General features: G+C 67.2%; 53 protein-coding genes (2 of these 53 only partly in view). 17 read left to right on the plus strand and 36 right to left on the minus strand.

The genetic code is table 11. The annotated features are described in order from the left end of the window. The 3 genes from SB771_RS22795 to SB771_RS22805 all read right to left on the minus strand — a co-directional run. On the minus strand, positions 1 to 184 hold the start of the coding sequence (locus SB771_RS22795; RefSeq protein WP_175660035.1) for a DUF2269 family protein. Its footprint begins 287 nt before the window's first position; the window shows 184 of its 471 coding nt (coding positions 1-184); the start codon lies at positions 182 to 184; its stop codon lies off the left edge, out of view. After that, the gene (locus tag SB771_RS22800) at positions 181 to 1,434 is read right to left on the minus strand and encodes an SDR family oxidoreductase (protein ID WP_175660034.1); all 1,254 of its coding nucleotides are present in this window, start codon (positions 1,432 to 1,434) and stop codon (positions 181 to 183) included. The genes SB771_RS22795 and SB771_RS22800 overlap by 4 nt, the downstream gene beginning before the upstream one ends. A gap of 142 nt (positions 1,435 to 1,576) precedes the next feature. Beyond that, positions 1,577 to 2,110, minus strand: coding sequence for a GbsR/MarR family transcriptional regulator (locus SB771_RS22805; RefSeq protein ID WP_006760784.1), 534 nt, complete (start codon positions 2,108 to 2,110; stop codon positions 1,577 to 1,579). 205 nt (positions 2,111 to 2,315) lie between these two features. On the opposite strand from SB771_RS22805, the gene fabV reads away from it, so the two are divergent. Continuing rightward, complete coding sequence (gene fabV, locus SB771_RS22810; protein WP_175660033.1) at positions 2,316 to 3,518, plus strand: enoyl-ACP reductase FabV; 1,203 nt, start codon at positions 2,316 to 2,318, stop codon at positions 3,516 to 3,518. 55 nt (positions 3,519 to 3,573) lie between these two features. On the opposite strand, the gene SB771_RS22815 is transcribed toward fabV, so the two are convergent. Then, a complete protein-coding gene (locus SB771_RS22815; RefSeq protein WP_175660032.1) occupies positions 3,574 to 4,278 on the minus strand; it encodes an SDR family oxidoreductase in 705 nt (234 codons plus the stop codon). A 279-nt stretch (positions 4,279 to 4,557) separates the two neighbouring features. Here SB771_RS22815 and SB771_RS22820 point away from each other — a divergent pair, with 279 nt between their 5' ends. Then, positions 4,558 to 5,142 (plus strand): TetR/AcrR family transcriptional regulator, encoded by a 585-nt coding sequence (locus SB771_RS22820; RefSeq protein ID WP_175660031.1) that lies wholly within the window; start codon positions 4,558 to 4,560, stop codon positions 5,140 to 5,142. A 39-nt stretch (positions 5,143 to 5,181) separates the two neighbouring features. Here SB771_RS22820 and SB771_RS22825 read toward each other — a convergent pair whose 3' ends face one another. Next, a complete protein-coding gene (locus SB771_RS22825; protein ID WP_175660030.1) occupies positions 5,182 to 5,760 on the minus strand; it encodes a hypothetical protein in 579 nt (192 codons plus the stop codon). 165 nt (positions 5,761 to 5,925) lie between these two features. After that, the gene (locus tag SB771_RS22830) at positions 5,926 to 6,456 is read right to left on the minus strand and encodes a GNAT family N-acetyltransferase (RefSeq protein ID WP_175660029.1); all 531 of its coding nucleotides are present in this window, start codon (positions 6,454 to 6,456) and stop codon (positions 5,926 to 5,928) included. 209 nt (positions 6,457 to 6,665) lie between these two features. Here SB771_RS22830 and SB771_RS22835 point away from each other — a divergent pair, with 209 nt between their 5' ends. Beyond that, positions 6,666 to 7,151 carry an SRPBCC family protein gene (locus SB771_RS22835; protein ID WP_175660028.1) on the plus strand — a complete coding sequence of 162 codons (486 nt, stop codon included), beginning with the start codon at positions 6,666 to 6,668 and terminating at the stop codon, positions 7,149 to 7,151. Between the two features lie 121 nt (positions 7,152 to 7,272). Next, positions 7,273 to 7,749: an SRPBCC family protein gene (locus SB771_RS22840; RefSeq protein ID WP_011659750.1), complete on the plus strand. Its 477-nt coding sequence runs from the start codon at positions 7,273 to 7,275 to the stop codon at positions 7,747 to 7,749. A gap of 27 nt (positions 7,750 to 7,776) precedes the next feature. On the opposite strand, the gene SB771_RS22845 is transcribed toward SB771_RS22840, so the two are convergent. The 4 genes from SB771_RS22845 to SB771_RS22860 form a co-directional block, all read right to left on the minus strand. After that, positions 7,777 to 8,901 (minus strand): amidohydrolase family protein, encoded by a 1,125-nt coding sequence (locus SB771_RS22845; RefSeq protein ID WP_175660027.1) that lies wholly within the window; start codon positions 8,899 to 8,901, stop codon positions 7,777 to 7,779. Between the two features lies 1 nt (position 8,902). After that, the gene (locus tag SB771_RS22850) at positions 8,903 to 10,210 is read right to left on the minus strand and encodes an MFS transporter (RefSeq protein WP_175660026.1); all 1,308 of its coding nucleotides are present in this window, start codon (positions 10,208 to 10,210) and stop codon (positions 8,903 to 8,905) included. Positions 10,211 to 10,300: 90 nt separating this feature from the next. After that, positions 10,301 to 11,605, minus strand: coding sequence for a CaiB/BaiF CoA transferase family protein (locus SB771_RS22855; RefSeq protein WP_175660025.1), 1,305 nt, complete (start codon positions 11,603 to 11,605; stop codon positions 10,301 to 10,303). After that, positions 11,602 to 12,588, minus strand: coding sequence for a hydroxymethylglutaryl-CoA lyase (locus tag SB771_RS22860; RefSeq protein WP_175705296.1), 987 nt, complete (start codon positions 12,586 to 12,588; stop codon positions 11,602 to 11,604). The genes SB771_RS22855 and SB771_RS22860 overlap by 4 nt, the downstream gene beginning before the upstream one ends. 174 nt (positions 12,589 to 12,762) lie before the next feature. Here SB771_RS22860 and SB771_RS22865 point away from each other — a divergent pair, with 174 nt between their 5' ends. Both SB771_RS22865 and SB771_RS22870 read left to right on the plus strand, forming a co-directional pair. Next, positions 12,763 to 13,587 carry an IclR family transcriptional regulator gene (locus tag SB771_RS22865; protein ID WP_175660023.1) on the plus strand — a complete coding sequence of 275 codons (825 nt, stop codon included), beginning with the start codon at positions 12,763 to 12,765 and terminating at the stop codon, positions 13,585 to 13,587. A 146-nt stretch (positions 13,588 to 13,733) separates the two neighbouring features. Continuing rightward, the gene (locus tag SB771_RS22870; RefSeq protein ID WP_175660022.1) at positions 13,734 to 14,372 is read left to right on the plus strand and encodes a 2-hydroxychromene-2-carboxylate isomerase; all 639 of its coding nucleotides are present in this window, start codon (positions 13,734 to 13,736) and stop codon (positions 14,370 to 14,372) included. Between the two features lie 18 nt (positions 14,373 to 14,390). Here SB771_RS22870 and SB771_RS22875 read toward each other — a convergent pair whose 3' ends face one another. Beyond that, positions 14,391 to 15,374 (minus strand): LysR family transcriptional regulator, encoded by a 984-nt coding sequence (locus SB771_RS22875; RefSeq protein WP_175660021.1) that lies wholly within the window; start codon positions 15,372 to 15,374, stop codon positions 14,391 to 14,393. Positions 15,375 to 15,474: 100 nt separating this feature from the next. Between SB771_RS22875 and SB771_RS22880 the strand changes: the two genes are divergently transcribed. Together SB771_RS22880 and SB771_RS22885 are read left to right on the plus strand one after the other, a co-directional pair. Beyond that, positions 15,475 to 16,707 (plus strand): MFS transporter, encoded by a 1,233-nt coding sequence (locus tag SB771_RS22880; protein ID WP_175660020.1) that lies wholly within the window; start codon positions 15,475 to 15,477, stop codon positions 16,705 to 16,707. A 427-nt stretch (positions 16,708 to 17,134) separates the two neighbouring features. Continuing rightward, a complete protein-coding gene (locus tag SB771_RS22885; RefSeq protein WP_175660019.1) occupies positions 17,135 to 17,830 on the plus strand; it encodes a phosphatase PAP2 family protein in 696 nt (231 codons plus the stop codon). Between the two features lie 136 nt (positions 17,831 to 17,966). On the opposite strand, the gene SB771_RS22890 is transcribed toward SB771_RS22885, so the two are convergent. The 6 genes from SB771_RS22890 to SB771_RS22915 form a co-directional block, all read right to left on the minus strand. Continuing rightward, positions 17,967 to 18,626 carry a glutathione S-transferase family protein gene (locus SB771_RS22890; protein ID WP_175660018.1) on the minus strand — a complete coding sequence of 220 codons (660 nt, stop codon included), beginning with the start codon at positions 18,624 to 18,626 and terminating at the stop codon, positions 17,967 to 17,969. A gap of 126 nt (positions 18,627 to 18,752) precedes the next feature. Then, positions 18,753 to 19,823: an MBL fold metallo-hydrolase gene (locus SB771_RS22895; protein WP_175660156.1), complete on the minus strand. Its 1,071-nt coding sequence runs from the start codon at positions 19,821 to 19,823 to the stop codon at positions 18,753 to 18,755. Positions 19,824 to 19,931: 108 nt separating this feature from the next. Then, positions 19,932 to 20,585, minus strand: coding sequence for a peroxiredoxin (locus tag SB771_RS22900; RefSeq protein WP_175660017.1), 654 nt, complete (start codon positions 20,583 to 20,585; stop codon positions 19,932 to 19,934). Between the two features lie 515 nt (positions 20,586 to 21,100). Beyond that, a complete protein-coding gene (locus SB771_RS22905; RefSeq protein ID WP_175660016.1) occupies positions 21,101 to 21,949 on the minus strand; it encodes a peptidyl-prolyl cis-trans isomerase in 849 nt (282 codons plus the stop codon). Positions 21,950 to 22,044: 95 nt separating this feature from the next. Further along, positions 22,045 to 22,710, minus strand: a complete 666-nt coding sequence (locus SB771_RS22910) for a ShlB/FhaC/HecB family hemolysin secretion/activation protein (protein ID WP_341770722.1) — start codon at positions 22,708 to 22,710, stop codon at positions 22,045 to 22,047. Between the two features lie 57 nt (positions 22,711 to 22,767). Beyond that, positions 22,768 to 23,331, minus strand: coding sequence for a hypothetical protein (locus tag SB771_RS22915; protein ID WP_175660015.1), 564 nt, complete (start codon positions 23,329 to 23,331; stop codon positions 22,768 to 22,770). Between the two features lie 290 nt (positions 23,332 to 23,621). Between SB771_RS22915 and SB771_RS22920 the strand changes: the two genes are divergently transcribed. Together SB771_RS22920 and SB771_RS22925 are read left to right on the plus strand one after the other, a co-directional pair. Further along, positions 23,622 to 24,527, plus strand: coding sequence for an HTH-type transcriptional regulator ArgP (locus SB771_RS22920; RefSeq protein ID WP_175660014.1), 906 nt, complete (start codon positions 23,622 to 23,624; stop codon positions 24,525 to 24,527). 159 nt (positions 24,528 to 24,686) lie between these two features. Further along, positions 24,687 to 24,899: a DUF1059 domain-containing protein gene (locus SB771_RS22925; RefSeq protein WP_006750651.1), complete on the plus strand. Its 213-nt coding sequence runs from the start codon at positions 24,687 to 24,689 to the stop codon at positions 24,897 to 24,899. Between the two features lie 98 nt (positions 24,900 to 24,997). Here SB771_RS22925 and ltaE read toward each other — a convergent pair whose 3' ends face one another. Continuing rightward, positions 24,998 to 26,011, minus strand: coding sequence for a low-specificity L-threonine aldolase (gene ltaE, locus SB771_RS22930; RefSeq protein ID WP_175660013.1), 1,014 nt, complete (start codon positions 26,009 to 26,011; stop codon positions 24,998 to 25,000). 385 nt (positions 26,012 to 26,396) lie between these two features. Here ltaE and SB771_RS22935 point away from each other — a divergent pair, with 385 nt between their 5' ends. Genes SB771_RS22935 through SB771_RS22945 form a run of 3 tightly spaced genes read left to right on the plus strand, consistent with a single transcriptional unit; the run spans position 26,397 to position 29,042 of the window. Next, positions 26,397 to 27,818: a cytochrome ubiquinol oxidase subunit I gene (locus SB771_RS22935; protein WP_011659764.1), complete on the plus strand. Its 1,422-nt coding sequence runs from the start codon at positions 26,397 to 26,399 to the stop codon at positions 27,816 to 27,818. 29 nt (positions 27,819 to 27,847) lie between these two features. After that, on the plus strand, positions 27,848 to 28,855 hold the full coding sequence (cydB, locus tag SB771_RS22940) for a cytochrome d ubiquinol oxidase subunit II (protein WP_105830580.1): 1,008 nt from the start codon (positions 27,848 to 27,850) through the stop codon (positions 28,853 to 28,855). Next, positions 28,827 to 29,042: a hypothetical protein gene (locus tag SB771_RS22945; protein ID WP_175660012.1), complete on the plus strand. Its 216-nt coding sequence runs from the start codon at positions 28,827 to 28,829 to the stop codon at positions 29,040 to 29,042. The genes cydB and SB771_RS22945 overlap by 29 nt, the downstream gene beginning before the upstream one ends. Before the next feature lie 131 nt (positions 29,043 to 29,173). Here SB771_RS22945 and SB771_RS22950 read toward each other — a convergent pair whose 3' ends face one another. Continuing rightward, positions 29,174 to 29,368: a YqaE/Pmp3 family membrane protein gene (locus tag SB771_RS22950; protein ID WP_011659768.1), complete on the minus strand. Its 195-nt coding sequence runs from the start codon at positions 29,366 to 29,368 to the stop codon at positions 29,174 to 29,176. A gap of 156 nt (positions 29,369 to 29,524) precedes the next feature. Next, complete coding sequence (locus tag SB771_RS22955; RefSeq protein ID WP_175660011.1) at positions 29,525 to 31,201, minus strand: alkaline phosphatase family protein; 1,677 nt, start codon at positions 31,199 to 31,201, stop codon at positions 29,525 to 29,527. 252 nt (positions 31,202 to 31,453) lie between these two features. On the opposite strand from SB771_RS22955, the gene SB771_RS22960 reads away from it, so the two are divergent. Then, positions 31,454 to 31,675, plus strand: coding sequence for a hypothetical protein (locus SB771_RS22960; protein ID WP_011659770.1), 222 nt, complete (start codon positions 31,454 to 31,456; stop codon positions 31,673 to 31,675). Positions 31,676 to 31,743: 68 nt separating this feature from the next. Here the strand turns inward: SB771_RS22960 and SB771_RS22965 are convergent, their stop codons facing one another. After that, positions 31,744 to 35,550 (minus strand): DUF748 domain-containing protein, encoded by a 3,807-nt coding sequence (locus SB771_RS22965; protein ID WP_175660010.1) that lies wholly within the window; start codon positions 35,548 to 35,550, stop codon positions 31,744 to 31,746. Positions 35,551 to 35,701: 151 nt separating this feature from the next. Further along, positions 35,702 to 37,141 (minus strand): DUF1254 domain-containing protein, encoded by a 1,440-nt coding sequence (locus SB771_RS22970; protein WP_175660009.1) that lies wholly within the window; start codon positions 37,139 to 37,141, stop codon positions 35,702 to 35,704. 381 nt (positions 37,142 to 37,522) lie between these two features. On the opposite strand from SB771_RS22970, the gene SB771_RS22975 reads away from it, so the two are divergent. Continuing rightward, the gene (locus SB771_RS22975; protein WP_410721817.1) at positions 37,523 to 40,522 is read left to right on the plus strand and encodes a heavy metal translocating P-type ATPase; all 3,000 of its coding nucleotides are present in this window, start codon (positions 37,523 to 37,525) and stop codon (positions 40,520 to 40,522) included. 54 nt (positions 40,523 to 40,576) lie between these two features. Here SB771_RS22975 and SB771_RS22980 read toward each other — a convergent pair whose 3' ends face one another. The 6 genes from SB771_RS22980 to SB771_RS23005 all read right to left on the minus strand — a co-directional run bounded on the left by SB771_RS22980 (position 40,577) and on the right by SB771_RS23005 (position 44,806). Beyond that, a complete protein-coding gene (locus SB771_RS22980; protein ID WP_175660007.1) occupies positions 40,577 to 40,813 on the minus strand; it encodes a hypothetical protein in 237 nt (78 codons plus the stop codon). Position 40,814: 1 nt separating this feature from the next. Beyond that, entirely contained in the window at positions 40,815 to 41,300 is a 486-nt protein-coding gene (locus SB771_RS22985) for a tlde1 domain-containing protein (protein WP_175660006.1), read from the minus strand. A 228-nt stretch (positions 41,301 to 41,528) separates the two neighbouring features. Beyond that, positions 41,529 to 42,008: a GNAT family N-acetyltransferase gene (locus SB771_RS22990; protein WP_175660005.1), complete on the minus strand. Its 480-nt coding sequence runs from the start codon at positions 42,006 to 42,008 to the stop codon at positions 41,529 to 41,531. A gap of 183 nt (positions 42,009 to 42,191) precedes the next feature. After that, positions 42,192 to 42,347: a hypothetical protein gene (locus SB771_RS22995; protein WP_006761860.1), complete on the minus strand. Its 156-nt coding sequence runs from the start codon at positions 42,345 to 42,347 to the stop codon at positions 42,192 to 42,194. A 160-nt stretch (positions 42,348 to 42,507) separates the two neighbouring features. Beyond that, entirely contained in the window at positions 42,508 to 44,004 is a 1,497-nt protein-coding gene (locus SB771_RS23000) for a flagellar hook-length control protein FliK (protein WP_410721818.1), read from the minus strand. Positions 44,005 to 44,107: 103 nt separating this feature from the next. Beyond that, positions 44,108 to 44,806, minus strand: coding sequence for an MgtC/SapB family protein (locus tag SB771_RS23005; RefSeq protein WP_105830587.1), 699 nt, complete (start codon positions 44,804 to 44,806; stop codon positions 44,108 to 44,110). Between the two features lie 111 nt (positions 44,807 to 44,917). On the opposite strand from SB771_RS23005, the gene SB771_RS23010 reads away from it, so the two are divergent. Continuing rightward, positions 44,918 to 46,027 carry an AGE family epimerase/isomerase gene (locus SB771_RS23010; protein WP_175660003.1) on the plus strand — a complete coding sequence of 370 codons (1,110 nt, stop codon included), beginning with the start codon at positions 44,918 to 44,920 and terminating at the stop codon, positions 46,025 to 46,027. On the opposite strand, the gene SB771_RS23015 is transcribed toward SB771_RS23010, so the two are convergent. Further along, positions 46,000 to 47,634, minus strand: a complete 1,635-nt coding sequence (locus SB771_RS23015) for a methyl-accepting chemotaxis protein (RefSeq protein ID WP_175660002.1) — start codon at positions 47,632 to 47,634, stop codon at positions 46,000 to 46,002. The two genes, SB771_RS23010 and SB771_RS23015, sit on opposite strands and share 28 nt — an antisense overlap. Positions 47,635 to 47,894: 260 nt before the next feature. Here SB771_RS23015 and SB771_RS23020 point away from each other — a divergent pair, with 260 nt between their 5' ends. Then, the gene (locus tag SB771_RS23020; RefSeq protein WP_006757720.1) at positions 47,895 to 48,338 is read left to right on the plus strand and encodes a PaaI family thioesterase; all 444 of its coding nucleotides are present in this window, start codon (positions 47,895 to 47,897) and stop codon (positions 48,336 to 48,338) included. 33 nt (positions 48,339 to 48,371) lie between these two features. Here the strand turns inward: SB771_RS23020 and SB771_RS23025 are convergent, their stop codons facing one another. The 7 genes from SB771_RS23025 to acnD form a co-directional block, all read right to left on the minus strand. Beyond that, entirely contained in the window at positions 48,372 to 49,076 is a 705-nt protein-coding gene (locus tag SB771_RS23025; RefSeq protein ID WP_175660001.1) for a hypothetical protein, read from the minus strand. After that, the gene (locus SB771_RS23030; protein WP_410721819.1) at positions 49,073 to 49,471 is read right to left on the minus strand and encodes a hypothetical protein; all 399 of its coding nucleotides are present in this window, start codon (positions 49,469 to 49,471) and stop codon (positions 49,073 to 49,075) included. Before SB771_RS23030 ends, SB771_RS23025 begins: the two co-directional genes overlap by 4 nt. Before the next feature lie 211 nt (positions 49,472 to 49,682). Beyond that, entirely contained in the window at positions 49,683 to 50,243 is a 561-nt protein-coding gene (locus SB771_RS23035) for a hypothetical protein (RefSeq protein WP_175660000.1), read from the minus strand. Further along, positions 50,240 to 50,380: a hypothetical protein gene (locus tag SB771_RS23040; RefSeq protein WP_175659999.1), complete on the minus strand. Its 141-nt coding sequence runs from the start codon at positions 50,378 to 50,380 to the stop codon at positions 50,240 to 50,242. Before SB771_RS23040 ends, SB771_RS23035 begins: the two co-directional genes overlap by 4 nt. A gap of 268 nt (positions 50,381 to 50,648) precedes the next feature. Next, positions 50,649 to 51,698 carry a CaiB/BaiF CoA transferase family protein gene (locus SB771_RS23045; protein ID WP_175659998.1) on the minus strand — a complete coding sequence of 350 codons (1,050 nt, stop codon included), beginning with the start codon at positions 51,696 to 51,698 and terminating at the stop codon, positions 50,649 to 50,651. 409 nt (positions 51,699 to 52,107) lie between these two features. After that, entirely contained in the window at positions 52,108 to 53,298 is a 1,191-nt protein-coding gene (prpF, locus tag SB771_RS23050) for a 2-methylaconitate cis-trans isomerase PrpF (RefSeq protein ID WP_175659997.1), read from the minus strand. Between the two features lie 26 nt (positions 53,299 to 53,324). Continuing rightward, positions 53,325 to 55,811, minus strand: partial view of a Fe/S-dependent 2-methylisocitrate dehydratase AcnD gene (gene acnD / locus SB771_RS23055; RefSeq protein WP_175660155.1) — the 3' portion only. It continues 108 nt past the right edge of the window; the window shows 2,487 of its 2,595 coding nt (coding positions 109-2,595); its start codon lies off the right edge, out of view; its stop codon occupies positions 53,325 to 53,327.

The following is a 55,811-nucleotide window of genomic DNA, read 5'->3' on the forward strand; positions in this document are numbered from 1 at the left end:
AGATCACGGCCGGTGTCGTGAACCACCAGTCCGCGCGCACCACGAGCCGCGACACGGCCGCGATCGCGGGCACCGACCGCGTGCGGTTCGCGAAGAACAGGTAAAACGCGGTGCCGAAGCCCGTGCCGACCATCAGCACGGAGGACAGGATGTGAAGCGCCTTGATGACGAGATAGGTATTCATGGTCGTTCTTCTTCTGAAAACAGGATCAACAGGATCGCGAGAATCGGCACGTTCTTGATCACCGGGCCGAACGGTTCGGCCAGCAGCCCGGGCATCGTGACCGCGATGACGGCCGAATACGCGACGATCAGCACGCCTTGCGCGGCCCACAGACGGCGGGACGGCGCGGCGACGGTCGCCACCCCGAACGCGAAGTCCAGCGCGCAGGCGGCGTAGAGGGCGATCAGCGCGGGCAGCCCGGTGAGGTGCGCGCGGGCGAGCATCGCAAGGCTGTCGCTCTGCGGGTGGACGAACGCGCTCACGATGGCCGTCCAGATCCAGACGATCGCAAGCGCGCCGAGCAGCAGCGGCCGCCGCCACATCGCGAGCGCGTCGCGGCGCAGCGCGAGCGCGTCCGCGCCGATGAAACTGCGCAGGCCGCGCGGCGGTCGGCCGAGCACGGCCGCCAACGCCGCGGGATCGCCGGTGTTGCCGCCGCGCAGCATCGTCCACGTATCGCGGGTCAGCATCGCGCCCGGCAGCGTGCCGACCAGCGCGGCCGCCGCCCCGACCAGCGGGCCCGGCAGCGCAATGCGGGCTGCCGGCGGGAAGCCCAGCGCGGCGCGATAGCCGCTCAGCATCTCGCGGTATTCGACTTCGTCAGCGCCGACCGCATCGATGACCGAATGGCCGGCCGCCGGCGAAACGACGAGCCGCGCGACGAGTTCGGCGAGGTCGTCGACGTGCACGGGGCGCAGCCGTTGATGGCCGCCCGCCGGCAACGCGTGCACGGGCAGGCTCGCGAGCATCCGGAAGAACCGCGCCGACGTGCCGGCCGCGCCGTAGACGAGCGCGGGCCGCACGATCCGGTAATCGAGCGGCAGCGTCTGCAGGAAGGTGTCGGCTGCGTACTTGCTGGCGAAATACGGTGTGTCGCCGCGCTCGACGCCCAGCGCCGAGATCTGGATCACGCGCCGCACGCGGGCGCGGCTGCATGCCGTGAAGAGCGCGCAGGGCGCCGCGCGATGCACGGTGTCGAGCGTCGCATCGCGCCGGTCGGCGAGGATGCCGACCGCATTGATCACGACGTCGACGCCCGCCAGCCGTGCCAGCCACGCGTCGGGATCGATGTCCGTCGCGAAGTCGATCGCGACATCGTGCGGGCCCACCGCATGCCGCACGCCGCGCAGCACGCGATGGCCGCCGGCTTCCAGCCGCGCGCACAACGCCCGCCCGATGAACCCGTTCGCGCCGCAGACGAGGATGTTCATGTCGCACTCCGTGGTGCGGCATGCCGGCGGATCGACAGCAGGGCCTCGTTCATTTTCATCCTCTATTTACTGTTGTTTCTGTAATGACAGAAACAACGCCTTCAAAAAAAGCGGGCTGCGCGCCCGCACTTCCGATTTCCGCTTACTTCGACGACTTGCGCCTGACCGTCTGGCTGATCTTCGCGCCGATCCCGAGCGCCTTCATCAGCGTGTCGGGCTTGAGCCGCAGCATCTCGTCCGACCAGGTGGTGAGCGTCTCGACGAACTGCAGCGTGTCGCGGATGCGCTGTTCGGTCTCGCGGCTTTCGTCGGCGATCTCGGGACTCGTCAGGCAATCGCGCAGCACCGTGAGCGTCGGTTCGATCTCGCGCTGCCGCCGCCCTTCGACGATCAGCTTGAACAGTTCCCAGATGTCGGTCGACGTCTCGAAATGGTCGCGGCGATCGCCCAGCACGTGCACGACCTTCGCGAGCCGCCACGCCTGCAGCTCCTTCAGGCTCGTGCTGACGTTGGAGCGCGCGACGTTGAGCGTCTCGGCGATCTCGTCGGCGGCCACCGGCCGCCCGGCCAGGTACAGCAGCGCGTGAATCTGCGAAACGGTGCGGTTGACGCCCCATCGCGAGCCCATTTCGCCCCAGTGGAGAATGAATCGTTCGGCAATCGGTGTGAGTTCCATGTCGGGAAATTTAGTTTTTTCAGTTATTTCTGTCAAGAGAGAAATAAGCGGCGGCAGCGCGAACCGCCATGCCGGCGGCTCGACTGCCCGGCGATTGCGACCGCCGTCCTCGCCCGCCTTTCCCGCCGTGGCCGCCCGCTTCCATTACAATGCGCGGGATTTTTCCGATTTCAGGCCGTCCGCGCCTTTCTGACTAGAGGTTCCCATGATCATCAAACCGCGCGTGCGTGGCTTCATCTGCGTGACGACTCACCCCGTCGGCTGCGAAGCCAACGTCAAGGAACAGATCGACTACGTGACTTCGCATGGCCCGATCGCCAACGGCCCGAAGAAGGTGCTCGTGATCGGCGCGTCGACCGGCTACGGCCTGGCCGCCCGGATCTCGGCCGCATTCGGCTCGGGCGCGGACACGCTGGGCGTGTTCTTCGAGCGCGCCGGCAGCGACACGAAGCCGGGCACGGCCGGCTGGTACAACAGCGCCGCGTTCGAGAAATTCGCCGCCGAAAAGGGGCTCTATGCGCGCAGCATCAACGGCGACGCATTCTCCGACAAGGTGAAGCAGGTCACGATCGACACCATCAAGCAGGATCTCGGCAAGGTCGACCTGGTCGTCTATAGCCTCGCGGCACCGCGCCGCACGCATCCGAAGACGGGCGAAACGATCAGCTCGACGCTGAAGCCGGTCGGCAAGGCGGTCACGTTCCGCGGCCTCGACACCGACAAGGAAGTGATCCGCGAAGTCTCGCTCGAGCCGGCGACGCAGGAAGAGATCGACGGCACCGTCGCCGTGATGGGCGGCGAGGACTGGCAGATGTGGATCGACGCGCTCGACGAGGCCGGCGTGCTGGCCGACGGCGCGAAGACGACCGCGTTCACGTATCTCGGCGAACAGATCACGCACGACATCTACTGGAACGGCTCGATCGGCGAAGCGAAGAAGGATCTCGACAAGAAGGTGTTGTCGATCCGCGACAAGCTGGCCGCGCACGGCGGCGATGCGCGCGTGTCGGTGCTGAAGGCCGTCGTCACCCAGGCGAGCTCGGCGATTCCGATGATGCCGCTCTACCTGTCGCTGCTGTTCAAGGTGATGAAGGAACAGGGCACGCACGAAGGCTGCATCGAGCAGGTGTACGGGCTCCTGAAGGACAGCCTGTACGGCGCGACGCCGCACATCGACGAAGAAGGCCGTCTGCGCGCGGACTACAAGGAGCTCGATCCGCAAGTGCAGGGCAAGGTCGTCGCGATGTGGGACAAGGTCACGAACGAGAACCTGTACGAGATGACCGACTTCGCCGGCTACAAGATCGAATTCCTGCGTCTGTTCGGCTTCGAGATCGCCGGCGTCGACTACGACGCGGACGTGAACCCGGACGTGAAGATCCCCGGCATCATCGACACCACGGTCTGACGACCGCGCCCGCCGCGCGCATCGGCGCACGGCGGGCTGTCTTTTACAGGCGACGTCAGACCGGCGCCGCCTCGTCCAGATAAACACCGGCCGACAGCGTGGCCTTCACCTGCCGCGTGAAGTCGTCGGTGGCCACCTCCTCCGCTCCGGATTCGATCGCGTCGTATGCCTGGCGCACGACGTCGGCCGGCGTCGCCTTCGGCACGTCGAGGTCGCGTGTCAGGTCCGTATCGATGAAGCCGGCGTGCAGCCCCACCACCTGCGTGCGCTGCTCGCGCAGCGAATGCCGCAGCCCGTTGGTCAGCGCCCACGCGGCCGACTTCGACACGCCGTAGCCGGACAGGATCGGCCGGTTCACCCAGCTCGCGACGGACAGCACGTTCAGGATCGCGCCGCCGCCGTGGCCGGCGAGCGTGGCCGCGAATGCGCGCGACATCGCCAGCATCCCGAACACGTTGGTTTCGAGATGATCGCGCAGCGCGTCGACCGCGCCGTCGTCGGTCAGGCTGCCGAGCCGCGCGATGCCCGCGTTGTTGATCAGCAGCGTGACGTCGCGCGCGGCGTCGGCGGCCGCGGCGACCGCCGCCGGATCGGTCACGTCGAGCGTCACGGGCACCACGCCCGGCAGCGTCACGCTGGCCGGATCGCGCGCGCCCGCATAGACCTTCCGCGCCCCGCGTTCGAGCGCCTGCTTCGCGAATTCGAGCCCAAGCCCGCGGTTCGCGCCCGTGACGAAAACGACTGCACCTTCGATCTTCATGATCCTTCCTTTCATCGTGTGAATGAAACCATGCCGCCATCGCGTACCGAGCCGTTGCGCCGGCGGTACCGGAGCGCAGGCTCGTGCCGCTGCCCGCGCCCGACCTCCATCCGTGCCGCCGGCGTCGCTTCGCTTCATTTGCGAAGTCGGCTACACTGGATGTCAATGTCGATCACCATTGTCTTTGCGATGCATTGTGTCAGCGCACGCTCACCACGTCAATGGTGATCACCATTGTGTTTTTCAATCGACGTAATGGCTGGAATGAGGGAGGGATCGATGGGCGTCTCGAGACAACAGGCCGCCGACAACCGCAACGCGATCGTCGCGGCCGCCGAGCGGCTGTTCCGGGTGCGCGGTGTCGACGCGGTCGGTTTGACGGAACTGATGAAGGAAGCCGGTTTCACGCAGGGCGGCTTCTACAACCACTTCAAATCGAAGGATGCACTGGTCGCCGCGGTGATGGAAAAGGCCATGCAGGACGGCGCGGATTCGCCGCGCGCCGGCAGCGTCGCGCAACAGGTGACGTCGTACCTGTCGACCGCGCATCGCGACAACGTCGAAGCCGGTTGCCCGCTGTCCGGCTTCGCGGGCGACGCGCCACGCCTGACCGACGCGGCACGCGCCTGCTACGCGCACGGCGTCGCCGGCTATCTCGACCGGCTGGAACGGATGGTGGCTCTGGAAGGCGCGGCTGCGGCGGACACGCGCCGCGACGCGATCGCGGTGTTCAGCCAGATGGTCGGCGCGCTCGTGCTGTCGCGCGCGGTCGCCGGCACCGATCCGGCGCTGGCCGATGAAATCCTCGACGCGGGGCGGCGCGCGCTCGCCGGCCAGTCCGACGATCCGGCCTTGCCGGCGTAGCGGCGCGGCGGCACGACGGGGGCAAGCCGCGCGTGATCGCTATTCCACGGCCCGTGCGGCGTCCCACAGCGGCTGCCGGCCCAGTGCGGTATGCCACGCAGCGAAGCGCGTGCGCCACGACTCGAACGGCTCCGTCAGCGGATGACGCGGATCGTCGCTGAGCGCATACGCCATCCCTTCAATCAGCCAGCGCGGCTTGGTCGCGACCGCGAGGTTGCCGAGCACTTCGGCCTGCCGGTGGTGGATCAGTTCGTGCGCGAGGAAGTAGGTCTGCCAGCCGCGCGGCGCGATGACCACGCCGAAATCTCCAAGAGTGAGCGCCGCGCGTTCGCCGAGGCCGAACTTGTCCGCACATTCGCGCGTCGAGCAGAACACGACGCGCGGGGCGTCGTGAAACGGGCCCACGGCCGCTGCCGCGCGCGCGTAGCCGTCGCGATAGAGCTGCTGCGCGGCGTCGAACTTCGCGGCATCGTCCGTGCAGATGTCCGCGCTCGGGCATGACACGCCGGGAAGCAGCGCGGGAGCGACCACGCGCAGCGGCTTGACGAGCGCGTAGGCGGCGATCGGCAGCGCGACGAGCAGGCCCGTGAGGGTGAAGGCGACGTGGGAGCGTTTCATCGAGGCGACGATTCCGTGGATGTGCTGGTGGGTTTTCCTGCACGAATATATCGGAGCCGCGACGCCGCCGGCCGGCTTTTCCGTTCCGCCCGGCGTCCGGCCCACGGCCGCGTGCCGTCGCACGCACGTCGATCGCGAACCTCGCCGCGATCGCCTCCCGCCCCGTTACACGAGCTGCTTGTGAAAATACGTCGTTGCACACAACGCGCCGTCGGGCATCAGCGCATAGTTCGGCACGACGCCGACGCGCTGCCAGCCGGCCCGCTCGTACAAGCGCTCGGCATCGCCGCCCGTCACGGTGTCGAGCACGAGCACGGTCTTGCCGGCGTCGCGCGCGGCTTGGTCGGCGGCCGCCATCAGCCGCGCGGCGATACCCTGCCGGCGTGCATGCGGAGACACCAGCATCTTCGCGACGTCCGCGCGATGCGGCTGGTTCTCCGGCTGCGCGGTCACGAGCTGCACGGTGCCGACGATCCGGCCGGCGGCATCCTCGGCGACGAGCAGGATGCGCTCGCCGTTCGCGACGCCGTCGGCGACGCGCGTCCAGAACGCGACGGCCGTCGCACGCTCGATAGGCAACATGAAGCTGACGGACGCGCCGCCTTCGACGCAATCGATCAGCACGTCGGCGAGCGCGTCGACGCAGGCACGCGCTTCGCTCGCATCGACGCGGCGGACGGTAACTGATTCGGTCATACCCTCTCCGGCAATCAGGCGCGCGGCACGCATTCGACGGCTTGCGCCCGGATCCAAAGGAACGCCGGCATACGCCCGATGCGTGTGCAAAGGCGACCGGTGCCCTGCAACACGGCGCGAGTGGGCGCGTGTTACCGCCCCATCATGCTGAGCGATGCAAATTCCCGTTGCATCCCCTATGCTTAGCCGCCAACAGGAGGAGCAAACGCATGTCAACCAGCCACGTCGACCCCGCCGAAACCCATGACCTCGTCATCACCCGCACGCTGCGCGCGCCGCGCCAGGCGCTCTGGCGCGCGTGGACCGACCCCGAACTGCTGAAGGAATGGTGGTGCCCGAAGCCGTGGACCACCGAAGTGCGCGCGTTCGACCTGCGCCCGGGCGGCGCCTTCCACACGTTCATGCGCGGCCCCGACGGCGGCACGAGCGACAACCCCGGCTGCTTCCTCGAAATCGTGCCTCAAGCGCGGATCGCGTTCACGTCGATGCTCGCCGGCGGCTGGCGGCCGCTGGTGCCGTGGCTGGGCTTCACGGCCATCATCACGATGGCCGACGACGCCGCCGGCTGCCGCTACGAGGCGCGCGTGATGCATCCCGACGCCGCGACGCGCGAGCGCCACGAGGCGCTCGGGTTCTTCGAAGGCTGGAACATCTGCATCACGCAGCTCGAGGAATTCGCGGCCGCGTTACGCTGAATGCGGGTGAGCGTACGGTCCGATTGCATGCCGTCGCGCGCGCGCCTAGGATTCCTGAAGGAAGCAAGACGACACGCCGGCATCCGGCGTGCACCGTCGCGCGCATTCCGCGGGAGGCGACATGCTGCACATGCACACGCATTCGACCCGGGTCAGCCGGCACCTGAACGCACCGCGCGGGCGCGTCTACCGCGCGCTGCTCGACCCGCACGCGGTCGAACAATGGAAGGTGCCCGACGGCATGACATGCCGCGTCCACGCCTATGACGCACGCGAAGGCGGCGCGCTGCGCGTGTCGCTGAGCTACGACGAACCATCGGACAGCCCCGGCAAGACCACCGCGCACACCGACACCTATCACGGCCGCTTCGTGACGCTCGTGCCCGACGAGCGGATCGTCGAAATCGACGTGTTCGAAACCGACGATCCGATGCTGCGCGGCGCCATGACGATCACGATCACGCTGTCGGACGAAGCAGGCGGCACGCGCGTCGAGGCCGTGCACGACGGCGTGCCGCCCGGTGTGCCGGTCACCGACAACGAAGCCGGCTGGCGCATGGCGCTCGCCCGACTCGCGGCGCTGGTCGAGACGGGCTGAGCGCCAAGGCGGCGCGCGCGATACGCGTCAGCCGAGCCGGTAGACGTGCGAAACGGTCCCGCGGAACAGCGCGTCGCGCTCGCTCGGGCTCGCGTGCGCGGTCAGCCGCTTGAACGCATTCCAGCCGTTCACGTAGGAATACGAACCCTTGTCGACCGGAAAATTGCTCTCGAACATGCAGCGCTCGGCACCGAACGCTTCGATACAGGTGAGCATCCACGGCTTCCACGCATCCGCGAGCTGTTCGGACGACGGCGGCCGCGCCCCCTTTTCGAAATCGAAACCGTTGATCCGCATCCCGAGGCCGCCCACCTTCACGAATACGTTCGGCAACCGCGCGAGTTCGCGCATCGACGCCGACCAGCGCTGGAAAACTTCCGGCCGCTTGTCCGCATAGCTCGCGATCCGCACGACACCGCCGCAGTGATTGACGATGATGCGCGTGTCGGGATTCGCCTTCGCCAGATCGAACAGCTCGGGCAATTGAGTAAAGAACAGCCACGCGTCGTACGACAGCCCGAGCGGCGCGAGCTGCGCGACGCCGGCCCGGTACGCGGGATCGAGCAGCAACCCGCGCGGCACAGCCGACAACGGGTTCGCGAGCGACGGATCGGCATCCCATGTGCTCAGGTGTCGAACGCCGCGAAAGCGTCCGCGCCCCGCGTCGAGATGCGCGTCGAGCACGTCGCGCACGCGCGCGCCGAGCCGCAGGTCCGCATGCCCGACGATGCCTTTCGCGACGGCCGGGCCGCTGTGCTGAAGCGGCTCGGTCACGCCGGCGATGTAAGCCGTCTCGCCCACGGGCTTCAGTTCGACCGGCCCCGCATCGCGATAGCGCGTGAGCGCCTGCATGTAGACGGATGCCTGGATGTTGTGGCCCGAGCGCGCATCCTGCAGATAGTCGTCGAGCATATAGATCCAGCCCGGCCGCTCGTAGAAGTGGTGATGCGCATCGACGATCGGCAGATCCGGCTCGAGTGCGGGTTCGAGCGCGGACGCGAGCCAGTCGTTTCGCACCGCGAGATAGTTGCCTTGCGTCGTCATGCGGGGAGCTCCGTTGTCAGCCGGCGTGCGCGTATCGGCCCATGCAGGGACGGCGAGCGAGGCGGCGGCCGCACCGAGCAGCCGGCGTCGTTTGATCGAAAGGGTCATGTCATTCGCTCCGGTCGAACGCGTACAGCGACAGCGTCAGCAGCGTCGTGATCGCCAGGACGATCGCGAGGCCGAGCATCCCGGCCGTGAAGGTGCCGAAGCTGTCCTTCAGGTAGCCGACGAGATACGGGCCCGCGAATCCGCCGAGCGCGCCGATCGAATTGATCAGCGCCAGGCCGCCGGCCGCCGCCTGGCCCGACAGGAAGCGCGAAGGCAGCGTATAGAAGATCGTGCGTCCGGCAATCGTGCCGATCAGCGCGAGCGTGATGCCGACGAGCGCGGGCCCGAGCGTCAGGAAATGGGTCGACACGCCAAGCGCCACCGCGCCGATGCACAGCCCGATCGCGAGGTTCGCGACCGGTGCGCCGCGCCGATCCACCCGCTTCGCCCACCACAGCAGCGCGATCGTCGCGAAGAAGTACGGCAGCGCGGACAGCCAGCCGGTCTGCATCGTCGACATCCCGTGCGCCTTCAGCATTTGCGGCAGCCAAATGCCGATTCCGTACGAGCCCATCGTGAAGCCGAACGAGATCAGCGCGAGCAGGTACACGCGCACGTCTCGCAGCGCGACGCCGAAGCCCTTCTTGCGGCCGGCGGCGGCGCCTTCGCGCTCGAACGCGCGCTGCAGCGCGCTACGCTCGTCGTCCGACAGCCACGCAGCCGTGGCCGGCGAGTCGGACAGGCGCTTCAGGACGAGAAAGCCGAGCGCGCACGCGGGCAGCCCTTCGACGATGAACATCCACTTCCAGCCGGCCAGGCCGAGCGCGCCGTCGAGCTGCAGCAGCCACGTCGACAGCGGACCGCCGATCAGCGACGACAGCGGTGTCGACACGGTGAACCACGCGAGCACGCGCGTGCGGTAGCTCGCGGGAAACCACACGGCGAGGAAGAAGATCACGCCGGGGAAAAAGCCGGCCTCGCCGATGCCGAGCAGCAGCCGGATCGCATAGAAGCTGGTTGGCCCTGTCGCGAGTGCAGTCGCCGCCGCCATGAGCCCCCACGTGATCATGATGCGTGCGAGCCAGCGCCGCGCACCGAAGCGGTACAGCGCGAGGTTGCTCGGCACTTCGAACAGGCAATAGCCCGCGAACATGATCCCCGCGCCCCAGCCGAACTGCGTCGCGGTCAGGCCGAGATCGCGGTTCATCGTCAGCGCCGCGAACCCGACGCTCGTGCGGTCGAGATAGTTGAAGAAGTACGCGAGCGCGAGCAGCGGAATGAAGCGCCATGCTGCCTTGCGTACGGCCCGTTGCTCGATCGACGCGTCGGTCTCGCGATCGGCGGCCAGCGCCGGGGAAGCGGATGTCATGGTTGTCTCCGTGGATGCGGCGGTCCGCGCCCGCGCGAGCGCGGCCGGGATGCCCTTTTGTTGGTTCGATGGATTGCAGCGGCGCTGGCGCTACGCGCTCGCCGCTTCGTTCGGCGAAGGCATATCGCTTGGTACGTCCGGTACGTCCGGCGGCGGCCCGTTCGCACCGTGCCCGTGCCGCCCCGCGACGACGCCGGCGTCGATCAGCGCGCGCGCCTCGTCCGGCGTATAACCCACCTCGCCGAGCAGCGCGCACGTGTCCTGACCGAGCGCGGGCGGCGCCGAGCGCAGCCGCAGGCGCTCGCCCGCGAGCGTGAGCGGCAGCAGCGCGGTGCGCGTGTCGACCGGCCGGCCGGCGCTGCTCGCGTCGGCCGGTAGCGTCACGGCTTCGAGGCCTCCGGTCGCGAGCAGATGCGGATCGTCGAACAGGTCCTGCGGCTTCGTGATCGGCGCATACGGCAGGCCGATCGATTCGAAGATCGCGCCGATCTCCGCGGCCGAATGCGCGGCGAGCCGCGCACGCAATTCGGGCAGCAGCCACTCGCGGGCCTGCACGCGGAGGTTGTTCGTCGCAAGGCGCGCATCGTCCTTCAGCGCGGCCAGGCCGAACGCGTCGCAGAACAGCGCCCACTGCGTGTCCGACACCACCGCGAGAAAGATCTGCTCGCCGTCCCGCACCGAAAACACGTCGTAGACCGCCCATGCGGAAATGCGGCTCGGCATCGGCGACGCGGCCTGCCCCGTCACCGCGAACTGCATCATGTGCTGCGCGACGAGGAACACGTTGTTCTCGAACAGCGAGCTCTGCACCTGCTGGCCGCACCCGGTGCGTTCGCGCTGCGCGAGCGCGGCCATTGCGCCGATCGCGCCGAACATGCCGCCCATGATGTCGTTGACGCTCGAGCCCGCACGCAACGGCCGCCCTTCGGGGCCCGTCATGTACGCGAGGCCGCCCATCATCTGCACGACTTCGTCGAGCGCGGTGCGATGTTCGTACGGCCCCGGCAGGAAGCCCTTGTGCGACACGTACACCAGGCGGGGATTCAGCGAGGACAGCGCGGCATGACCGAGGCCGAGCCGGTCCATCGTGCCGCTCTTGAAGTTCTCGCTGAACACATCCGCGGTCGCGACGAGCCGCCGTACGATCTCGAGCCCGCGCGGATCCTTCACGTCGACCGCCAGGCTCTTCTTGTTGCGGTTGAACATCCCGAAGAAGCCCGCGCCGGAACCGCGCAGCGCACGCGTGCCGTCACCCGCGATCGGTTCGATCTTGATGACTTCCGCACCGAGATCCGCGAGCAGCATCCCGCAGGTCGGGCCCATGACCATGTGCGTCATCTCGATCACGCGCACGCCTTCGTACGGCAGCGCCGAAGCTGGTTGGCGATCGTTCATTGCGCGACTCCCGTCAGGCATCCTTCGGGCTGGGTCGCGCTCGGCGCGCGGCCGTCCGCATACCAGAACCCCTTCGGCAGCCCCGCGTCCGGCACGTGGCCGTAGAGCGCCTCGGCAGGCAGCGCCGCGTGCAGGATCGCGCGCGCGGCGAGCAGCGCGTCCACGTCGACACCCGTGTCGTACCCCATCGACTCCAGCAGGAAGACGAGATCCTCGGTGACGATGTTGCCGGTCGCACCCGGCGCATACGGGCAGCCGCCCAGGCCGCCCTGGCTCGCGTCGAGCGTCGTCACGCCGGCGTCGAGCGCCGCGACGACGTTGGCGAGCCCCTGCCCGCGCGTGTTGTGGAAGTGCGCGCCGCCGGCCTTGTCGCCGACTTCGCGCCGCAGGCGCATGAACAGCCGGCGCACCTGCGCCGGATTCGCGTAGCCGCTCGTGTCAGACAGCCCGATCTCGTCGACGCCGCATTCGGCCATCGCAGCCGCCATCGCGATCGTCTCGTCGTCGGAGACCGCGCCGGCGAGCGTGCAACCGAACGCCACCGAGACGCCCGCCTCGATCTGCACCGACGGAAACCGCGCATCGCGCAGCGCGACGATCGCGCGCACCTCGTCGATCATCTGCGCCGGCGTCTTGCGGATGTTCGCCAGCGAGTGCGCTTCGGTCACCGATACCGGCAACGTCAGCTTGTGGACGCCCGCCTCGAACGCGCTTTCGGCGCCGCGCAGGTTCGGTGCAAGCGCGGCGACGTGCAGCCCCGGAATCGCCAGCGCATGCGCGACGACTTCCCGGATGTCGGCCATCTGCGGCAACAGCCGCGCGGGCACGAACGATCCGACCTCGATTTCGCGCAGGCCGGCCGCGGCGAGCGCGGTGATCCAGCGCAACTTGTCGGCCGTCGGCATCACGGCCTTGATGCTCTGCAGACCGTCACGCGGCCCGACCTCGCTCACCAGCACCTGCGGATCTTCGGAAACACTCATTCGACACCTCAAAGTTCTATCTGAAAGAACATCGTTCTGTTTGACGGAACTTTAGAGGCGCACCGAATCGGCTGTAAGCGGGGTATACCCGTGAAAATGCAATTTTTTGGAACTTGAGTTCTGCCAGGCAGAACGCTATAGTCGATCGACCGTCACCCAAAGGAATAGCCAGCCGTGCCCCCGACCTCGACTCCCGCAGACCCCACCGGCGACGCGCCTGATTCATCGGCCGAAGCCTCCAGCGGCGTCGCCGTCCTCGATCGCGCGTTCGCGATCCTCCACGCGTTCGGACCCACCGACGACCGGCTGTCGCTCGCGGAACTGTCGCGCCGCACCGGGCTGTACAAGAGCACGATCCTGCGCCTGCTCGCCGCGCTCGAGCACGGCGGCTTCGTGCGCAAGCTCGACGACGGCCAGTACGCGGTCGGACACGAGCCGTTGCGGCTGGCCGCGCTGTATCAACGCTCGTTCCGGGTCGGTCCGGTCGTCGAACCGTTGCTCGAGACGCTGAGCCGCGAACTCGGTGAAACGGCATCGTTCTACGTGCGGCATGGCGACATGCGCTCGGTGCTCTACCGCGTCGAACCCGCGCGCACGGTGCGTGTGTCGATCCGGGTCGGCGAGGAGTTTCCGGTTCGGCAGGGGGCGTCCGGGAAAGTGCTGCTCGCGTTCACCGACCCGCACGATGCACAGTGGAACGATGTGCGCGAACAGCTGTGGGCCGCGTCGTACGGCGAGCGCGACCCGGAGACGGCGTCGGCGTCCGTGCCGGTATTCGGCGCGGCCGGCGATTGCGTCGGCGCGCTGACGGTGTCCGGTCCGAAATCGCGGCTTGCCGCCGCGCCGGCCATGGCCGCGGCGCTCGCGATGCTGTTGCCGCTCGCGCAGAAGGCGACCGTCGCGCTCGGCGGCGCAGGCGCGCGCTACGACGCGCAAACGGTGCGCGACAGTCTCGCGCGGTTCGCGGCGGCTGCGGCGCACGACACCGCGCAGCCGTAGCCGCAGCCGTAGCGGGCCACGCGCGTGCGGCGCAGCGACTGCGCAAACGGCGGCCGCATGCGACACTGGCCGCCCGCGCATGCACCGCGTCGCCCGTCGGCGCGATGCACGCCACCGCCGTCCGGACACGTACAAGGGCCCCAACCATGAACGCCGCGCGCACCGCCACCTGGTATTTCGATTTCGTTTCGCCGTTCGCGTACCTGCAGCAGGAACGGTTCGACCAACTGCCGCCAGCCGCCGCATACGAGCCGAAGCCGATCGTGCTCGGCGCGCTGCTCGCGCACTGGGGCCAGAAAGCGCCGGCCGAGATCGCGGCGAAGCGCGTCTTCACCTATCGCCACGCGCAATACCGCGCGGACAAGCTCGGCATTCCGTTCCGGATGCCGCCCGCGCATCCGTTCAACCCGATCCGGCCGCTGCGGCTCGCGATCGCGATGGGCAACTCGCCCGATGCGATTCGGCGGATATTCCGGCACATCTGGCGCGACGGCCAGGACGTGTCGACGCCGGAGGGCTTCGCCGCGCTGTGTGAGGCGGTCGGCTTTCCCGAAGGCGTGACGGCCGTCGACGCGCAACCGGTGAAGGACGCGCTGCGCGCGAACACCGACCAAGCGATCGCGCACGGCGTGTTCGGCGTGCCGACCTTCGAACTCGACGGCGACCTGTTCTGGGGCGAGGATGCAACCGACATGTTCGTCGACTGCGCGACGTCCCGCGCATGGCTCGACTCGCCCGAAGTGCGCCGCATCAGCGCGCTGCCCGAAGGCATCCGGCGCGGCTGACGGCACGCGCGACGGCGCCTACCCGTCGCGCCCTTCGACGAGCAGCGGCACGGCCTCGCGCATCATCGCGACGAAACGCACGAGCCGCGACGGATAGAACTGCGCGTGCGGGTAGGTCATGTAGACCGGCAACGGCGCGGCGTACCAGTCGGGCGCGAGATGCACGAGCTCGCCGCGCGCGAGATGGTCCGCCAGCATCCACGACGAACCGACGCACGCGCCGACACCGAGCAGCGCCGCGCTGCGCAGCGCGTAGAGATTCGCGGTCGTGATGCGCGGGCGCATCGCGATGCGGCGCGTGTCGCCCGTGACGGTGTGCGTCAGCGTCAGCTCGGTCCGGTAATACGTGCGCAGCGCGAGCCACGGCAACGCGGCGAGCGCGTCGGGATCGGCGGGCACGTCGGCGCCGTTCAGCACGGACGGCGCGGCCACCACGAAGCGCGGCACCTTGCTCAGCCGGATCGCGACGACGGACGGATCGGTCGGCTCGCCGACCTGGATCGCGCAGTCGATCCCGCTGCCCACAAAATCGCGCACCTCGTCCTGCAGCAGCCATTCCACCGAGACACGCGGGTAGTCACGCAGGAACCGCGCGAGCGGCTCGACGAAGCGCTCCTGCCCGAACGCATGCGGGACCGCGACCCGCAGCAGGCCGTCGGGCTCCTCCTGCGCGCCGCGCAGGTCGGCCTCGAACGCCGCCCAGTTCGTCAGCAGCTCCTTCGCACGCGTGAAGCAGCGCTCGCCGTCGACGGTCAGCCGCATCGCATGGGTCGTCCGCTGCAGCAGCCGCATGCCGAGCGAGCGTTCGAGCGCCTGCAGCCGCCGGCTGATGGTCGGCTGCGTCGTGTTGAGTTGCGCGGCGGCGGCCGACAGGCTGCCGGCCTCGACTATGCGCACGAAGGTTTCCATCAGCTCGAAACGATAGCCGGCGCCGTCGACGGGCACGACCTGAATGCGATCAGACCCGCCTGTGGCGGGCAAATCGGGGATTTTGTCGGTCATTCGTCAAGCGTATAACAAATCTGCGCGCGACGGCACTACCGTGACTGGCCGCCGGCCGGCACACTCGCGTCCATTCGATACCCGAACAAGGATGTACGCGATGTCCACTTCGACCCGTCTCGACGCCGCGCCCCGCGCGGCGCATGCATCGGCCCCCGCGGCCGCCTCCTCGCTGCTCGATCGCCGGCTCGTGCTGCTGCTGGCCGCGGCCGCCGGCCTCGGCGTCGCGCCGCTCTACTATGCGCAGCCGATGCTCGCCGCGCTGGGGCCCGATCTCGGCGCGTCGGCGCGCGCGATCGGCTTCGTGCCGACGCTCACGCAACTCGGCTATGCGCTCGGCATCCTGCTGCTCGCGCCGCTCGGCGACCGCTTCGACCGCCGCCGCGTGATCGTCACGAAAGCCGCCGCGCTGGTCGTCGCGCTGCTGCTCGCGGCGGTCGCGCCGTCGCTCGGGCTGCTGCTGGCCGCGAGCTTCGCGATCGGCCTGACCGCGACGATGGCGCAGGACGTCGTGCCGGCCGCCGCGACGCTCGCGCACGACGCGCATCGCGGCCGCATCGTCGGCACGGTGATGACGGGGCTGCTGCTCGGCATCCTGCTGTCGCGCGTCGTCGCCGGCTTCGTCGCGGAAACGGCCGGCTGGCGCGCGATGTTCGCGCTCGCGGCCGCCAGCGTCGCCGCCATCGGCATCGTGGCCGCACGCGGGCTGCCGCGCTTCGAGCCCACCACGCGGCTGTCGTACCGCGCGCTGATCGGGTCGCTCGGCGAACTGTGGCGCCGTCATCCCGCGCTGCGCCGGGCCGCGCTCGCGCAAGGGCTGCTGGCCGTCGGGTTCAGCGCGTTCTGGTCGACGCTCGCGGTGATGCTGCACGGCGCGCCGTTCCATCTCGGCAGCGCAGCCGCCGGCGCATTCGGCCTCGCGGGCGCCGCCGGCGCGCTGGCCGCGCCCGTGGCCGGACGCCTGGCCGATCACCACGGTCCCGAGCGTGTCACGCGGCTCGGCATCGGGATCGCGACCGTGTCGTTCGCCGCGATGGCCGCCGCGCCGCTGATGACGCCGCATGCGCAACTGGCGCTGCTCGCCGCCGCGACGATCGGCTTCGATCTCGGCGTGCAGGCCACGCTGATCGCGCACCAGGCAATCGTCTACCGAATCGACCCGGCGTCGCGCAGCCGTCTCAACGCGGTGCTGTTCGTCGGCATGTTCATCGGGATGGCGACCGGTGCCGCGCTCGGCAGTTCGTTGCTCGCGCAACTGGGCTGGAATGCGGTGATCGTGCTGGCCGTGGCGACGTCGCTGGCTGCGCTGGCCGTGCGGGTGTGGCGCCGGTAATTCGCCAACGTCGCGAATGCGGGGCGGACAGGCCACAGGGCTTGCCCGCCTTTTCTTTTATTTTCTTTCGGTGCTGCGCGGCCGGGCGCAGCGCGGCAGATCCGCGCCGAACGCGGAACGCTTTCGGTCATCCGGCGCAAGGTCCGCGACGGCTCACCGAATTATCCAGTTAACCGATTATTTTTTTGCTGGCGTGCAGAGATCCGCGCCCAACCGTCGGAGGATTCCGCATCACCGCGCCGCACGGCCCACTCCAATCCGGCCCCACCCGGAATTCGCGTTTTCTCAGGGGATTCCCGGTATTTTTTCCCATTTTCTTCGAAATTACCGATGACATACTTGCCCCCCGTTGCGCTCCGGTGCGAGCGCGCTTCCTGATCCTGCCGGCCGTGCGTCATGTGTCGTGCGTCCGCCGGAGTCGCAGAACATGAACAATTTCGACACCACGATCCAGACCTTCCTCACCCACATTACGTTCGGACCGCTGATGAACCACGCGATCCGCGTGATCGCCGGCCTCTATACGTTCAAGGGCTTCGTGCTCATCCCCGTGCTGTGCTGGCTATGGTTCCAGCCGGGCCCCCAACGCGAACGGCAACGCGAGCTGGTCATCGCGACCGTCGCGAGCGGGCTCGTCGCGCTCGCGTTCGGCCGATTGCTCGCGAAGGCCCTGCCGTTCCGCGTGCGGCCGATCTACAACCCCGACCTGCACCTGCATTTCCCGTCCGAGGAATTGCGCGCGGCCACGCTGCAGGCATGGAGCTCGTTTCCGAGCGATCACGCGATGCTGTGGATGGCGATCGCGACCGGGATTTTCATCATCGCGCGCCGCGTCGGCGTGCTCGCGCTGCTGTATGCGGTCGTGTTCATCTGCGTGCCGCGTGCGTATCTCGGCTTTCATTACCCGACTGACCTGATCGCCGGCGCGGCGATCGGCATCGCGATCGCGTGGCTGCTGACGCGTGACGCGATTCGATCGCGCTTCGCGCCGCAGGTGCTGGAGGCGATCCGGCGCTTCCCCGCGCCGGCCTATACGCTCGCGTTCCTGCTGTGCTTCGAGCTGATCACGCAGTTCGACGAACTGCTGACGCTCGCGCAGTCGGTCAAGCACACGACGATGTAACGGGACGGCGCCGCAATGCATCCGCTGCTGTCGTCACGACGCCCGGGCACGCGCTGCCGGCCCTGCGCGGCGGCATCGCGTCGTGCGCATGCCGCCGCCCGCGTCGCCTTCGCCGCGGCGATCGCCGCCGCGAACGTCAGTCGCGATCGGGTGCGCCGAGCGGGAAGAACGCGCGGTACGGCCGCGCTTCGTCGACCGCACGCGCGAACGACGGCCGCGCCAGCAGCCGCTTGCGATACGCGATCACGTTCGCGAATGACGGATCGATCCGGTGCGTCCAGTCCGCGTAGAACAGGAACGGCGCCGCGCCGCAGTCGGCGAGGCTGAAGCGGTCGCCGGCCGCCCATTCGCGATCGGCCATCGTTCGATCCAGCCACGCATACGACGTGTCGAGCATCGCGCGCGCATCAGCGACACCCCGCGCATCGCGCTCGTGCTCCGGCCGCAGCGCATCGTGCACGACCTTCTGCTGCGGCGTCGATACGTAGTTGTCGAAGAAACGATCCATCGTCCGCACTTCCAGCGCCGCGCGCCGGTCGTCGGGCACCAGCCGCGCGGGGCCCGGATGGTAGAGGTCGAGGTACTCGATGATGATCGTCGCCTCGATCACGGGGCGGCCCGCGTCCACGAGCACGGGAAACCGCTTCAGCGGCCACAGCGCAGCCAGTTCCTGCATCGGCTTCGGATCGTCGTGCGCGAGCACGCGATAGTCGAACGGCGTGCCGTTCTCGTACAGCGCGGTCAGCACCTTCTGGCAGTAAGACGAAAACGGATGGGCGTAAAGCGTCGGTGTCATCGCGGGGTCTCTCAGGGTGTCGGCGCCGCGTGATGCGGCGCCATGTGATCGGATAACTGGACGACGAACGGCGCCACGCCGATTCGACACGATCCGAATATTTTTTTGTTGTGCGGCTTCGCGCCGCTACGACCGGCCGTCCATCACGACGCGGCCTTCGCCCCGCCAGCGCAGCATCCCGCCGCCGAGGTTCGCGACGGCGTCGAACCCGGCCTTCAGCAGAATCACCGTCGCCTGCGCGGAGCGGCCGCCGGCGCGGCACACGGTCACGATCGGCCGGTCGCGCGCGAGCTCGCCGGTGCGCGCGGCCAGTTCGCCGAGCGGGATCGGTGTCGCGCCGGGCAGGTGGCCGAGCGGGCCGGTGAATTCGTCGGGCTCGCGCACGTCGACGACCTGCACCGCCGGCAGGTGATCCTCGAGCCACTGCGGATCGATTTCCCAGAAACCGGCAAACGTATAGACGAGCGGCGCCCAGTCGGCCGCCGCCAGCGCGTCGGGCGCGTTCGCGGCGACGCCGCACTGCAGGTTCGCGGGCACCGCGACGTCGATCTGGCGCGGATGGGCGAGCCCGAGGTTGCGCATGTAGCCGGCGAAATCGTCTTCGCTGAGATCGCCGCCGAGGCGCGGATTGAAGCGCCGCTCCTCGCCGACGCTCGTCACCGTCAGCCCGCGATAGTCGTGCGCGGGATACAGCAGGCAGGCGGCCGGCAGCGTGAAGAGCCGGCCGTGCACCGCGCGATACAGCGCGCGCGGGTCGCCTTGCTGGAAATCGGTGCGGCCGGTGCCGCGAATCAGCAGGCAGTCGCCGGTGAACGCCATCGATTCGTCGTCGAGCACGAGGCTGATGCAGCCGCTCGTATGGCCCGGCGTCGCGCGCACGGTCAGGTAGCGCGTGCCGAATGCGCAGCGGTCGCCGTCGTTCAGGTAGCGGTCGGCGCCCTGCGCGCCGCTCGCGGCAGAAATCGCGATCGTGCTGCCGGTGCGCTGCTTCAGCAGCCATGCGCCCGTCACGTGATCGGCGTGCACGTGGGTGTCGACGGTCGCGACGAGCCGCAGCCCGAGTTCGTCGAGCAGCGCCGCATCGCGGCGCACCTGCTCGAACACGGGATCGATCAGCAGCGCTTCGCGCGACGCGGGATCGGCGAGCAGATACGTGTAGGTCGACGATTGCGGGTCGAAAAGTTGCCGGAAGATCATTGGGAAGTTGCTCCGTCGCGTACTCATGCCTATTGTTGTTCGGCCCGCGCACCGCGCGTCGCTGGCGCGCGGGCGTGCGGGGCGCCCCGTTGCATGCGTGCCGAGCCGTCAGTGCGGCTGCGGTACGAACCGCAGGTACGGCTTCAGCGTCCGAAAGCCCTGCGGATATTTTTGCTTAGCCGCATCGTCCGACACCGAGGTCGGAATGATGACATCGTCACCCGGCTTCCAGTTGACCGGCGTCGCCACCGTATGTCGTGCGTTGAGCTGCAGCGCGTCGAGCAGGCGCAGGACCTCGTCGAAGTTGCGGCCGGCGCTCATCGGATAGACGAGCATTGCCTTGACCTTCTTGTCCGGCCCGATGATGAACACCGAGCGCACGGTCGCGTTGTCGACCGCGGTGCGCGGGCCACCGCTCGCGCTCGGATGGATCATGTCGTACAGCTTCGCGACCTTCAGTTCGTCGTCGCCGATCAGCGGATAGTTGACCGCATGACCCTGCGTTTCCGCGATGTCCGCCACCCACTTCCGGTGGTCGCTGACGGGATCGATCGACAGCCCGATGATCTTCGTGTCGCGCTTGTCGAATTCCGGCTTGAGCCTGGCCATGTAGCCGAGTTCGGTCGTGCATACCGGCGTGAAATCCTTCGGATGGGAAAACAGGATCGCCCAGTGATCGCCGATCCACTCATGAAAACGGATCGTGCCCTCGGTGGTCTCCGCGGTGAAATCGGGCGCGTCCTCGCCTAGTCGAATCGACATGTTCGTCCTCCGTCAAATGGGAATCGTCACAACGCCCGCGCCGCGGCATCCGCGCGGCGCACGATCGTCCGCGCGCGAAAGCCCGGCATGGCACATGCCGGATTTCGCGCGTCCATATAGCGTAGGTCAAAATGCGCACGCCGCTTGCGCTCCATGCGCGGCAACCGATTCCGACAACGAATGCGGTGCGGCAGGACGATTCGCCGCGCCCTGAGGTTGCGCACGCCCCGTTACACTACCGCGTGTTCTCGTCTTACGTTCAGAGGAATCACGCCGACACGGCGATGACCATCGATCATAGACAAAGACATGTGCTATTTGATTTTTAATAGTTAGTCTCGCGCTGGCCAGACGCCGGCTACCTAGCTTTTGCTGAGTTTTATTGCGTTTCCAAAAGGTCGCTGATGGTCGCGTGCGCCAGGCGGAACAGCGCATAGAGGGAGAAGCGCGAACCTTTATTTAACTGAGCGCTCACCGCAGGCGATAGCAGATTTGCCGCACTGCTGCGGCCGCCCTTACTGCTGCTGAATCTTCGCGTCCTTCAACAGTCCCCCCACCAGTTCAGCCGTCGCCTTCTCAAACGCGAGCGCCTGCAATTGCTGGCGGATCGTCGACTGCGCAGTGTCATAGGCCGGCACCTGCGTCGGCCGCTTGGCATCGATCTTGACGATTGCACGCGCTCCGTTACCGACCGGAATGGAATCAGCCGTCACACCACCGGCCGGCAGTTTCGTCATGGCCTGCGCGACCGGAAGCGGCAGACCCTGTGTGTTGCCTTCCACCAACGGCATCTTGAAGCTGACCCACGGCAGTTCCCCGCCCGCCCCGGCGGTCGGGGCCTGACTGTACTGACGAGCCAGTGCCTCGAACGTCTGCCCGGCTTTCAATTGCGCGAGCACGGTGGCCGCGGTCGCCGCATCCTTCACAACAATGATGCGGGGTTTCACCTCTTCCTTGCCGAGCGACCCGACGATCTCGTCGTAGCGCGCCTTCACTTGTGCATCCGTCACCGGGGCCGGTTTGATGTTGTCCTTCAGATACAGCTGCGCCTCGGCGTTGGCCTTCGCCACCTGCATTGCTGCCTGCACCTCGGGCTTGCCGCCGTACTTCGCCTTCTCGGCCGCCTGCTGAATCAACACGCGCGCGATCAGCTGGTTTTTGATCGCCTGCCGGATTTGCGGCGTATCTGGCTGCTTTGAAGCCTGAAGCACCGCATTGACTTCAGCGTCAGTGATCGGCGTACCGTTGACCGTCGCGACACTACCGGCCGGCAGCGACGCGGATTGGGCTTGAGCCTGTACAGGCAGCGCCATTTGCCAAGCGATCGCCGTCGCGATCAAGATTCGATTGAATGTCATTTGCATGCCTGCCGCTCCTGCTTGAAGAAGAGAGCGCAGCAGTCAAAGCCGCTGCGCGAAGTGTCCGCCCGAAGAAGGGATCGGACACAGACCAAACTCGCCTAGTAAAACCAGTTCAACGTTCCGAGCACCAGCTTCGCCTTGCTACCAAGCGCGGCTGGTTGCACCAACGCACGGCCGACCAGCAGTTCACCGGACAGGGACTGCTTGTGCCACTGCCATTGCACACGCAGCCCCCCGCCAGCACCAGCGAGCGTCGGGAAACCCGGTATCGCCACGAGGCTTGCCTTGCCTGCATCGACGAAGACGTACGGTTCGATTCGACCGTCCTTCCAGGCCGGCGCGTTCACCCAGGCGAGTTCGTTGCGCGAGTAGAACCCCCGATCGCCGGCGATCTCGCCGGATCGGAAGCCGCGTACCGTGTCCATGCCTCCGAGATACAGCTGCTCCGATCCGAATAGCGCCATGTTCGTATATTGCCCGCCGAGCACGCCCCGGTACGCAAGCAGCGCACGACCGATCTTCGGCAACGGCAACGTGAAGGCGGCGGTTGCATCCACCTTCGTGAACTGGCTATGCGCCTCATCCCGCGTGATGCCGTGGGGATCGTGATTTGCACCAAACCACGGCAGCCCCTGCGACACCCCGCCGTTGAGCGTGAAATTGCCCTGCGCGTCGTTCATCACGAACTTGTGCAGCCAACTGCCACCGAGCCGCCGTCCGGAACAATGCCGGCTGCCCATACCGAACAAGCATTTCCGGCACATGCTATTAATAGAGCGCGCCACAGAATTTCTGTATGCATTGTTGAGTCCTGGCACGTTCTATTCCGGCAGCTTCAAATTGAACTCCGGACCGGCGATAACATTATGAGTTAATCTCCCACCATTTTTCAGGAAGTCATATGCCTCAGGACCAACCCAGTAAATTCCAATTTTTTCTTTAAAGATCTTCTTCATGGCAGTCGAAAACTGTCGCATCAACCGTTGCGCGGCAGGATCGTCCGACCACGTTTGAACAAGACCATTAATCAATGCACCATCCGACCAAAATCCACCTGCATTGAACTCGACACATTCAGCACAATTGCCAGACCGGTAAAAGGTATGCCACTCTGCGCCACCAGATGTTTCCTCACCCATCAATGCACGGATCGGCAACACATTAGCCGCTCGATCGGCTACAAGAAAATTTTGACACCGTGCAGTTTGCGACGCGGTGGCGATGCCAATATTATCAATGTCTCTAGCAGACTCGTATATAGGCGCCTCTTCTTTTTGATGTGTATGATGAAGAGTCAATATATATTTAACTTTCTGCTTCTCCTCAACAAAATCCGTTACCCGCAGCACATCGCGCTTCGACGCGAAAAAATGAATTCTCTTCATTTTCCAAAAGCCTTATTAAGTATTTGATTCACCTGCGCAGGCGACGCCCCTTTCTGAATTAAGACAAGCTTATCATCAGGAAAAGCTGCTTGTATTCTCGCTGCTGCTGCGGCTTCAGATTGCGTGGGCGTTACACCATCCGCTTGCGTTGGGGATTGTCGTTGTGAAGACCTTCGTCGGAAACAGCCGTCACAACTGCCGAATCGGTGACAGTTTGGTCCCCCGTGGCACCATAGCCCCTAAGGCTTTATCAATTTATGCAGCACAATCTGTCTCATGCAACCCAGTACATGTCTCTGACGATCGATCCAAAGCAAGCCGCCGCGCTGCTGGCCGTCGCCGACACCGGCAGCTTCGAGCAGGCCGCCGTGCGCCTGCACGTGACCGCATCCGCCGTCACGCAGCGGGTCCGCGCGCTGGAGGCGAGCCTCGGCACGCCGCTCGTGCTGCGCACGCGGCCGTGCCGCCCCACGGTGGCCGGGCAACGCGTGCTACAGCACCTGCGCCGCGTCGCGCTGCTGCAGGCCGACCTGCAAAGCACGCTCGCGACCGAGCGCGAATCGCCGATCTCCGTCACGATCGCGCTGAACTCCGACAGCCTCGGCACGTGGTTCCTCCCCGCGCTGACTTCGGTGCTCGCGGGCGAGCGCATCCTGTTCGAGCTGATCGTCGAGGACCAGGACCACACGTTCGCGCTGCTCGAAAGCGGGATGGCCGTCGGCTGCGTGACGACCGAGCCGAAGCCGATGCGCGGCTGCGTCGCGACGCCGCTCGGCACGATGCGCTACCGGCTGCTCGCACTCGCCGCGTTCGCGGGGCGGTGGTTTCCGCGCGGCCTGAACCGCACGAGCGCGCGCGATGCGCCGGTCGTCGCGTATTCGCGGCGCGACACGCTGCAGTCCGCGTTCCTGAAGGAGAAGTTCGGGTTGCCCGAAGGCGCGTATCCGTGCCATTACGTGCCGGGCACGCACGCGCATTTCGCGGCGGTGCGGCACGGGCTCGGCTACGCGATGGTGCCGGAGCCGCTGCTCGGCGGCGCACCGCTCGATGCACAGGGGCTCGTCGATCTTGCACCCATGCATCCGACCGACGTCACGCTGTACTGGCATGCGTGGGCGGTGCAGTCGCCGACGATGGCGTCGCTGTCCGCACGGGTGGTCGAAGCGGCGCGCCGGCTGCTCGCGCCGCTGCCGTGACGAGCCGGTAAGCGACAGCGTCGGCGCGGCACCTGGTGCGGTATACACGGCGGCGAGGAACCCCGCCGCGCCGCCTATACTTTTTCCATCGGCCTCGCGAACGCGCCGCGCGGCCGATCAGGCCAATCCGGCCGCTCGCTTTCCCGTGAGGAGAACATCATGTCCCGCCGCTATATCGATTGCCGCGACTTTCCCAGCGCGATGAACTGCTCGGTCGCGATTTCCGCCGACTCCGACAACGAACTGCTGGAGGCCGCCGTCCAACATGCGGTCTCGGTGCACCAGCACGCCGACAGCCCCGAACTGCGCACGCAGTTGAAAGCGCTGTTCCGCGACGGCACGCCGCCCGTCGATGCGCCCCGGCAAGCGTAATCCGCCGGCACGACACATTCGACGGACAGCTTGCAACGTCATTCCCCTGCTTCGCGCCACATCGCGCCGGCGCTCCCCGCCGGCCGGCGCATTCCACTTTACGCGCGACGCTGCGCGAAATACGCGCCGACCGCGTCGATGAAGGTGTCGATGTCCGCGCGCGACACGTCGCAGTGCGTGACGAAGCGCGACGCGTACAGCATCTGCGTGAGGATCCCGCGCGCCTTGAGCCACGCCTCGAGCGGCGCGCAATCGGCTTCCGGAAATTGCGCGAACACCATATTCGTCGCGTGCGACAGCACCTTCACTTGCTCGATGCGCGCGAGCCCCGCCGCGAGATGCGCGGCGTTCGCGTGATCGTCGGCCAGCCGTTCGACGTTGTGCTCGAGCGCATACAGGCAGGCCGCCGCGAGGATGCCCGACTGCCGCATCCCGCCACCCAGCACCTTGCGCCAGCGCTGCGCGCGCTCGATCAGCGCGCGACTGCCGACCAGCACCGAGCCGACCGGCGCGCCGAGCCCTTTCGAGAAGCAGATCGACACGGTATCGAACGGTGCGCACAGTTCCGCGATCGGACGACCCGATGCGACGGCGGCATTGCACACGCGCGCACCGTCGAGGTGCGCGGCCAGCCCGCGGCTGCGCGCGAACGCGACGGCTTCCCGGACATAGCCTTCCGGCAACACGAGGCCGCCGATCGTGTTTTCGAGCGCGAGCAGGCGCGTGCGGGCGAAGTGGTTGTCGAGCGGCTTGATCGCCGCGGCGATCTTCGCGAGCGGCAGCGTGCCGTCCGGCGCGTTCTCGATCGGCTGCGGCTGGATGCTGCCGAGCACGGCCGCGCCGCCGCCTTCGTACTTGTAGGTGTGGGCGAGCTGGCCGACGATGTATTCGTCGCCGCGTTCGCAATGGGCCATCAGCGCGGCAAGATTGCTCTGCGTGCCGCTCGGGAAGAACAGGCCGGCTTCCTTGCCGGCCCGCTCGGCCGTGACCGCCTGCAGGCGGAGCACGGTCGGGTCGTCGCCCCATACGTCGTCGCCCACTTCGGCGGCAGTCATCGCGGCCAGCATCGCCTGGCTCGGACGTGTCACGGTATCGCTGCGTAAATCGATCATTGTCGTGCCCTGAGTGAACGCGGACCGGAACCGATGCGCCCGGCCCTGCCGAAACGAGACTCAGAGTGTACGCAATTCACCCAGCGGCTGCCGACGGCAAGCGCACCGCGATCCCGCATGCACGCAGTCGTTCCGATGATGCGACGCGCCATATTGACGCACGTGCGGCAGACCGCCACGCCGCGGCCGCCCGCAGTGCGAACGACCTTCTTGATACGAATCAACGATTTATGCCGGATTCGCGCGCGGCGGGCTGGACATCTGCGACGAGTTGGCGCATTTCGCGGCGCAACATCGCGATCCATACTCCAGCCAACCCCGACGCCGGTTCGGCCGGGGTCCGCCGGCACCCGCCGGCGGGTATCGTCAGCCTCGGTCAACTGGTATGGACTCCGCTCTTTCGGCCCTCGATCTGGCCCGCCTGCAATTCGCGTTCACCGTCTCCTTTCACATCGTCTTCCCGGCGCTGAGCATCGGCCTCGCCAGCTTCATCGCCGTGCTCGAGTATCGCTGGCTCAGGACCGGCAAGCAGTACTACAAGACACTCTGCCTGTTCTGGTCGAAGATCTTCGCGGTCGCGTTCGGGATGGGCGTCGTCTCCGGCGTCGTCATGAGCTATCAGTTCGGCACCAACTGGTCGGGCTTCTCGAGCTTCGCCGGCGCCGTCACCGGCCCGCTGCTGATGTACGAGGTGATGACCGCGTTCTTCCTCGAAGCCGGCTTCCTCGGCATCATGCTGTTCGGCTGGAATCGCGTGAGCCCGCGCGCACACTTCGGCGCGACGCTGATGGTCGCGATCGGCACGCTGATCTCGACGTTCTGGATCCTCGCGTCGAACAGCTGGATGCAGACGCCGCAGGGCTTCGAGATCGTCGACGGCCGCGTCGTGCCGACCGACTGGTTCGCGATCATCTTCAACCCGTCGTTCCCGTACCGCCTGTTCCACATGGCGATCGCCGCGTTCATCGTCGCCGCATTGGTCGTCGCCGCGACGGGCGCATGGCACCTGCTGAAGGGCCGCCGCGACAAGGGCGTGAAGAAGATGTTCTCGATGGCGCTGTGGCTGCTGCTGGTGCTCGCGCCGCTGCAGGCCGTGATCGGCGATCAGCACGGCATCAACACGCTGAAGCACCAGCCCGCGAAGATCGCCGCGATCGAAGGGCTGTGGGAGACCGAAAAGGGCGGCACCGCGCTCAACCTGTTCGGCATTCCGGACATGAAGGCCGAAACGACCCGCTACGCGGTGAAAGTGCCGCACCTCGGCAGCCTGATCCTCACGCACAGCTGGGACGGCGAGATCCGCGGGTTGAAGGATTTCCCGCCTGAAGACCGCCCGAATTCGACGGTCGTGTTCTGGAGCTTCCGGATCATGGTCGGCCTCGGCTTCGCGATGATCGGCCTCGCCGCGCTCGCGTGGCTGCTGCGCCGCCGCGGCACCCTGTATGAATCGAAGTGGTTCCAGCGCTTCGCGCTCGTGATGGGCCCGACCGGTTTCGTGTCGCTGCTCGCGGGCTGGGTGACGACCGAAGCAGGCCGCCAGCCGTGGGTCGTGTATGGCGTGATGCGCACCGCGAAGGCCGTCTCGCCGCTGTCGGTGCAGCAGGTCAGCCTGTCGATGATGACGTTCGTGATCGTGTACTTCCTCGTGTTCGGCACCGGCGTGTACTACATGCTGAAGCTGATGAAGGCCGGCCCCGCGCTGCCCGATGCCCCGCACGACGCGGATCACGACAGGCCCGACACGCGCCTCGATCACACCGCGCGCCGCCCGATGTCGGCTGTCGACGAGCTGATCGAGACCGTCTGAGCCCACCCCTTTCGCAAACGAGAAAACCTATGGACGTCACCGTAATCTGGGCCGCGATCATCGCGTTGGGGCTCTTCATGTACGTCGTGCTCGACGGCTTCGACCTCGGCATCGGCATCGTCTTCCCGTTCTTTCCGGACGAGAAGGAACGCGACCTGATGATGAACACCGTCGCGCCCGTGTGGGACGGCAACGAGACGTGGCTCGTGCTCGGCGGCGCCGGGCTGTTCGCGGTGTTTCCGATCGTCTATTCGACGGTGCTGTCGGCGCTGTACCTGCCGCTGATCTTCATGCTGGTGTGCCTGATCTTCCGCGGCGTGTCGTTCGAGATCCGCGCGAAGGCGCGGCGCACGAAGCAGCTGTGGGATCTCGCGTTCATCGGCGGCTCGGCCGGCGCGACGCTGTTCCAGGGGATCGCGCTCGGCGCGTTCCTGCAGGGTATCAACGTGAAGGACGGCGTGTTCGCGGGCGACGCATTCGACTGGCTCACGCCGTTCAGCCTGCTGACGGGTCTCGGCCTGATCGTCACGTACGCGCTGCTCGGCTGCTGCTGGCTCGTCGCGAAAACGGAGGGCGATCTGCAACGGCGCCTGCATCGCGTCGTGTGGCCGCTGACCGTCGTGCTGCTCGGCTTCATCGCCGTTATCAGCCTGTGGACGCCGCTGCAGGATCCGGCCATCGCGCAGCGCTGGTTCGATTCGGGGCTGTTCTGGCGCCTGCTGCCGGTGCCGTTCCTGGTCGCCGGGTGCGCGGTGTGGATGCGTCGCGCGGTGCGCGCGCGGCACGACATGACGCCGTTCATGCTCGCGCTGGCGCTCGTGCTGCTCGGCTATGTCGGCCTGCTCGTCACGATGTTCCCATATGCGATTCCGCAGACGATGACGATCTGGGAAGCGGCGGCGCCGCGTTCGAGCCAGACCTTCACGCTGGTCGGCGCAGCGGTTATCCTCCCGATCATCATCGCCTACACGACGATGGGTTATTGGGTATTCCGAGGCAAGGTGCGCCATGAAGACCAGCATTACTACCACCACTGATTCCGCCGCTCATTCCGCCGCTCATTCCGCCGCTCATTCCGCCGCGCGGCAGCCCGACGCGCCGCGGCCGCGGATGCGCGGCTGGATGTGGTTCGTCGTTCTGTGGGCGGGCGGCGTGATCGGCGCCGTCACGCTCGGCTATGCGTTCAAGATCTTCATGAACCTGACCCTGTTTGCGGTGAAGTAAGCCGGCCGGCCGCTTCGATCGAACGACGATCGAGGCGGCCGTTTTCATTTCGTCGGCCGATTTGCCGATTTGCCGACCCGTCCGATTTCGCCGCGTCCGCCCGGCATGCGGCACCGCGGCCCTCCTCCCGCCTACCGCCGCCCGCCCAACGCCGCTTCGATCTTGCGGTCGGTCTTGTACTGGCTCAACGCATACACCGACCAGATCGCGGCGGGCAGCCAGCCGATGATCGTGATCTGCAGCAGCAGACAGATGATCCCGGCGATCGGGCGGCCGATCGTGAAGAACTGGAACCACGGCAACAGCAGGGCAAGCAAAAGGCGCATCGGGAATCCTCCGGGGGCGTCGTTGAAAGTTCAGGCGCAGACAATATGACGGGCCGCGCCTCCCATTTCAAGTCCGAAGCGGCACTCGCCTGCCGACGCAGCGGGCGATCGGTGTAGCGCCGGACGCCGCCTGCCGGCGGCCTTCGGCATGCCGCATCAACGCCCGATACCCAGCCCCGGCAACACGTGCGTGTTCTCCGCCACGACTGCATTCAGCAAACGCGGCTCAGCACCGAGCAGCCCGAGGATCGTCGGCGCGACCTGCTTCGTGCCGACCAGATCGCTCACCGTGCGCGCGCGATGGAGGCCCGGATACGACACGAGCAGCCCGAGGTGGCTGTCGTCCGGCGCGTTGCCGCCGTGCTCCTCGTCCTTCTTCGTGCTCGACGTGTAGATCACGCCCGGATTCGGCTGGACGATGATGTCCGGCGTACGGCCGTTGGCCGGATCGCCGAACCGGTCGGCCAGCGCCGCGCCGTACAGGATGGTCGCCTGAGCGCCGTCGGCACAGATCCCCGGCGCGTTGCAGCCGAGGTTCGCCTTCAGCGTCTGCACCACGGCCGTGCGCTGGCTGCGATCGCGCAGCCAGATCAGGCCGACGTCGTCGGTCTGCACCAGGCCCGTGCCGACCAGGCCCGAACCGTCGTTCGGGTTGCCCGTCGTCGTGTTGTTCTGGCCGAAGTTGCCGTTCGGGTCGATGTAGTTGTTCGCTTCGAGCAGCTTCGTCAGCGTGTCGCCGTTCTTCACGAGCTTCGTGTGATCGGTCGGCGACTGGCCGTGCTTCGCCGTGACGATCACCGCCGTCGACGAATACAGGTTGGCCTGCTTCAGCGCCGCGACGACATGGCCAATCGAGTTGTCGACGTACGTGATGGCGTTCGCGACCTGCCCGTTCGGCGTGAAGTTCGCATCGAGGTAGCCACCGCCCTTCGTCACCGGCGCCTTCTGCGCGACGCTCAGCGTCTGGAAGTCGGCGCCGAACAGCGTCGGCACCGGCGCGCTCTTGGTGCCCGTCGAGTCACGGCCGTTGATCTGGTTGATCAGCGCCTGCACGTGCAGGTTGTCGAATTGCGCGGTATGCGAATAGACGTCCGTATAGGCCGTTTGCGTCGCCGGATCGATCGAGTTGATCTCGGTGCGCATCAGGTCGTCGACGCCCTTGCCCGACGGGCCGTTCACCCAGTCGTAGCCCCACGCGTGCTTGTCGGCCCACGCGGTGTACGCATTCGGCACGCCGGCCTTCACGGCTTCGAACACCGTGTTGGTCTTCACGTAGTTGTGCGGATACACCGGCACGCACTTGCCGTCGACCTTCGCATTCGGGATCGCCTGCGGGTTGAACGCGCCGCCGCCGTCGAGATGCACGAGCGCGCCACCGTTGAATGCGTCGATGCCGGTCGTCTCGTCGAACACGACGTTCCAGCCCTGCTTGCCCGAGCAGGTCGTGTCGCCCGGTGCGTACAGGTTGCGGTCGTACGACACGTCGTAGAACAGGCCGGCCGTCTTCGGCGAGCCGCCCGTCACGAGCGCCGCGAGGCCCGGGAACGAGTCCGACAGGCCCGGCGTATATGCGTTCGTGTACGTGACGCCGCTTTGCGCGAGCACCGCGATGTTCGGGCACGTATTCGCGCCGACGCAGCGCGCGAGATCCTGCTCGTGCAGGCCGTCGACGCTGATCAGCAGCACGTGCTTCACGACCCGGCGCGCGTGGCCGGCGCTCTCGCCTTGGCCGTTGCCGTCCTGCTGCGCCGCGTAGGCGCCCACGCTTGCGAACGCCAGCGCGCCCGCCACCATCACCGCCATGTTTCGTTGTTTAGCGAACCTGGAAATCATCACCCCACCTCATCGATTGACGTTGAACCGCATGACTTGCCGACAAGCGCGCCAAATATCGGCGCGTCGTGCGGCGGTCGCATGAAGCGGGGCTTTCTGTTCTCTATCAAACGTAACCAATCGCAATTGACATCGCGCAGTCGCAATGTGGTGCGTGCCCGGGCCCGGCCGGTTGCGGCCGTATTTTTTTCCCGGTTGGCGCACGACTATTGGCGTGCGATAAAGGGTTTTCCCCTAGCCCGGAGCACGCGTATGTCGACCCTGGAAGCTCTCCGGTTCGTGCTGGACGATGCACGTACCCCCGAAATCATTCGCCACCACGTCGTAGACGCGCTGCAGTACGCGCTGCGCAACTACGGACAGGTGTTCACCGCGAAGGAAATCGAATGGCTCGCGCAATGGGACGATGCCCGCCTGCCGCTGGCCGCGAAGAAGGAACTGGACAAGCGCGAACCGGCGATCGCCGCGCGCTGACGGGAAGCGCGCCGCCGCGCCCAATTACAGGTTGGACGCGGCGGCGGCGGATGAGGGAATGACGCGCGTTACTGCAGGCCGAAGTCGACGCGCGTCGTCGCGCCCTTGTCCTCGATGCCCTTCGCATCGAGCTTCGACGCCACGACGAACATCCGGCTCGAATCGATCTTGCCGTCGAGATACTGGCGCACGGCCTGCGCGCGCTGCTGCGCGAGCGCACGCAGCGCGTTATCGTCGGCCGGCGCATGATCGGCCAGCGCCTGCTTCATGTCCGCCTCGGGCAGCGTCTTCTGCAGGCCGACCAGGTTGCGCGGCTTCTTGAAGTCGGCGGCCTTGTACGCACGCGTCAGGTACTTCTCGTACTCGGTCTGATCGACCTTCACCGACATCGGATCGACGCTCTCGCCCTGGCCGATCACGTCCTTCAGCTTCTGCTGGCGCACCAGCCGGTCGACGTACGCGTCGCGCAGCCCCGGCGTGTCCTTCGCCGGATCGACGCGGCCGATCAGGTCGAGGCGGATCGACGGCTTCTCGGTCAGCATCTTCACGACGGTGTCGAGCTTCTTCTGCTGCGCGTCGGTCAGCTGGTACGAGCCCGGCGCGAACTCGACGTAGCCGAGATCCTCGCCGCCGCTGCCGCCGAACGCATTCGCGAGCAGCGAGAACGGCGACGTGACGGCCTTCGCGATCAGGTTCAGCACCGCGCGCCAGATCAGCCCGCCGACGCTGAATTCCGGATTCGACAACGAACCCGACACCGGCAGGTTCACGTCGATCTGGCCGCGCGTGTTCTTCAGCAGCGAGATCGCGAGCTTCACCGGCAGCTTCGTCGCCGTGTCGTTGTCGACGTGGTCGCCGAACGTGAGCTGGTCGATGAAGATGTGGTTGTTCGCCTGCAGCTGGTCGTTCGCGAGCTGGTAGTGCAGATCGACGTTGAGCTTGCCCTTCGTGATCGGATAGCCCGCGTACTTCGCCGAATACGGCGTCAGGTTGGTCAGCTCGATGTCGTGCGCGGTCGCCGTCAGGTCCAGCGCAGGCTTCTCGATCAGCGGATTCACCGACCCCTTGATCGAGATCGGCCCGTTGCCCTCGAGGTTCGCGGCGACGTCGACCGGTGCGGACGTCGTCGAATCCGTGCCGAACGCGCCGACGGTGCCCTTGATCGCGACGAGGTGCGCCGTGTAGTTCGGCTTGATGAAGTTGTCCGTGTACGTGACGCGGCCGTTCTGCAGCAGCAGCTCGCCGAAATGCATTCGCACCGGGTTCTGCGGCGGCGGCGCGGCCTTCACGACGACCGTCGCCGATGCGGCGGCCGGCGCGGACGCCTGCTGCGCAACCGCGGCCGATGCGGCCGAAGCGGCGGCCGGCGACGTCGCGCCCGGCGACAGCGGCACGGGCTCACCCTTGCTCGCATCGCGCGTGAGCGACTGCGCGGGGCCCGTCTCCTTCGCGACGACGTCCTTCAGGTTCAGCCGCCCCTGCGCATCGAGCAGCACGCGACCGTAGAAGTTCGTGAACGTCACGCGCGCGGCGTCGACGTCGGTGCCCTTCTCGTCGTGGTTCACCTTCAGGTTCGACAGCGCGAGCGAGCGCCAGCCCGCGAACGGATCGGACGTCGCCTTGTCGAGCATCCGCACGTCGACCAGCGCGGCATCGCCGCGATAGGTCGCGCGCGGCGTGTCCTTCACCTGCGCGAACGTCAGGTTGCCTTGCGCGTTGAGCAGCGCGCTCGCGATGGTCGCGTTCAGCGCGCTGCCGAAGTACGGCTCGAACGCGGCGGCGTCGAGACGGTTGCCGTTGATCTTCAGGCCGAGCTTCAGCGGCTGCGCGGTCACGTCGCCCGACACGCTCAGCGCGCCCTTGCGGTTCAGCGTCGCCTTCAGTTGCACCGGCAGCGGCTTCGTCATGTCGTCGCTGATCTTCTGCACCGACAGGTCGAGCGGCTTGATCGCGAGCTTCACCGGGCGCGGCGTCGACAGGTCCGTGAAGTTGGCGGCAGAGTCCTTCACGTTCAGCGCGTCGATCCGGTAATGCCACGACGGCGCGGCCGCCTCGGCCTTGCGCGCGACCGTGCGCTTGGGCACCGCCGCCTGCGCGGGTTCGGCCAGCGCGGCGAGGTCGATCTTGCCGTCCTTCAGGCGTTTCACGTCGAGCGCGAGCCCGGTCGCATCGACGCTCGCGATTTCCGCGGTGCGCGCGGCGACATCGACCTTCGCGATCTTCGCGCTCGCGTCGGGCAGCACGATCGCGGGCGCCTTTGCGTCCGGCGTCGCGACCTTCAGCGACTTCAGGCTCACCGTGCTGTCTGCCACCTGCGCGTCGAGCGGCGTCTTGCCCCAGTCGGCCTTCGCGTTGACGGTCGCGCCGAGCGTGCCGTCGAGCACGCGCGCACGGGTCGCCTCGCCGAGATACGGCTGCAGTGCCGGCAGCGCGAGCGCGTCGACCGTCAGCTTCGTGTCGGCCTGCTTCCCCGCGACGCTGAACGCGCCCTCGGCCTTCACGTCGCCGCCGTGCGACAGCGACGTCGACAGCGTGTACTTCGCCGGCGTCTTGCCCTGCAGCGTGAAGCCGTCGAGCGTCGCGGCGAGCTTCGTCAGCGACATCGCGGTCGGCGTCGCCGGCACGCGGTCGTCGACGTTGATCGTGCCGCCATCGATCGCGAAATGACGGATCGTCAGGTCGAGGGGCGGTGCTTCCTTCGCGGCGGTTTCGGCCTTCGCACCGCTCGCAGCGGCGGTGGCGGTGGCCGTCGATTCGGCGGCGCCCGACGCGGCCGGCTTGCCCGCGGCAGCCTTCGGCGCGGCGGCCGGCTGGCCGGCGAGCTTCTCGACGTTCAGCACGCCCTGCTTGTCGCGCGCCAGGTCGACGACCGGCTGGTCGAGCCGGATCTCGTCGAAATGCAGCACGTTGCGCAGCGGCTCGAGGCCGGCGGCCGCCACATGCACGCCGCGCGCGGCGAACAGCGGCTCGGACGCGCGGCCGGTGACCTTCGCGTCGTTCAGGTCGACGGTGCCCGACACGCGCAGCGTGGGCGTGTCGCCGCTCATCACGAAGTTCAGCGTGAGGTCGCTGCTCAACAGGCCGCTCGTGACGATCACCGGCAACTTCGCCGGCGCGTACGAAATCAGCTTCGGCACGTCGAGCCGGTCGAACTTCAGCGCGACTTCCGACTCGCGCGACTGCGCGAACGGCTTCGTCTTGCCGTCGATCGCGATCGGGCTGCCGTCGAACCGCGCGCGCAGCTTCGGCTGCACGAAGATGTCGGTCTTCGACGCCAGCGTCGCGATGAACGGAATGCCGAGCGTCCAGTTGTCGACCACGTGCTTTTCGTTCAGCAGGCGGTCGTCGAAGTCGATCCGGCCGTCGTTGACCTGGATGTTCGACACCGAGAACTGCGTCGGCTTGCTTTCGGGCTTGGGCGACGGCTTCGAGAACTTCTCGATCAGGTCGGTGAAGTTGAAGCGCTGCGCGTCGTAGCGGACGATATGGAAGCGCGGCGAGTCGACGCGCACTTCGTTGACGATCGGCGCGCCGCGAAACAGCGACGACCACGACGGCCGCACGACGAGCTTGTCGATGTCGATGAAGCCGCCCTGGCCGCCGCGCTCGCCGACGTGCACGCCGTCGGCTTCGAGATTCAGCGTGTACGGGTTCAGCGCGATGCGCTGGATCGTGGACGGCCGGTCGAGCTGCTGGCTCAGTTGCTGTTCGGCGATATGGCGGATCAGCGGCGGCGCCGCGAAGAACCCGAGCAGTCCGAACAAAACGATGAAGATCAGCACACCGAGGCCGATACGCCGGGCCCGGCGCGAGCGTGCAACGCCGCCGAGGGTTTGAAGGGTCGAGGGTACGGTTTCTTTCTCTGCGCTTGCCATGCTTGAATATCTCGGAAATGGATGCCGGCCGCACCGGAAAACCGGCACGGCCGCGCACGCAATCCCGAAAGTATAGGCTCAGGTGGTAATGGAACGGCGTTCGGGTGCGAGCGCCGCGCCCGCGGATCGGACAGCGGCGGCGCCTATCCGTTCATTTCCGGACGACGGCGGGCGGCATCCACGAGCCGTCGGTCGCTTGCGGCTTCGGTGCGTAGAGACGCAACGCGAGCGCGAAATCGGTGCGCGGCGCCGGCAGCCAGTTGGCCGCATGGGCGCCGCCCGACGACGCCGACACGACCACGTCGATCGAGCCGTCGTGATTGCGGCGCAGCCGGTCGCGGTCGCCCAGCGAGCGGCGCGCCGCGCCGACGTCGGGCAGCGCGCCGTTGGTGGAGTACGGTGTCAGCGTCCAGAACCCGCGCACCGGCGGCAGCGCGCCCGGCGCGAAGTGCAGCACGTAGCGGTTCGCGCCGTTCAGCGGATGGCCGTCGCTGTCGACGCGCACGAGCGCGAGCGTCTCGTCGTCACGCGTCGCGGTGCCGAACTGCGTGTAGGCCGCGTATGCGCGCAGCGCATAGTCCTGACCGTACTTGCCGGCCGCGTCGCCGATCCAGCTCCAGCCGTTCGCGTTCAGCAGGTTCGGCGGCGGCGCCGCGAGCCGCGCCCGCGCTTCGGCGACGCCGGCCGTCGCGGCGCTCAGGCGATCGCCGGTCCACAGCACCGAGTAGCCGGCCGACACGCCGATGTCGTTCAGCAGTTCCTGCGCGTGCGCGTCGTCGGCGGGTGCCGGGTTGTCCTGCAGCACCTGCGCGAAACGCGTGAAGAACGCCTTCGGGTCGAGCGCGGCGACCTGCTCGGCCGGCGTGCCGCCGCTCGCCGCTTCCGACGGCGCGCTGCCCGCATGGACCGCGACCGACGCGCCGCGCGCGCTGCCCGTATAGACGGACAGCGGCACCACGCGGATCGCCCGCTGCAGTTTCTTCACGTTCGTGAGGTCGCGCCCGCCGCTCGTCTGCAGCCGCACTTCGAGCCACGCGTTGGACGACGGCACGTCGATACGCAATGCGCCCTTCGGCAGCGTGCCCTGCCAGTCCTTCGCGGCAAAGGCAATCGTTTGCGATCGCGCGGCGCCACGCGCGCCCCGCGCCGCGACACTCGACGACGACCACAGCACGTTCGTCCACATGTCGAGCGCGCGGGCATCCCAGTAGCGGCCGCGGGTGTCGGGCAGCGTGACGATCACCGGCTCGGCGCCGACGTCGAGCCAGCCGGTCGAGTCGAGCGTGTCGACGCCCGGCAGCGGCGGGTTGAGCGCGCCGACGGGCGGCAGCGCCTGCGCGTGACGCAGCGTGTTGAGCGGCGCCTGGCCCGGCTGCGCGCCGTCGCCGCCTGTCGCGGCTTCCTTCGCGACGTCCATCAGCACGAGCGGATACGCATATATATAGGAATCGGCTACTTCGGCGCGCATCCAGCCGGTTTTCCGCTGGATCGCGTCCGGTTGCGACGCGCAGCCCGCCAGCAGCGCCGCCAGGACCAGCGACGCGCCTGCCGCGCGCCGCAGCGAAATTGATTCTCGTAGGTTTTCAATCATTGTGTACTGGCCGAATATCGTTCTTGTCAGTCAACGCCTTGTTCGACCCACGATCGGCGAAAGCAAGGCACCCCAGCCTGCCCGGTCGCCGCTTCGCTAGGCGGGCGCTGATGTCAGGCCGGTATCATAGCGCCTAAGGGCATCCCCCAATATGCCGAATAACGGGCGGAGCGGTAGTTGCGGCTTCGATATTCCCCAGGCGGCGTCCGGACGCAATGCATTGGCTGCAGCGGGGCTCCGGCAGATAAGGGTGACGGATCGGCAACCCCGGGCCGGTACACACGTCCGTGCGTTGCATCGTCGCCCCCTTGACCTTCCCATCATGGGAATGTTGATACTGAGGTCATTCGCGGCACGAACCGCGCTTTTGGGGAATCCGACATGACTGAACCACTCGCGTCCGCGGGCTTGCAAACGATCGAACTGGCCGTCGACGGCATGCATTGCGGCGGCTGCACGGGCCGCGTGCAGCGGGCACTCGCCGCGGTGCCGGGCGTCGTCGAGGCCGCGGTCGATCTCGACGCGCAGGCGGCGACGGTCACCGCGCAGGATACGGTCGAGCCCGCGCAGCTCGTCGATGCGGTCAGCGCGGCGGGCTATCGCGCGACCGTGCGCGAAGCGGCGTTCGAAACCGTCGCTGCCGCGCAGGCGGAGCACGCGCCACGCGCCGAAGCACTGCCCGCCACGCCGGCGGCGCTGCCCGCGGCAGGAGCAGGAGCAGGAGCAGGAGCTGGAGCTGGAGCTGGAGCTGGAACTGGAACTGGAACTGGAACTGGAACTGGAGCTGGAGCTGGAACTGGAGCTGGAACTGGAACTGGAACTGGAACTGGAACTGGAGCTGAGGCTGGGGCTGGGGCTGGGGCTGGGGCTGGGGCTGGGGCTGGGGCTGGGGCCACGATCGAACTCGAGATCGACGGCATGACCTGCGCGTCGTGCGTGTCGCGCGTCGAAAAGGCGCTGGCGAAGGTGCCGGGCGTCACCCGTGCGTCGGTCAACCTCGCGACCGAACGCGCGACCATCGACGCGGCACCGGACGTTCCCGCGTCGCGACTGGCCGAAGCCGTACAGCAGGCCGGCTACGGCGCGACCGCGGTCGCGGCGACGCCACCGGCGGCCGCTTCCCGCGATCTCGAATTCGAATTCGACATCGGCGGCATGACGTGCGCATCCTGCGCCGGCCGCGTCGAAAAGGCGCTGGCCGCGGTGCCGGGCGTCGCGCGCGCGTCGGTCAATCTTGCGACCGAGCGCGCATCGGTGCATGGCGCCGGCGCGCTCGACGCCACCGCGCTGATCGCGGCGGTCACGACGGCCGGCTACCGCGCATCGCTCGCCGCCGCGCCGGACGCCGCCACCGGCGGCGCAGCCGAAGTCCCCGCCGGCGACCCGGCGCAAGCCCCGGAGGCCCGCAAGCGCCGCGAAGCGATCCGCGAACGCAATCTGGTGATCGGCTCGGCCGTGCTGAGCGCACCGCTCATCGTGCCGATGCTCGTCGCGCCGTTCGGCATCGACGCGATGCTGCCCGGCTGGCTGCAGCTCGTGCTCGCGTCGATCGTCCAGTTCGGCTTCGGCGCGCGCTTCTACCGCGCCGCCTGGCACGCGGTGAAGGCACGCACCGGCAACATGGACCTGCTCGTCGCGCTCGGTACGTCGGCCGCGTTCGGCCTGAGCCTGTGGATGCTGGTGCGCGACCCCGTCGACCCGGGCCACCTGTATTTCGAGGCATCGGCCGTCATCGTCACGCTGGTGCGCTTCGGCAAATGGCTCGAAGCCCGCGCGAAACGCCAGACGACCGAGGCGATCCGCGCGCTGAACGCGCTGCGCCCCGACCGCGCGCGCGTCGTCGAGCACGGCGTCGAACGCGACGTGCCGCTCGCGCAGGTGCGCGTCGGCACGACCGTCAGCATCCGTCCCGGCGAGCGCGTGCCCGTCGACGGGCGAATCGTGTCGGGCCGCTCGCACGTCGACGAATCGCTGATCACCGGCGAAAGCCTGCCGGTGCCGAAGGACGACGGCGATCCGGTCACGGCCGGCTCGATCAACGGTGAAGGCGCGCTCGTCGTCGCAACCACCGCGATCGGCGCGGAGACGACGCTCGCACGCATCATCCGCCTCGTCGAATCCGCGCAGGCGGAAAAAGCGCCGATCCAGCGGCTCGTCGATCGCGTGAGCGAAGTGTTCGTGCCGGCGATCCTCGGCATCGCCGTGCTGACGCTGATCGGCTGGCTGATCGCCGGCGCCGGCACCGAAACGGCGATTCTCAACGCGGTCGCGGTGCTCGTCATCGCGTGCCCGTGCGCGCTCGGTCTCGCGACGCCCGCGGCGATCATGGCCGGCACCGGCGTCGCGGCGCGCCACGGCGTGCTGATCAAGGACGCGCAGGCGCTCGAACTCGCGCAACGCACGACCGTGATCGCGTTCGACAAGACCGGCACGCTGACCGAAGGCAAGCCGTCCGTGACGGCGTTCGACGCGGTCGGCATCCCACGTGAGCAAGCACTCGCTCTCGCGGCCACGGTCCAGCGGCAAAGCGATCATCCGCTCGCGCGCGCCGTGGTCGCCGCGCACGAAGCGGACGTCGTGGCCCGCGGCGGCGCCGCAGGCTCGGCCGATATCGTCGCGGCGGATGCGCGCGCGGTGGCCGGACGCGGCGTTCAAGCGCACGTCGACGGACAGCTTCTCGCGCTCGGCAGCACCCGCTGGCGCGATGAACTCGGCATCGTCGTGCCGCCGGAACTCGACGCGCGTGCCGCGGAGCTCGAACACGCGGGCAACACGATTTCGTGGCTGATGCGCGCCGATGCGCCGCGCGCGTTGCTCGCGCTGATCGCGTTCGGCGACACCGTGAAGCCCCGCGCGCGCGACGCGATCGCCGCACTGTCGGCGCGCGGCGTCGCGAGCGTGCTCGTGACGGGCGACAACCGCGGCAGCGCGGCGGCCGTCGCGGCATCGCTCGGGATCGGCGAAGTGCATGCGCAGGTGCTGCCCGACGACAAGGCGCGCGTGGTGGCCGAACTGAAGCGCACGCACGGCGGGATCGTCGCGATGGTCGGCGACGGGATCAACGACGCGCCCGCGCTCGCCGCGGCCGACGTCGGCATCGCGATGGCGACCGGCACCGACGTCGCGATGCATACGGCCGGCATCACGCTGATGCGCGGCGATCCGGCGCTCGTCGCCGATGCGATCGACATCTCGAAGCGGACGTACCGGAAGATCCAGCAGAACCTGTTCTGGGCGTTCGTCTACAACCTGATCGGCGTGCCGCTCGCGGCACTTGGCTGGCTGAACCCGGTGATCGCCGGGGCGGCGATGGCGTTTTCAAGCGTCAGCGTCGTGACGAACGCGTTGTTGCTGCGAAGGTGGAAAGGACGGGCGAGGTAACGAGAGGAGGCGCGAACGCGGGAGGAACGGCAGTTTGCCCGCTGTTTGGAAATTTTATCGGCTACGACGAATCCACAAGCAATACGCACCGATCACGACCAACATCGCTCCGTCGATGACGCCGAGAAACGGAAGCGGACTCGTCCATTTGTCCATATTGGTCGTGCGGGAGTAGTAGGGTGGACCGCCGCCGTATGCCTCGTTCAGATTGATCGCGTTGAACGCCGCAACGAACAGAATTGACATCAGCAGTGTCGCACCGATCACTATCCGCAACAGGCGTTTTCGCATGTCAGTATTGAACCGTCAGTGGAACATAACACTCGGGCATGCCCTTCGTTGCGGCTTCGATCTCGCGAACGAAATTTTCCATTCCCGAATGGAGGTTGATGCATCCGGCGGAACCGGCATGCGTGCCCCCGTGGATAAAGAATCCGCCGCGACCGAACGTCCGGGTCCCGGGCATGACGTGGATAGTCAGTCGATAATCCCCCCAGGCCGCGCGCGAAGCAAGGTTGTACCAGCGATTCTTCCACATTTGGGAAGGCTGAATCCAGTATCGACCTGATGGTATAGGACCAACATTTTCCATCTGGTGGCGAGCGCTCGAATAATCGAAACTGCCGCGATTATCGGGACGGCCGGAAACTGCAGGATAGACGCCCGTTGTATTCCCCGTCATGACCAAAAAACGCCCATCGAATCGGAGCGAAATGGAAGCGCGTGCGCAAGCGGGTACGGTCGGAATACCGCGTTCGGCAGCATACCTGTTCTCCATCGTTCGTTATCCTCGTTTATTGACGATTTGAGTGCGCCTACTTATCGGCCACCCATCATAAAAGGACAACGCTGGATTTCAGTCGCGGCACGGAATGACGCACACCGTGTTCAATGTGTTAAATCGGGCTGACGGGCCGCTCCAGAGCGCCTCGCGACTCGGGCGCGCTCCCATGTGAAAACATGTCGAACCGCAAACAGTGAACGTCCGATACTCGAATCTTCGCGGCTAGCCCGTGACAACCGGCTTGATCAGCGTCGTCGTGATCGGCGCGAAACCGCACGCCCGATACAGCGCACGTGCGGCCGTGTTGTGATTGAACACCGACAGCCCGATTTCGGTGACGCCGTGACGGCGTGCCTCGGCCTCGAGTGCATCGAGCGTGCGCGTGGCCCAGCCCTGGCGGCGCCGGGACGGGACGATGTCGAGGTCGTAGATGAACAGCGTGCGGTTCGGCCCTTCGGGCACGATCGCGTACCAGAGGTCACCGACCGTGTCGCCGGTGGCGGCGTCGATCAGCTGGACGAGGGTCTGGCCGGAGGTGAGCAGGCCGTCGGGCAGCAGCGTATCGAAGCAGGCGCGGGCGCGGCCCGCCGCGTCTTCGCTCGCGTTCTGCCCGGATGACACGAGATCGCGCGCGTAGCCGTCGATGGCGCGCGTGCGGTATGCGTGGAATTCGCCGGCCGTCATCGGCCGCATCTGCAGCATGGCCCGGGTGTCGCGAAGGAAGTCTGACTTCCAGTGTAGCGGGACGGTCGCACCGGCGCGCGATGCGGCGGTGAAAAACGGGCAGGCAATCGCGGCGAGCGCCGCGCCGAATCAGCGAATCAGCGAATCAGCGAATCAGCGAATCAGCGAATCAGCGAATCAGCGAATCAGCGAATCAGCGAATCAGCGACGGTACACGACGATCGGCGCGAAGTTCGCACGACGCATGCGATCGGCTTCGGCGCTACGCGCAGCGTACGAGTATTCCGCGTCGAGCGGCAGGTGCGGGGAGACGAACAGATCGTCGATCTTTTGCAGCAGGGCAAGAATGAAGCTCATGTGAGACTCCTGAGATAGCTCTAGGGTTTTCCCTTAGATGCACTCCATTCTAAGGGTTTTCCCTGAACTCTGCCAGCTCACCGCATCAGTTTGCCGCACCTGCGCCACGCGCTCCCCTGCCCGGCCCGTGGGGCCAAGGGTTGCAGGTAGGTCTGACGATTTAGTGCGTTCGACGCAAGCGCTTCGCGGCCGCCGCCTCACGGTTCGCGTTGCGCTGAAGCCGGTCGACCTGCGACAGCATGGCTTCGTGGTGTTCCGCGAGTGTCATCAGCGTTGCCTGCTGCGTCGACAGATCGGCAGCCAGCCGGTCGATCCGCTGTTGCCGGGCTTCCAGGTCCTGCTTCAGGTGCGCGATCTGCCGCGTTTGCAGCACCAGCGCGACGAGCCCGGCGAGCACGACGACCGCCAGCGCCAGCAGCAGCCGGTTGACGCGGCGCATCTCGCGATCGGCCGCCTGCTTCAAGCCGGCAGACTCGGCCTGCAGCGTGGCAAGCCGGTCCGACAGCGGGCGCAGATGAGTGTCGGGATCGAAGTCCGACGCACCCGGTTGCGCACGATCCGCCGACGGCTTCGTCACGAACGACGCGGCTGACGCCACCGGCTGTACGACCGGCGAGGCCGACGCTGCGGTTGCTCGCGCAGCGTCGCGGGGGCTCGCGGCAGGCGCGGCCACAGCGGCAACTACGGGCTCGGCCGGTTCGTCCGTCGTCTGCGGTTCAGCAGAGGGCGCGGCGTGCGCCGGAGTCGGTTCCGGCTCAGCGCCGACAGCCGCCGCTTCCCGCGCGCCAACCACCGCCGCCGGGTCGCGTCTACCAGCGGCCGAACGTCGCCTGCCGCCGGAGGATGCGCGGCGCCCCTTCGTGGTCTCGCCGGGCGTCCGCGCTGCTTCATCGTGCGTGACCGGCGCAGCGGCACCTTCCGCCTCTCCGTCCGCTTTCACGGGACGGTGGGCGAGCACCGCGTCGAGCGCACCACCTACCGCCGCGGCATTCGACGTCGCATCATCCGCGTTCGTCCCGGCCCCGTCGCCGGCTTTGGGCACGCTGCCTTTCTTCACTTGGCCGTCGCCGGTTACCGGCTCACCGGCCGCGGCCCCCGCAACGCCATCGGCATGCGACGCATCGGCGCGCTTCGTTGCGTCGGCATCGGCCGCGCGCGCGGCGTTGGCGTTGGCGTTGGCGTTGGCGTTGGCGTTGGCGTTGGCGTCGGCACCAGCCACATCACCATTTCTACGCGTCGCCGCAGAAGCTGCTGTCATCGCGACATCGGGAGCCCGCCCCACCACATCGACAGCGTCGCCGTCCGCATCCGCATCCGCATCCGCATCCGCATCCGCAGCGTGACCGTGCGCGGCAAATCCGTCCAGCATCGCCTGCCGACCGTTGTCCTCGCCGGCCGCAACAGCGTCCGTGTCGCCATCCGCCATCGCGTCATCGCGCGCGACGACTGGCGCACGCGCCGCCGGCTCGAGCACCGGATCGCCGAACAGGTCGAGCGTGCGATCGTCCCGCGGCGCATCGCCGCCCGCCGCGTGACCGGACCGCGCGGTGGCCTTGGCGGCGGTGTCTGCCGCGGCCGCGACGGAGCGCGGGAGCGAACGGGCCGACGAGCGGTCGGAGCGGGAACGGGAGCGAGGCAGGGAAACGGATTCGGTCATGGAGTCGGATTACAAGCCCGCGAACGCGGAATCGGAGGTCGAACGGAATCGGCGACGGCCATTGTCGCATGACCGATCGCCGATCCGGCCGATCGGATGCCGTCTATTCATCGCCCGACAACCCGTTGCCTTCGTCGAATCGCGTCACGCACGACAGCGCGCGCAGCTTGTCGCAGATCGCGCGGTATTCGAGATCCGACACGCGGCCGAGCGCAATGCGCACCTCGTCGTGCTCGCCGGTGTCGTCGGCGCGCTGCACGATGAATTGCTTCACGCGAGCGCTGTCGGGGCCGAGCGCTGCGTGCAGCGAATCGAACGTCAGCGCGCCGCTCACCACCGTCAGCGTGAACTGGCGGCGCTGCCGCACCGTGAAGTAGCGCCGCTCCAGCGGCTTGATGCCGGCCAGGATGATCAGGATGATGATCGTCGCGGAGATCGACGCGACGTACAGGCCGCCGCCCACCGCCAGGCCGATCGCGGCGACCGACCACAGGCTCGCGGCCGTCGTCAGCCCGCGCACGATCTCGCCGCGCAGCAGAATCGAGCCCGCGCCGAGGAAACCGATGCCCGACACTACCTGCGCGGCGATCCGCGACGGGTCGAGCACGATGTGGTCGCTGGTGCCGAGCACATCGGCGAAACCGAACGCCGACACGATCATGATGAGCGTCGAGCCGACACAGACGAGCATGTGCGTGCGCAGGCCAGCCGCCCACGACAGGCGCTCACGCTCGAAGCCGATGACGCTGCCGAGCGCCGCCGCGAGAACCAGCCGCATCACGAGTTCCAGGTTGCCGAGCATCCGATTTATCTCCTTTTTTGGGGGCGGCCGCGCGGAATGGTTTATCCTTGGGCCCGGCCGCGCCGCTCCGGGCCGCGCCGACTCGATTCGATCCAAGCGCTCAATCCCGCCATGTCCGTTCCCGATTCCGCTTCCGCTCAGACCGCCCGATTGCGCGACCATTTTGCGCACGTCATCTTGCCGATCTGGCAGGGTTCAGGGTTCGACCACACGTTGCGGCTGCCGTTCGAGGCCGTCGATCCGGCCACCCATGCCCCGCTGCCCGCCACCCGTTATCGCGCAATGGCATGCGCGCGGCAACTGTTCGTGTTCGCGCAGGCCGGCAACACCGCGCACGCGGCCACGCTGTTCGACTCGCTGTGCAGCCGCTTCCGCGACCCGCGCCACGGCGGCTGGTTCTACAGCGTCGACGCGCAAGGCGCGCCGCTCGACACGACCAAGGACCTCTATACGCACGCGTTCGTCGTGTTCGCGTGCGCCGCATGGCATGCGGCGTCGGGCGACGCCGCGGCGCGCACGGTCGCCGAGGACACCGCCGCATTGATCCAGGACCGCTTCGCGCCGCAGCCGGGCGACGCGCTGCTCGACGCCGCGCGCCACGCCGATTTCTCGTCGTCGGGCGGCGGCGCGCTGCAGAACCCGTTGATGCACCTGACCGAAGCATGGCTCGCGGCCGCCGATGCGTTCGGCGACGCAGCGTTCGACGATGCGCTCGCGCGCACCGCGCAGGCCGTCGAGCGCACGTTCGTCGATCCGGCCACCGGTTGCGTCGCCGAGCTGCCGCTCGGGGCGCCCGACAACCGCTTCGAGCCCGGCCATCAGTTCGAATGGTTCTATCTGGTCGATGCGGCCGGTGCTCGGCTCGCACAGACCGGGCTTCCCGACGCACTCGCGCGTGCGTTCGCGTTCGCCGAGCAGCACGGCATCGATCCGCAGACGGGCGCCGTATGCGCGGCCGTCGACGCGCAAGGCGCGTGCATCGACGGCACGCAGCGAATCTGGGCGCAGACCGAATACCTGCGCGCGCTCGCGACGCACGGCGGCACGCCGGCCTCCGCGCCGCTCGCGCAGCAGATCGAGCGCTTCGCCGCGCGCTTCCTGCATCCGCGCGGCTGGTTCGAGTGCAAGACGGCCGACGGGCAGGTGTCGCGCGCCGACATGCCGTCGACGACGCCCTACCACCTCGCGACCGCTTACGCGGCGCTGCCCGCCGCTTCGTAACCGGCGTCGGCAAACGACGGCGCGCGCTGTTCGCGAACCTCGCGAACCCCGTGAATCGCGCGCGCGTCGCCCAGCTCGAACACCGACACCGCCTGCATCAGGTGCGCGGTCTGCTCGTTCAGCGACGCGGCCGCCGCCGCGACTTCCTCCACCAGTGCCGCGTTTTGCTGCGTCAACTGGTCCATCTGCGTGACGGCCTGGTTCACCTGCTCGATGCCGACGCTCTGCTCGACCGACGCGGCCGTGATCTCCGACATCGTCTGCACGACGCGCGTGATCGATGCCGATACCGTCCGCATCGCGTCGCCGGCACGCTCGACGAGTTCCGAGCCGCCGTCGATCTGCGCGACCGACTCCTCGATCAGCGCCTTGATCTCCTTCGCCGATTGCGCGCTGCGCTGCGCGAGCGAGCGCACTTCGCCCGCGACCACCGCGAAGCCGCGGCCCTGCTCGCCGGCACGCGCGGCCTCGACCGCCGCGTTCAGCGCGAGGATGTTGGTCTGGAACGCGATGCCGTCGATCACCGAAATGATCTCCGCGATCCGCCCCGAGCTCTGCGCGATGCCGCGCATCCGGTCGATCACGCTGTCGACCACGCCGCCGCCGTGACGCGTCGCGTCGAGCGCCGCGTCGGCCAGTGCGCTGGCCGCACGCGCGCTGTCGGTGTTCTGGCGCACGGTCGCGGTCAGTTCCTCCATGCTCGCGGCGGTTTCCTCGAGCGACGCGGCCTGCGTGCCCGTGCGCGCGGACAGGTCCGCGTTGCCGCCGGCGATCTCGCCCGCGCCGAGGTGGATCGCGTCGGACGCTTGACGCACAGTGCGCACGGTGTCCGCGATGCTCGCCTGCATCGCGGCGAGGCCGCGCAGCATCCGGTCGATCTCGAACACGCCCGCCGGCCGCACGGCTTCGTCGAGCCGGCCCTGCGCGATCCGCTCGAAATGGCGGCCGGCTTCGTCCAGCGGCGCGACCACTGCGCGCCGCGCGCCCGCGTAAATGGCCGCGCTCGCCGCGAGCATCGCCACCAGCAACACGATGCCGACCCACTTGAACCACTGCATCCCGCTGTCGATCGTGTCGAGCGCGGCGCGGCTCGACGCGCCGCCGTAGTCGACGAAGCGGTGCAGTTCGGCGAGATACGCGTCCTGGAAGCGTTGCGTCGGCTGGTCGAGGAACGCCTGGATGTTGTCGGCGTCGAGGAACTGCACGAGTTCGCCCAGCGCGCCGCGCAGCGCGCGATAGCGCTCGGCGAGCGCCGCGACGTGCGCGCGATTCGTTGCGTCGACGGCCTGCGCGGCCGTCAGCGCGGCGAACGCCTTGTCCGCTTCCACGAGCGAAGCGCTCGCATGGCGGATGATGTCGTCGGGTTTCGGGCCGCCGCGCACCATCCGCGTGCCGGCACGCGACAGGTTCACGCGCGCGTCGAGCAGGCGCTCGCTCGCCTGACTGGCCGCGCCGACCTGCGCGATCGCGACGTTCGACAGATCGTCGACGCCGCTGCGCGTCGACGCGAGCGCCCAGAAGCCGAGCGCCTCGATGGCGACGAGAAAGAGGCAAAACACGGTCAACACGCCGAGCAGACCCGACGCGAGCTTGATTTTTCCGAACATGGGGGGAGATTCCTGGAGAGCCGACGATGGAGCAATGCCCCGGCATTAGCGGCATTTCTTCGTCGGACTTTAGGCTCCCGGCCCGGCGATCTCCGTCATTCCCGCCGAATCGCCGGAAAACGAGCATGACTCGCGCGTTCGACGCAATAATCGCGGCGCATCGCGCCGGTAATTGCAAGAAACGTGGACGAATTTCCTTGCTTATCCGCATCCCCCTTCCTAGAGTTCAGCGCAAGCGGACATGGATTGCGAGGAAGTCGATGACGGACATCACGGACCACGCGCGCGGCGCATTGCGCGCGCAACCGTTCAGCATGCTGCTGCGTACGGAGCTGATGCATATCGGCGACAACGAGGTGTCGCTGTGCCTGCCCGTGCGCGACGAACTGCGCCAGCAGCACGGCTTCGTGCACGGCGGCGTGATCGGCTATCTCGCCGACAACGCGCTGACGTTCGCCGGCGCGCTCGTGCTCGGCCCGCGCGTGATCACCGCCGAATACAAGATCAACTACCTGCGGCCGGCCGTGAACGGCACGCTCGTCGCGCGCGCGAAGGTTGTCTACGCGGGCCGGCATCAGGCGACCTGCCAGTGTCATGTGTTCGTCATCGACGGCGATCACGAGCGGCTCGTCGCGATCGCGCAAGGGACGATCAACCGCGTCGGCGACGGCAAGATGCCGGATTCGCCGGAGGAAACGGCGTGAATCCCGGTTCGCCGCCGGCTTGTGTCGGCGAGACTATTCCGCACCCTGAACCGAAAATTGAAAAGGAACGTCGGGACGCACGAATCGGAGCCGAATGTCGTTCAGCGCGGGGACAAAACGTCTCTTTTCAAACACGTAGTACGACATTAAAAGACCAATACGAGACGCCTGCGCGGCGTCCAGCAGATAGCTGTTCTTCGGAAATGCAAGCTTGCCGTCCTGTGTCGTCAATACGGCCCGACAGGACGAAAGCAGGCTGGGCAAATGAAGAAGCGTCGCGCCTCCTTTCGGCGCAAGCGGATCGATCAGCAGATAAATTTGCCGGTGCCGATTGGCTTCGCCTGACCCGCTGCCCTCTCCTTCCACGCACAGCGCGGACGGCTGATGGTGCGGGCGCTCGGCAAAAAACACGCGGGCGCTGCCAGGGTAAATTTCAATCGGATGCTCACCCGGGAAAGTCGTCGCTTTCGAAAAGCGATAGGTTCTGCCGCCAATCGTCAGGCGGTTCCCCGCTACTTCGACGTGTACCGTCTTCCCGCCCAACTCGACGCCGAAATCCCCGTAAACGTCGCCGCCGCGGTCGGAATATAGAGCGCTTGCGTCGTGCTCGATCGGGTCGCCAAAGGCTGCGCTCGATTGCCCCGCATAAAACTCGTCATAGCTGCTGTAGATGGTCGAGCCACGGGCGCTGCTTGCGAAGGCTGTCAGGATTGCCGCCAACATCACTGCAGATTTCATCGGTATGCCTTTCCCCCGCTCGCTTTCAGGTAGTCAGGATTGTGCTGCCAAAACACCGTGCTACCGTGCGCGGCCGTCGACACCCATACCGAGTCGTAGCGCCCTCGTTCACCACCATCAACGATTTTGCCGGTGCTCTTATGACGGATTCTCCAACGAACGATGACCTCACGCCGCTTCTCCGGCACGCCGAAAATGTTGTCTGATTGAGAGCCCCATTTGAACCCGTCACGAACCTTGGGATGATTGCCGTAATTGGTTTTGAAGTCCAGGCCATCCCACCAGAATGCCCCGTTTGACGGATCGGGGCGCTCATCGAGTAATGCTTTTCTGGCCCAGTCAACGGCAAGCGCCATCGCCGGGTTCAATGCAATTTCACTGTCGGGGGTGCGCATCAGTTTGTTGAATCTCGCGTTGGAGCCGTCCCACGCATACGAATAATTCGGATCTGCTGTACGTAGTTCGGAGACCGTCTTTCTCCCCACGCGCGGCATCGATTTGCAACGGCAAACGCAATCCCGCCGATTTCCTCCGAGTCATTCGCCGTGGACGCCTCCCCATAGGCAATTGCGGCAAGCAATCGCATGTCTCGATCGATCGCGCGACTCATCGCACATCTCCCTCACGCCATGTCACGAAGACGAGATTCGGATGCTCCTTCACCGAAAACGCGCGAGTCTTCCCTCCTCTTAGTGCCGCGCCGTGGACGAGAAATTGCTCGTCGCTTGACAGCGTATATATCATGCCCTCAACCGGAGAACCGGTCACCGCATCACAGATTTCGAAGTAGCGCTCGAGATCCTCATCTACACCTACATTGGCGGGACCACGCGTGTCAGCGTACGGCGCAACGAGCGTTGCCGCTTCCATCGCCGTAAATGACATGCTCATGCCGCGCTCCGCATAAAAAACGGGTGGCGGATTACAACCACAGACATTGATGTCGCCGCTCAGCGCCCAAGGTTTGCCATTCGGACCGGTACCAGGCCAGCGCGGACCTTGCGGCGCGATAAACCCTTCCTGCTTACAGGCCTCGCAATAGGTTTTCATGTAGAGCGTTGCGATATGCACGCGCGGTGGAGGATTGGAACACGTAACGTGTTCCAATCCTTCCGTGATCGTCGCGCTACCACCCCGATCGCCCTTCGCAAGAAAAAAACGGATCATGCGACATCGCCAACACGGGCAACAGCAAGGCCGGCGACGGCCAGACCGCTGGTCGCTTGGGTCACACGACCGCCGCGCTCGGTGAGCGCGCCGATAGTGGCGAAAAGATGAGTCGGCTCACTCTGCTCGGTCTTCATCCGAATTTCCTTTTCTCGACAATTGAATAAGGATTGCTCAGCACATAATGTGCGTAGCCGAGAAAGGAAAAACAATCAGACGAATTCGAAATCACTATCAATAGTGGGAATTACTTTCTCTGTCTTTATATCGCGATTCGGCCGACATCCGTCATCTTGTCCATCGACGGCATGCTCGGGCGTGGGCGCGCGTCCGGTTTCGCGCGCGGCCGATTCGAGATAAGCCTAGCGCACATGCTCCGGAGACACATCCGACTTCGGGATGCGCTTAGACTTCATCGCCCCTCAACGGCAAAAATCGCGGCGCCACGCGCGCCCGGACGTTGCCATCCCCGTCGACACGATAAATCCCGCGCGCCGCATTGTGCGGGTGCTCCACCGCTTCGGCCACGCTCAGCACTGGCGCAAAGCATGCGTCGCTGCCTTCGAGCAGCGCGCGCCAGTGCGCGGAGGGCTGCTGCGCAAATACCTCGGCGAAACGCGCCTTCAGCGCCGGCCAGCGCGCGCGGTCGTACTGCGACGCCGGATCGACGTCGGCCAGCCCGAGCCGCTCGACCAGCAGCGCGTAGAACGGTGGCTCGAGCGCGCCGATCGTCACGCATTCGCCGTCCGCGCAGCGATATACGTCGTAGAACGGCGCGTCGTGGAAGAGGCTCGGCTGCACGCCGTCGAGTTGCCCGTTCGCGCGCGCCCACAGCGCGAGCGAGCCGAGCATCGACACGATGTCGACGATTGCGCCGTCGACCACCCGCCCCGGGCCGCCGCCGCGCACGTCGAACAGCGCGCAGACGATCCCGAATGCGAGCCCGAGCGCGCCGCCCGCATCGCCGACGACGGTCGGCGGCACGCCAGGCCGGCCGTCACGCGGCGCGGACAGCGACAGCAACCCCGTCAGCGCGACGTAGTTCAGGTCGTGCCCGGCGGCCATCGCGAGCGGGCCGTCCTGGCCCCAGCCCGTCATCCGTCCGTACACGAGCTTCGGATTACGGCGGGCACAAGCGTCGGGCCCGAGGCCGAGACGCTCCATCACGCCCGGTCGCAGCCCCTCGATCAGCGCATCGGCCTGCGCGATCAGCGCGAGCGCCGCATCGCGGCCGTCCGGTGTCTTCAGATCGAGCTCGACGACCGTCTTGCCTTCGCGCAGCAGGTCGCCGTCGCGGCCCTGCAACGCGTCCGGCGCGCTCGTGCGGCCGGCCGGGCGCGCGATCAGCGTGATGCGCGCGCCCATTCCGGCGAGCATCCAGCCCGCGAGCGGGCCGGGGCCGAGACCTTCGAATTCGACGATATGGACGCCGGAAAGCGGCGCATCAAGCGACATATGGTTCTCCTGTCGGCCACCGTTAGCGTTTCAGCGCTTACGATGGCGCCCATGCTTCACGGTCGGCCACCGTTAGCGATTTAGCCCTTACGCGGATCCCATGCTTCGCGGTCGCCCAGCGTTGGCGTTTCAGCGCTTACGATGGTCCCATGCTTCACGGCCGGCCACCGTTAGCGCTTTAGCGCTTACGCGGGTCCATGCTTCGCGGTCGAGCAGCGTTAGCGCATTAGCGCCGATGCTGATCCCATGCTTCACGATCAACCACCATCAGCAGCCCGCACCCCAACGCAACGCATCGCCCGCCGAATCACATGCGTCAAATGAAAAAATCCCCGCGCAGCGGTTCCGCTTCGCAGGGATCGGGACAAGGTTCGCGCGTGCAGGCTTGCACGTGAAAACCATCGTGCAATCAGAACGCGTCGCCCGGCACCCTCACCCAGCCTTCCATCAGCACGCGCGCGCTGCGGCTCATGATCGCCTTCGTGACGGTCCACTCGCCGCTCTCGAGCTGCGCTTCCGCGCCGACGCGCAGCGTGCCCGACGGATGCCCGAAGCGCACCGCGTTGCGCGCACCGCCGCCCGCCGCGAGATTCACCAGCGTGCCGGGAATCGCCGCGGCCGTGCCGATCGCGACCGCCGCCGTGCCCATCATCGCGTGGTGCAGCTTGCCCATCGACATCGCCCGCACCAGCAGGTCGACGTCGCCCGCATTCACGCGCTTGCCGCTCGACGCGACGTAGTCGGCCGGTTTCGCGACGAACGCGACCTTCGGCGTGTGCTGGCGCGTCGCGATCTCGTCGAGCGTGTCGATCAGGCCCATGCGCAGCGCGCCGTGCGCGCGGATCGTCTCGAACTTCTCGAGCGCCTTCGGATCGCCGTTGATTGCGTCCTGGAGCTCCGTGCCCGTATAGCCGATCGCTTCGGCCTCGACGAAGATGGTCGGAATCCCCGCGTTGATCATCGTCGCCTTCAGCGTGCCGATACCCGGCACGGCCAGGTCGTCGACGAGGTTGCCGGTCGGGAACATCGAGCCGCCCGCGCCTTCTTCTTCGGCGGCCGGGTTCATGAACTCGAGCTGCACTTCGGCGGCCGGGAACGTGACGCCGTCCAGCTCGAAGTCGCCCGTCTCCTGCACCGCGCCGTTCGTGATCGGCACGTGCGCCACGATCGTCTTGCCGATGTTCGCCTGCCAGATCCGCACGGTCGCGACGCCGTCGCGCGGCACGCGCGATGCATCGACGAGGCCGCCGCCGATCGCGAACGGGCCGACCGCCGCCGACAGGTTGCCGCAGTTGCCGGTCCAGTCGACGAACGCCTTGTCGATCGCGACCTGCCCGAACAGATAGTCGACGTCGTGACCGGGCCGCGTGCTCTTCGACACGATCACCGTCTTGCTGGTGGACGACGTCGCGCCGCCCATCCCGTCGATCTGCTTGCCGTACGGATCGGGGCTGCCGATCACGCGCAGCAGCAGCGCGTCGCGCGCGGCGCCCGGCGTCTGCGCGGCATCCGGCAGATCCTGCAGCCGGAAGAACACGCCCTTGCTGGTGCCGCCGCGGATGTAGGTCGCCGGAATCCTGATTTGCGGAATGTGAGCCATGTTTGCGTTATCCCTGTGTGATCCGGTCAAGCCGCCTGCGACGATTCAAGGAAGTCCTGCGCGAAACGCTGCAGCACGCCGCCAGCGTCGTAGATCGACACTTCCTCGGCCGTATCGAGCCGGCACGTCACCGGCACCTCGACACGCTCGCCGCTCTTGCGGTGAATCACGAGCGTGAGATCGGCGCGCGGCGTGCGCTTGCCGATCACGTCGAAGGTCTCGGTGCCATCGATGCCGAGCGTGGTGCGGTTCGTGCCCGGCTTGAACTCGAGCGGCAGCACGCCCATCCCGATCAGGTTCGTGCGGTGGATCCGCTCGAACCCTTCGGCGACGATCGCCTCGACGCCCGCGAGCCGCACGCCCTTCGCGGCCCAGTCGCGCGACGAGCCCTGGCCGTAGTCGGCGCCGGCGATCACGATCAGCGGCTGCTTGCGGTTCATGTACGTCTCGATCGCCTCCCACATGCGCATGACCTTGCCTTCCGGCTCGACGCGCGCGAGCGAGCCCTTCTTCACCGCGCCGTCGACGATCGCCATCTCGTTGATCAGCGTCGGGTTCGCGAAGGTCGCGCGCTGCGCGGTCAGGTGGTCTCCCCGGTGCGTCGCGTACGAATTGAAGTCTTCTTCCGGCAGGCCCATCTTCGCGAGGTATTCGCCAGCCGCGCTGTCCAGCAGGATCGCGTTCGACGGCGACAGGTGGTCGGTCGTGATGTTGTCGCCGAGCACCGCGAGCGGGCGCATGCCCTTGAGCGTGCGTTCGCCGGCCAACGCGCCTTCCCAGTACGGCGGACGACGGATATACGTGCTCTGCGCGCGCCAGTCGTACAGCGGCGCGGCACGCTCGCCCGCATCGGCCGTGCGCGCGAACATCGGTTCGTAGACCTTGCGGAACTGCTCGGGTTTCACGCTCGACGCGACGATCGCGTCGATCTCCTCGTCGGTCGGCCAGATGTCCTTCAGCGTGACGGGCTTGCCGTCCTGGTCGTGGCCCAGCACGTCCTTCTCGATGTCGAAGCGGATCGTGCCGGCGATCGCATACGCGACGACGAGCGGCGGCGACGCGAGGAACGCCTGCTTCGCGTACGGGTGGATGCGGCCGTCGAAGTTGCGGTTGCCGGACAGCACGGCGGTCGCGTACAGGTCGCGATCGACGATCTCCTGCTGGATCTTCGGATCGAGCGCGCCCGACATCCCGTTGCAGGTCGTGCACGCGAACGCGACGATGCCGAAGCCGAGCTTCTCCAGCTCCGGCAGCAGGTTCGCTTCTTCCAGATACAGCTCGACCGCCTTCGAGCCCGGCGCAAGCGAACTCTTCACCCACGGCTTGCGCGTGAGGCCCTTCGCGTTCGCGTTGCGCGCGAGCAGCGCCGCGGCAATCACGTTGCGCGGGTTGCTGGTGTTCGTGCAACTGGTGATCGCGGCGATGATCACCGCGCCGTCGGGCATCTCGCCCGGCTTTTCTTCCCACTGGCCGGCGATCCCGCGTGCGGCGAGATCGGACGTCGGCAGTCGCTTGTGCGGGTTCGACGGGCCGGCCATGTTGCGCACCACGCTCGACAGGTCGAACGTCAGCGTGCGCTCGTATTGCACGTTGCCCAGCGTATCGGCCCACAGGCCCGCCGTCTTCGCGTAGGTCTCGACGAGCTTCACCTGCTCGTCGCTGCGGCCGGTGAGGCGCAGGTAGTCGGTCGTCTGGCCGTCGATGAAGAACATCGCGGCCGTCGCGCCATATTCGGGCGCCATGTTCGAGATCGTCGCGCGGTCGCCGAGCGTGAGGCTCGCGGCACCTTCGCCACGGAATTCCAGATACGCGCCGACCACCTTTTCCTTGCGCAGGAACTCGGTCAGCGCGAGCACGACGTCGGTCGCGGTGATGCCGGGCTGGCGCTTGCCGGTCAGCTCGACGCCGACGATGTCGGGCAGGCGCATCCACGATGCGCGGCCGAGCATCACGTTCTCCGCCTCCAGGCCGCCGACGCCGATCGCGATCACGCCGAGCGCATCGACGTGCGGCGTGTGGCTGTCGGTGCCAACGCAGGTGTCCGGGAACGCTACGCCGTCCTGCGCCTGGATCACCGGCGACATTTTCTCGAGGTTGATCTGGTGCATGATGCCGTTGCCCGGCGGGATCACGTCGACGTTCTCGAACGCCTTCTTCGTCCACTCGATGAAGTGGAAGCGATCCTCGTTGCGGCGATCCTCGATCGCGCGGTTCTTCGCGAACGCATCCGGATCGAAGCCGCCGCACTCGACGGCGAGCGAGTGGTCGACGATCAGCTGCACGGGCACGACCGGGTTCACCTTCGCGGGGTCGCCACCGCCGTCGGCGATCGCGTCGCGCAGGCCGGCGAGATCGACGAGCGCCGTCTGCCCGAGGATGTCGTGGCACACCACGCGCGCCGGGAACCACGGGAAATCGCAGTCGCGCTTGCGCTCGATGAGCTGCTTCAGCGAATCGGCAAGGATCGCCGGATCGCAACGGCGCACGAGGTTTTCGGCGAGCACGCGCGACGT

The sequence above is a fragment of the Burkholderia sp. SIMBA_051 genome (assembly GCF_046534915.1).
Classification (GTDB): Bacteria; Pseudomonadota; Gammaproteobacteria; order Burkholderiales; family Burkholderiaceae; genus Burkholderia; species Burkholderia ambifaria.

Bases quoted from the DNA above. Each gene is read 5' to 3' on its own strand.
- ltaE (WP_175660013.1), bottom strand. From the start codon at position 26,011: ATGATCGATTTACGCAGCGATACCGTGACACGTCCGAGCCAGGCGATG.
- SB771_RS22905 (WP_175660016.1), bottom strand. From the start codon at position 21,949: ATGCAAATGACATTCAATCGAATCTTGATCGCGACGGCGATCGCTTGG.
- SB771_RS23045 (WP_175659998.1), bottom strand. From the start codon at position 51,698: ATGTCGCTTGATGCGCCGCTTTCCGGCGTCCATATCGTCGAATTCGAA.
- SB771_RS22915 (WP_175660015.1), bottom strand. From the start codon at position 23,331: ATGAAGAGAATTCATTTTTTCGCGTCGAAGCGCGATGTGCTGCGGGTA.
- SB771_RS22955 (WP_175660011.1), bottom strand. From the start codon at position 31,201: ATGATTTCCAGGTTCGCTAAACAACGAAACATGGCGGTGATGGTGGCG.
- SB771_RS22985 (WP_175660006.1), bottom strand. From the start codon at position 41,300: ATGGAGAACAGGTATGCTGCCGAACGCGGTATTCCGACCGTACCCGCT.
- fabV (WP_175660033.1), top strand. From the start codon at position 2,316: ATGATCATCAAACCGCGCGTGCGTGGCTTCATCTGCGTGACGACTCAC.
- SB771_RS23020 (WP_006757720.1), top strand. From the start codon at position 47,895: ATGACGGACATCACGGACCACGCGCGCGGCGCATTGCGCGCGCAACCG.
- SB771_RS22845 (WP_175660027.1), bottom strand. From the start codon at position 8,901: ATGACCCTTTCGATCAAACGACGCCGGCTGCTCGGTGCGGCCGCCGCC.
- SB771_RS22800 (WP_175660034.1), bottom strand. From the start codon at position 1,434: ATGAACATCCTCGTCTGCGGCGCGAACGGGTTCATCGGGCGGGCGTTG.
- SB771_RS22925 (WP_006750651.1), top strand. From the start codon at position 24,687: ATGTCCCGCCGCTATATCGATTGCCGCGACTTTCCCAGCGCGATGAAC.
- SB771_RS23015 (WP_175660002.1), bottom strand. From the start codon at position 47,634: ATGTTCGGAAAAATCAAGCTCGCGTCGGGTCTGCTCGGCGTGTTGACC.
- SB771_RS22835 (WP_175660028.1), top strand. From the start codon at position 6,666: ATGTCAACCAGCCACGTCGACCCCGCCGAAACCCATGACCTCGTCATC.
- SB771_RS22885 (WP_175660019.1), top strand. From the start codon at position 17,135: ATGAACAATTTCGACACCACGATCCAGACCTTCCTCACCCACATTACG.
- SB771_RS22945 (WP_175660012.1), top strand. From the start codon at position 28,827: ATGAAGACCAGCATTACTACCACCACTGATTCCGCCGCTCATTCCGCC.
- SB771_RS22820 (WP_175660031.1), top strand. From the start codon at position 4,558: ATGGGCGTCTCGAGACAACAGGCCGCCGACAACCGCAACGCGATCGTC.
- SB771_RS22900 (WP_175660017.1), bottom strand. From the start codon at position 20,585: ATGTCGATTCGACTAGGCGAGGACGCGCCCGATTTCACCGCGGAGACC.
- SB771_RS22895 (WP_175660156.1), bottom strand. From the start codon at position 19,823: ATGATCTTCCGGCAACTTTTCGACCCGCAATCGTCGACCTACACGTAT.
- SB771_RS22975 (WP_410721817.1), top strand. From the start codon at position 37,523: ATGACTGAACCACTCGCGTCCGCGGGCTTGCAAACGATCGAACTGGCC.
- SB771_RS22870 (WP_175660022.1), top strand. From the start codon at position 13,734: ATGAACGCCGCGCGCACCGCCACCTGGTATTTCGATTTCGTTTCGCCG.
- prpF (WP_175659997.1), bottom strand. From the start codon at position 53,298: ATGGCTCACATTCCGCAAATCAGGATTCCGGCGACCTACATCCGCGGC.
- SB771_RS23010 (WP_175660003.1), top strand. From the start codon at position 44,918: ATGTCCGTTCCCGATTCCGCTTCCGCTCAGACCGCCCGATTGCGCGAC.
- SB771_RS23030 (WP_410721819.1), bottom strand. From the start codon at position 49,471: ATGCGCACCCCCGACAGTGAAATTGCATTGAACCCGGCGATGGCGCTT.
- SB771_RS22855 (WP_175660025.1), bottom strand. From the start codon at position 11,605: ATGAACGATCGCCAACCAGCTTCGGCGCTGCCGTACGAAGGCGTGCGC.
- SB771_RS23000 (WP_410721818.1), bottom strand. From the start codon at position 44,004: ATGACCGAATCCGTTTCCCTGCCTCGCTCCCGTTCCCGCTCCGACCGC.
- SB771_RS22880 (WP_175660020.1), top strand. From the start codon at position 15,475: ATGTCCACTTCGACCCGTCTCGACGCCGCGCCCCGCGCGGCGCATGCA.
- cydB (WP_105830580.1), top strand. From the start codon at position 27,848: ATGGACGTCACCGTAATCTGGGCCGCGATCATCGCGTTGGGGCTCTTC.
- SB771_RS22875 (WP_175660021.1), bottom strand. From the start codon at position 15,374: ATGACCGACAAAATCCCCGATTTGCCCGCCACAGGCGGGTCTGATCGC.
- SB771_RS23040 (WP_175659999.1), bottom strand. From the start codon at position 50,380: ATGAAGACCGAGCAGAGTGAGCCGACTCATCTTTTCGCCACTATCGGC.
- SB771_RS22990 (WP_175660005.1), bottom strand. From the start codon at position 42,008: ATGCTGCAGATGCGGCCGATGACGGCCGGCGAATTCCACGCATACCGC.
- SB771_RS23035 (WP_175660000.1), bottom strand. From the start codon at position 50,243: ATGATCCGTTTTTTTCTTGCGAAGGGCGATCGGGGTGGTAGCGCGACG.
- SB771_RS22920 (WP_175660014.1), top strand. From the start codon at position 23,622: ATGTCTCTGACGATCGATCCAAAGCAAGCCGCCGCGCTGCTGGCCGTC.
- SB771_RS22965 (WP_175660010.1), bottom strand. From the start codon at position 35,550: ATGGCAAGCGCAGAGAAAGAAACCGTACCCTCGACCCTTCAAACCCTC.
- SB771_RS22830 (WP_175660029.1), bottom strand. From the start codon at position 6,456: ATGACCGAATCAGTTACCGTCCGCCGCGTCGATGCGAGCGAAGCGCGT.
- SB771_RS22980 (WP_175660007.1), bottom strand. From the start codon at position 40,813: ATGCGAAAACGCCTGTTGCGGATAGTGATCGGTGCGACACTGCTGATG.
- SB771_RS23005 (WP_105830587.1), bottom strand. From the start codon at position 44,806: ATGCTCGGCAACCTGGAACTCGTGATGCGGCTGGTTCTCGCGGCGGCG.
- SB771_RS22935 (WP_011659764.1), top strand. From the start codon at position 26,397: ATGGACTCCGCTCTTTCGGCCCTCGATCTGGCCCGCCTGCAATTCGCG.
- SB771_RS22970 (WP_175660009.1), bottom strand. From the start codon at position 37,141: ATGATTGAAAACCTACGAGAATCAATTTCGCTGCGGCGCGCGGCAGGC.
- SB771_RS22960 (WP_011659770.1), top strand. From the start codon at position 31,454: ATGTCGACCCTGGAAGCTCTCCGGTTCGTGCTGGACGATGCACGTACC.
- SB771_RS22995 (WP_006761860.1), bottom strand. From the start codon at position 42,347: ATGAGCTTCATTCTTGCCCTGCTGCAAAAGATCGACGATCTGTTCGTC.
- SB771_RS22850 (WP_175660026.1), bottom strand. From the start codon at position 10,210: ATGACATCCGCTTCCCCGGCGCTGGCCGCCGATCGCGAGACCGACGCG.
- SB771_RS22815 (WP_175660032.1), bottom strand. From the start codon at position 4,278: ATGAAGATCGAAGGTGCAGTCGTTTTCGTCACGGGCGCGAACCGCGGG.
- SB771_RS22840 (WP_011659750.1), top strand. From the start codon at position 7,273: ATGCTGCACATGCACACGCATTCGACCCGGGTCAGCCGGCACCTGAAC.
- SB771_RS22890 (WP_175660018.1), bottom strand. From the start codon at position 18,626: ATGACACCGACGCTTTACGCCCATCCGTTTTCGTCTTACTGCCAGAAG.
- SB771_RS22825 (WP_175660030.1), bottom strand. From the start codon at position 5,760: ATGAAACGCTCCCACGTCGCCTTCACCCTCACGGGCCTGCTCGTCGCG.
- SB771_RS22910 (WP_341770722.1), bottom strand. From the start codon at position 22,710: ATGTGCCGGAAATGCTTGTTCGGTATGGGCAGCCGGCATTGTTCCGGA.
- SB771_RS23025 (WP_175660001.1), bottom strand. From the start codon at position 49,076: ATGAAATCTGCAGTGATGTTGGCGGCAATCCTGACAGCCTTCGCAAGC.
- SB771_RS22950 (WP_011659768.1), bottom strand. From the start codon at position 29,368: ATGCGCCTTTTGCTTGCCCTGCTGTTGCCGTGGTTCCAGTTCTTCACG.
- SB771_RS22860 (WP_175705296.1), bottom strand. From the start codon at position 12,588: ATGAGTGTTTCCGAAGATCCGCAGGTGCTGGTGAGCGAGGTCGGGCCG.
- SB771_RS22805 (WP_006760784.1), bottom strand. From the start codon at position 2,110: ATGGAACTCACACCGATTGCCGAACGATTCATTCTCCACTGGGGCGAA.